General features: G+C 73.2%; 48 protein-coding genes and 1 tRNA gene (2 of these 49 cut by a window edge). 41 read left to right on the top strand and 8 right to left on the bottom strand.

The window, feature by feature from the left end; translation table 11 throughout:
* The 13 genes from hisI to LC193_RS04815 all read left to right on the top strand — a co-directional run.
* A protein-coding gene (gene hisI, locus LC193_RS04875; protein WP_086161142.1) for a phosphoribosyl-AMP cyclohydrolase crosses the window boundary here: on the top strand, nt 1-20 show its 3' end. 343 nt of this gene lie to the left of the window's left edge; the window shows 20 of its 363 coding nt (coding positions 344-363); its start codon lies off the left edge, out of view; its stop codon occupies nt 18-20.
* An 11-nt stretch (nt 21-31) separates the two neighbouring features.
* Nucleotides 32-1543 (top strand): anthranilate synthase component I, encoded by a 1512-nt coding sequence (locus LC193_RS04870; RefSeq protein ID WP_226071893.1) that lies wholly within the window; start codon nt 32-34, stop codon nt 1541-1543.
* A complete protein-coding gene (locus tag LC193_RS04865; protein ID WP_226071892.1) occupies nt 1540-2148 on the top strand; it encodes a TIGR02234 family membrane protein in 609 nt (202 codons plus the stop codon). The genes LC193_RS04870 and LC193_RS04865 overlap by 4 nt, the downstream gene beginning before the upstream one ends.
* A gap of 121 nt (nt 2149-2269) precedes the next feature.
* The gene (locus LC193_RS04860; protein ID WP_226071891.1) at nt 2270-2581 is read left to right on the top strand and encodes an HGxxPAAW family protein; all 312 of its coding nucleotides are present in this window, start codon (nt 2270-2272) and stop codon (nt 2579-2581) included.
* A 74-nt stretch (nt 2582-2655) separates the two neighbouring features.
* Nucleotides 2656-3108, top strand: coding sequence for a DUF2752 domain-containing protein (locus tag LC193_RS04855; protein ID WP_226071890.1), 453 nt, complete (start codon nt 2656-2658; stop codon nt 3106-3108).
* A 104-nt stretch (nt 3109-3212) separates the two neighbouring features.
* On the top strand, nt 3213-4019 hold the full coding sequence (gene trpC, locus LC193_RS04850) for an indole-3-glycerol phosphate synthase TrpC (RefSeq protein ID WP_226071889.1): 807 nt from the start codon (nt 3213-3215) through the stop codon (nt 4017-4019).
* A 365-nt stretch (nt 4020-4384) separates the two neighbouring features.
* Nucleotides 4385-5641 (top strand): tryptophan synthase subunit beta, encoded by a 1257-nt coding sequence (trpB, locus tag LC193_RS04845; RefSeq protein ID WP_226071888.1) that lies wholly within the window; start codon nt 4385-4387, stop codon nt 5639-5641.
* The gene (gene trpA / locus LC193_RS04840; protein WP_226071887.1) at nt 5638-6456 is read left to right on the top strand and encodes a tryptophan synthase subunit alpha; all 819 of its coding nucleotides are present in this window, start codon (nt 5638-5640) and stop codon (nt 6454-6456) included. The genes trpB and trpA overlap by 4 nt, the downstream gene beginning before the upstream one ends.
* 71 nt (nt 6457-6527) lie before the next feature.
* On the top strand, nt 6528-7745 hold the full coding sequence (locus LC193_RS04835) for a DUF1266 domain-containing protein (protein ID WP_226071886.1): 1218 nt from the start codon (nt 6528-6530) through the stop codon (nt 7743-7745).
* 96 nt (nt 7746-7841) lie between these two features.
* On the top strand, nt 7842-8876 hold the full coding sequence (locus tag LC193_RS04830) for an NAD-dependent epimerase/dehydratase family protein (RefSeq protein WP_226071885.1): 1035 nt from the start codon (nt 7842-7844) through the stop codon (nt 8874-8876).
* Between the two features lie 95 nt (nt 8877-8971).
* Nucleotides 8972-9646: a glycosyltransferase family 2 protein gene (locus tag LC193_RS04825; protein WP_404819349.1), complete on the top strand. Its 675-nt coding sequence runs from the start codon at nt 8972-8974 to the stop codon at nt 9644-9646.
* Nucleotides 9643-10302, top strand: a complete 660-nt coding sequence (locus LC193_RS04820) for a TIGR04282 family arsenosugar biosynthesis glycosyltransferase (protein WP_226071881.1) — start codon at nt 9643-9645, stop codon at nt 10300-10302. The genes LC193_RS04825 and LC193_RS04820 overlap by 4 nt, the downstream gene beginning before the upstream one ends.
* Nucleotides 10299-10943, top strand: a complete 645-nt coding sequence (locus tag LC193_RS04815; protein WP_318842127.1) for a class I SAM-dependent methyltransferase — start codon at nt 10299-10301, stop codon at nt 10941-10943. The genes LC193_RS04820 and LC193_RS04815 overlap by 4 nt, the downstream gene beginning before the upstream one ends.
* Nucleotides 10944-10966: 23 nt before the next feature.
* Here LC193_RS04815 and LC193_RS04810 read toward each other — a convergent pair whose 3' ends face one another.
* The gene (locus LC193_RS04810; RefSeq protein WP_404819348.1) at nt 10967-12298 is read right to left on the bottom strand and encodes a hypothetical protein; all 1332 of its coding nucleotides are present in this window, start codon (nt 12296-12298) and stop codon (nt 10967-10969) included.
* Nucleotides 12299-12383: 85 nt separating this feature from the next.
* Here LC193_RS04810 and LC193_RS04805 point away from each other — a divergent pair, with 85 nt between their 5' ends.
* The 14 genes from LC193_RS04805 (at nt 12384) to LC193_RS04735 (ending at nt 34339) form a co-directional block, all read left to right on the top strand.
* A complete protein-coding gene (locus LC193_RS04805; protein ID WP_226071877.1) occupies nt 12384-13133 on the top strand; it encodes a DsbA family protein in 750 nt (249 codons plus the stop codon).
* Nucleotides 13134-13205: 72 nt separating this feature from the next.
* Nucleotides 13206-14225: a prolipoprotein diacylglyceryl transferase gene (gene lgt / locus LC193_RS04800; RefSeq protein WP_226071875.1), complete on the top strand. Its 1020-nt coding sequence runs from the start codon at nt 13206-13208 to the stop codon at nt 14223-14225.
* Nucleotides 14226-14684: 459 nt separating this feature from the next.
* Nucleotides 14685-19241, top strand: a complete 4557-nt coding sequence (gene gltB, locus LC193_RS04795) for a glutamate synthase large subunit (protein WP_226071865.1) — start codon at nt 14685-14687, stop codon at nt 19239-19241.
* Nucleotides 19234-20694: a glutamate synthase subunit beta gene (locus LC193_RS04790; RefSeq protein WP_226071863.1), complete on the top strand. Its 1461-nt coding sequence runs from the start codon at nt 19234-19236 to the stop codon at nt 20692-20694. Before gltB ends, LC193_RS04790 begins: the two co-directional genes overlap by 8 nt.
* A gap of 275 nt (nt 20695-20969) precedes the next feature.
* Nucleotides 20970-22277 (top strand): extracellular solute-binding protein, encoded by a 1308-nt coding sequence (locus LC193_RS04785; protein ID WP_226071861.1) that lies wholly within the window; start codon nt 20970-20972, stop codon nt 22275-22277.
* The gene (locus LC193_RS04780; protein ID WP_226071859.1) at nt 22267-23235 is read left to right on the top strand and encodes a carbohydrate ABC transporter permease; all 969 of its coding nucleotides are present in this window, start codon (nt 22267-22269) and stop codon (nt 23233-23235) included. Before LC193_RS04785 ends, LC193_RS04780 begins: the two co-directional genes overlap by 11 nt.
* Nucleotides 23232-24059, top strand: a complete 828-nt coding sequence (locus LC193_RS04775) for a carbohydrate ABC transporter permease (protein WP_226071856.1) — start codon at nt 23232-23234, stop codon at nt 24057-24059. The genes LC193_RS04780 and LC193_RS04775 overlap by 4 nt, the downstream gene beginning before the upstream one ends.
* Before the next feature lie 486 nt (nt 24060-24545).
* The gene (locus tag LC193_RS04765; RefSeq protein WP_226071854.1) at nt 24546-24917 is read left to right on the top strand and encodes a chorismate mutase; all 372 of its coding nucleotides are present in this window, start codon (nt 24546-24548) and stop codon (nt 24915-24917) included.
* A gap of 97 nt (nt 24918-25014) precedes the next feature.
* The gene (gene pepN, locus LC193_RS04760; RefSeq protein ID WP_226071852.1) at nt 25015-27495 is read left to right on the top strand and encodes an aminopeptidase N; all 2481 of its coding nucleotides are present in this window, start codon (nt 25015-25017) and stop codon (nt 27493-27495) included.
* Nucleotides 27496-27687: 192 nt separating this feature from the next.
* Nucleotides 27688-29181, top strand: a complete 1494-nt coding sequence (locus LC193_RS04755; protein WP_226071850.1) for a pyridoxal phosphate-dependent decarboxylase family protein — start codon at nt 27688-27690, stop codon at nt 29179-29181.
* On the top strand, nt 29178-30572 hold the full coding sequence (locus tag LC193_RS04750; protein ID WP_226071848.1) for a lysine N(6)-hydroxylase/L-ornithine N(5)-oxygenase family protein: 1395 nt from the start codon (nt 29178-29180) through the stop codon (nt 30570-30572). The genes LC193_RS04755 and LC193_RS04750 overlap by 4 nt, the downstream gene beginning before the upstream one ends.
* Before the next feature lie 132 nt (nt 30573-30704).
* On the top strand, nt 30705-32141 hold the full coding sequence (gene pyk / locus LC193_RS04745) for a pyruvate kinase (protein WP_226071846.1): 1437 nt from the start codon (nt 30705-30707) through the stop codon (nt 32139-32141).
* A gap of 138 nt (nt 32142-32279) precedes the next feature.
* Complete coding sequence (locus LC193_RS04740) at nt 32280-33407, top strand: Gfo/Idh/MocA family protein (protein ID WP_226071844.1); 1128 nt, start codon at nt 32280-32282, stop codon at nt 33405-33407.
* A complete protein-coding gene (locus LC193_RS04735; RefSeq protein WP_226071841.1) occupies nt 33404-34339 on the top strand; it encodes a DUF6807 domain-containing protein in 936 nt (311 codons plus the stop codon). Before LC193_RS04740 ends, LC193_RS04735 begins: the two co-directional genes overlap by 4 nt.
* A gap of 22 nt (nt 34340-34361) precedes the next feature.
* On the opposite strand, the gene LC193_RS04730 is transcribed toward LC193_RS04735, so the two are convergent.
* Together LC193_RS04730 and LC193_RS04725 are read right to left on the bottom strand one after the other, a co-directional pair.
* Nucleotides 34362-35141 carry a transcriptional regulator gene (locus tag LC193_RS04730; protein ID WP_226071834.1) on the bottom strand — a complete coding sequence of 260 codons (780 nt, stop codon included), beginning with the start codon at nt 35139-35141 and terminating at the stop codon, nt 34362-34364.
* A gap of 95 nt (nt 35142-35236) precedes the next feature.
* Nucleotides 35237-35310 (bottom strand) — tRNA-Leu (locus LC193_RS04725).
* Between the two features lie 99 nt (nt 35311-35409).
* Between LC193_RS04725 and LC193_RS04720 the strand changes: the two genes are divergently transcribed.
* From LC193_RS04720 to LC193_RS04695, 6 genes are all read left to right on the top strand, one after another.
* Nucleotides 35410-36081, top strand: coding sequence for an ANTAR domain-containing response regulator (locus LC193_RS04720; RefSeq protein ID WP_226071832.1), 672 nt, complete (start codon nt 35410-35412; stop codon nt 36079-36081).
* A gap of 445 nt (nt 36082-36526) precedes the next feature.
* Nucleotides 36527-37681, top strand: a complete 1155-nt coding sequence (locus tag LC193_RS04715; RefSeq protein ID WP_226071830.1) for a branched-chain amino acid ABC transporter substrate-binding protein — start codon at nt 36527-36529, stop codon at nt 37679-37681.
* 94 nt (nt 37682-37775) lie between these two features.
* Nucleotides 37776-38699 (top strand): branched-chain amino acid ABC transporter permease, encoded by a 924-nt coding sequence (locus LC193_RS04710; protein ID WP_226071829.1) that lies wholly within the window; start codon nt 37776-37778, stop codon nt 38697-38699.
* Entirely contained in the window at nt 38696-40150 is a 1455-nt protein-coding gene (locus tag LC193_RS04705; RefSeq protein ID WP_226071825.1) for a branched-chain amino acid ABC transporter permease, read from the top strand. The genes LC193_RS04710 and LC193_RS04705 overlap by 4 nt, the downstream gene beginning before the upstream one ends.
* Nucleotides 40147-41061 (top strand): ABC transporter ATP-binding protein, encoded by a 915-nt coding sequence (locus LC193_RS04700; RefSeq protein ID WP_226071824.1) that lies wholly within the window; start codon nt 40147-40149, stop codon nt 41059-41061. Before LC193_RS04705 ends, LC193_RS04700 begins: the two co-directional genes overlap by 4 nt.
* 2 nt (nt 41062-41063) lie before the next feature.
* A complete protein-coding gene (locus LC193_RS04695) occupies nt 41064-41846 on the top strand; it encodes an ABC transporter ATP-binding protein (protein WP_226078481.1) in 783 nt (260 codons plus the stop codon).
* 22 nt (nt 41847-41868) lie between these two features.
* Here the strand turns inward: LC193_RS04695 and LC193_RS04690 are convergent, their stop codons facing one another.
* Both LC193_RS04690 and LC193_RS04685 read right to left on the bottom strand, forming a co-directional pair.
* Nucleotides 41869-42372, bottom strand: coding sequence for a PaaI family thioesterase (locus tag LC193_RS04690; RefSeq protein WP_226071823.1), 504 nt, complete (start codon nt 42370-42372; stop codon nt 41869-41871).
* Nucleotides 42373-42394: 22 nt separating this feature from the next.
* Nucleotides 42395-44674 (bottom strand): FdhF/YdeP family oxidoreductase, encoded by a 2280-nt coding sequence (locus tag LC193_RS04685; RefSeq protein WP_226071822.1) that lies wholly within the window; start codon nt 44672-44674, stop codon nt 42395-42397.
* A gap of 59 nt (nt 44675-44733) precedes the next feature.
* Here LC193_RS04685 and polA point away from each other — a divergent pair, with 59 nt between their 5' ends.
* The 5 genes from polA (at nt 44734) to coaE (ending at nt 52701) form a co-directional block, all read left to right on the top strand.
* Complete coding sequence (gene polA, locus LC193_RS04680) at nt 44734-47439, top strand: DNA polymerase I (protein WP_226071821.1); 2706 nt, start codon at nt 44734-44736, stop codon at nt 47437-47439.
* A 130-nt stretch (nt 47440-47569) separates the two neighbouring features.
* Nucleotides 47570-49072: a lytic transglycosylase domain-containing protein gene (locus LC193_RS04675; RefSeq protein ID WP_226071819.1), complete on the top strand. Its 1503-nt coding sequence runs from the start codon at nt 47570-47572 to the stop codon at nt 49070-49072.
* A 387-nt stretch (nt 49073-49459) separates the two neighbouring features.
* Nucleotides 49460-50962, top strand: a complete 1503-nt coding sequence (gene rpsA / locus LC193_RS04670; protein ID WP_226071817.1) for a 30S ribosomal protein S1 — start codon at nt 49460-49462, stop codon at nt 50960-50962.
* A 156-nt stretch (nt 50963-51118) separates the two neighbouring features.
* Nucleotides 51119-52081, top strand: a complete 963-nt coding sequence (locus tag LC193_RS04665; RefSeq protein ID WP_226071815.1) for a proteasome assembly chaperone family protein — start codon at nt 51119-51121, stop codon at nt 52079-52081.
* Nucleotides 52082-52095: 14 nt separating this feature from the next.
* A complete protein-coding gene (coaE, locus tag LC193_RS04660) occupies nt 52096-52701 on the top strand; it encodes a dephospho-CoA kinase (RefSeq protein ID WP_226071813.1) in 606 nt (201 codons plus the stop codon).
* Nucleotides 52702-52792: 91 nt separating this feature from the next.
* On the opposite strand, the gene LC193_RS04655 is transcribed toward coaE, so the two are convergent.
* On the bottom strand, nt 52793-53554 hold the full coding sequence (locus LC193_RS04655) for a MerR family transcriptional regulator (RefSeq protein ID WP_226071811.1): 762 nt from the start codon (nt 53552-53554) through the stop codon (nt 52793-52795).
* 141 nt (nt 53555-53695) lie between these two features.
* On the opposite strand from LC193_RS04655, the gene LC193_RS04650 reads away from it, so the two are divergent.
* Nucleotides 53696-54073, top strand: coding sequence for a hypothetical protein (locus LC193_RS04650; RefSeq protein ID WP_226071809.1), 378 nt, complete (start codon nt 53696-53698; stop codon nt 54071-54073).
* 14 nt (nt 54074-54087) lie between these two features.
* On the opposite strand, the gene LC193_RS04645 is transcribed toward LC193_RS04650, so the two are convergent.
* Nucleotides 54088-55332, bottom strand: a complete 1245-nt coding sequence (locus LC193_RS04645; protein ID WP_226071807.1) for an FUSC family protein — start codon at nt 55330-55332, stop codon at nt 54088-54090.
* A 435-nt stretch (nt 55333-55767) separates the two neighbouring features.
* Here LC193_RS04645 and LC193_RS04640 point away from each other — a divergent pair, with 435 nt between their 5' ends.
* On the top strand, nt 55768-56871 hold the full coding sequence (locus LC193_RS04640; RefSeq protein WP_226071805.1) for a DUF5954 family protein: 1104 nt from the start codon (nt 55768-55770) through the stop codon (nt 56869-56871).
* Nucleotides 56872-56927: 56 nt separating this feature from the next.
* Here LC193_RS04640 and LC193_RS04635 read toward each other — a convergent pair whose 3' ends face one another.
* Nucleotides 56928-57182, bottom strand: coding sequence for a hypothetical protein (locus LC193_RS04635; protein ID WP_226071803.1), 255 nt, complete (start codon nt 57180-57182; stop codon nt 56928-56930).
* 228 nt (nt 57183-57410) lie between these two features.
* On the opposite strand from LC193_RS04635, the gene LC193_RS04630 reads away from it, so the two are divergent.
* A protein-coding gene (locus LC193_RS04630; RefSeq protein WP_226071801.1) for a nucleoside/nucleotide kinase family protein crosses the window boundary here: on the top strand, nt 57411-57671 show its beginning. It continues 393 nt past the right edge of the window; only the first 261 of its 654 coding nucleotides appear in the window; the start codon lies at nt 57411-57413; the stop codon falls past the right edge of the window.

Raw genomic sequence — 57671 nt, 5'->3', positions numbered from 1 at the left:
TGCCCCTGGCCGAGCAGTAGGCTCAGCGGCCATGACGACGCCAGACCTCGACCGTTTCCGCGCACTCGCCAAGGACCGCCGCGTCATCCCCGTCACCCGGCGCCTCCTCGCCGACGGCGACACCCCCATCGCGCTCTACCGCAAGCTGGCGGGCGAGCGCCCCGGGACGTTCCTGCTCGAATCGGCGGAGAACGGCCGCACCTGGTCCCGCTACTCGTTCATCGGCGTGGCCTCCATGGCCGCGCTGACCGTGCGCGACGGCCGGACGCACTGGCTCGGCACGCCCCCGGTGTCCGTGCCGACCGAGGGCGACCCGCTGCGGGTCCTGCGCGAGACCATCGAGGCGCTGCACACCCCGCACGACCCCGAACTGCCGCCGTTCACCGGCGGCATGGTCGGCTACCTCGGCTACGACATCGTGCGCAGGCTCGAGTCGGTGGGCGACAGCACGCGCGACGACCTGCGGCTGCCCGAGCTGACGATGCTGCTGACCTCGGACCTCGCCGTGGTCGACCACCGCGACGGCACGGTCCTCCTGATCGCCAACGCCATAAACCACAACGACCTCCACACCGGCGTCGACGAGGCGTACGCCGACGCCGTGCGCCGCCTGGACCGCATGACCGCGCGCCTGGCCAAGGCGGACCCGACGGCCGCCGTCGCCCTGCCGCCCTCGGAACTGCCGCCGCACACCGTGCCCTGGGGCGGCCCCGACTACCAGCGGGCCGTCGAGACGGTCAAGGAGTACATCCGCGCGGGCGACGCGTTCCAGGTGGTCCCCTCGCAGCGCTTCGAGACGCCCTGCCCGGCCGCGGCCCTCGACGTGTACCGGGTGCTGCGCGCCACCAACCCGAGCCCCTACATGTACCTGTTCCGCTTCGAGGGCGAGGACGGGCCGTTCGACGTGGTGGGTTCGAGCCCCGAGGCGCTGGTGAAGGTCGAGGACGGGCGGGCGCTGCTGCACCCCATCGCGGGCACCAGGCCGCGCGGCCGCACGCCGCGCGAGGACGTCGCGCTCGGCGAGGAGCTGCTCGCCGACCCCAAGGAGCGCGCCGAGCACCTGATGCTGGTCGACCTCGGACGCAACGACCTCGGCCGGGTCTGCGAGCCCGGCACGGTCGAGGTCGTCGACTTCATGTCGGTGGAGCGCTACAGCCACGTGATGCACATCGTGTCCACCGTCACCGGCCGGCTCGCCGAGGGCCGCACCGCGTTCGACGCCCTCACCGCCTGCTTCCCCGCGGGGACGCTCTCCGGCGCGCCCAAGCCCCGCGCGCTCCAGATCATCGAGGAGATCGAGCCCACGCGGCGCGGCCTGTACGGCGGCTGCGTCGGCTATCTCGACTTCGCGGGGAACGCCGACACCGCCATCGCCATCCGCACCGCCCTGCTGCGCGACGGCACCGCCTACGTCCAGGCCGGGGCCGGGGTCGTCGCGGACTCCGACCCGGTGGCCGAGGACACCGAGTGCAGGAACAAGGCGGCGGCCGTTCTCAGGGCGGTGGCCACGGCGGGGAAGCTGCGAGGTAGCGTGGAGGCGTGAAGCGTGACCCCGCCGCCGGTACCAGCAGCAGCGCGACGCGCCGTTCCCTCGGCGCCGCGCTGCTCAGCGGCGCGGCCGGGGCCGCCGTCGTGCTGGTCTCCGCCGGGCAGACCTGGGGCGAGGCCGAGGCCGTCGTGGGCGGCGCCGAGCTGCCGGTGAGCGTGAGCGGCAGCGACGTGTCGGGCCTGCCGAGCGCGTGCGCGCTGGTGGGACTCGCCGCGCTGGTCGCGGTGTTCGCGGTGCGCCGCACCGGGCGCGCCGTCGTCGCCGCGCTGCTCGCGCTGAGCGGGGCCGCCGCGATCGGCTCCGCGCTGCTCGGGGCCGGGGACACCGGGGCCCTTGAGGACAACGCGGCCGCGACGATGGGGCTGGCCGAGGCCGCCGTGACCGGCGTGGAGCACACCGGGTGGCCGTGGTTCTCCGCGCTCGGCGGCCTGCTGCTGCTGTGCGCGGGGCTGCTCGCCCTCAGCTACGGCAGGCACTGGCCCGCGATGTCCGGCAGGTACGAGCGTTCCGCGCGCCGCGCGCCGCGCGGCGGCACGGCCGCCGCCGAGCGGCCCGAGGACATCTGGCGGGCGCTCGACCGCGGCGAGGACCCGACCTGAGCCGTTCCCGCGGCGGCGGCGGGGGCCGGGGCCGTCCCCCGCGCTGTCACGGCCACCTGCCACAATGGCAGCGGGTGTGCGGAGGGAACGCACCCACGATCCGATCCACGAGGAGCAACACATGGCGGGCCACTCCCACCACGGAAACACCCCTGCCGCCTGGACGGCCGTCCTCATCGTCTTTGTCGGCTTCTCCATCGGCAGCGCCTACACGGTGATGGCCGAGCCGCTCGGCGTCCTCGCCGGCGCGGTCGTCGTCGCGCTCGGCGGCGTCGTCGGCCTGGTGATGCGCGCGATGGGCCTGGGGCAGCCCACGACGCCGGCCAGGCCCGCCACCGCGTCCGCGACCGCCGCCGGCGCCACCGCCACGGCCGCCGTGCCCGCCCCCGCGTCGGGCGAGAGCGAGCAGAAGAGCACCACCGTCAGCGGCTGAGGCTCCCGGGGGCGCGCGGCACGCCGCGTGCCCCTCGCGTTGCGCCGGCGCGGGCCGGCCGTGATGCTGACCGCGTGCCCCTCCGCCGCTCCCGGTCCCGCCCGCCCCGCCCGCCCGGCCGCGTTCCCGGTGCCGTCCTCGGGCCCCTGGCCGCGCTCGCGGTGGCCGGCGCCGCGTTCGGATACGTGGCCGTCGTCGACCCGAACGAGCCGGGCCACTACCCCGCCTGCCCGCTGCTCTCCCTCACCGGCCTGCACTGCCCGGGCTGCGGCGGGCTGCGCAGCGCCCACGCCCTCGCGCACGGCGACCCGGTCGGGGCCCTGCGGGCCAACGCGCTGGTCGCCGCGGGCTGCGCGGTGGCGGCGGCGCTGCTCGCGGGCCGGTTCGCCGCCGCGCAGCGCGGCGGCCCGGCCCCCGGCCGGGGCCGACCGGTGCTCCGGAGGGCGCACGGCCTGGCGCTTGGCGCCCTCGTTTTCGCGTTCACGCTCGTGCGGAACACGCCCGCTGGGGCCACCCTGGTGCCCTGAGAGGTCGCGGACGGTCAGGTCCCGGCCGTCACAGGCGGATGCGATTCCTCCGCTCCCCGGCGGATACCATCGAAGTGTTTGACCGAACGGAAGGGGCCAGTCGCGTGAGTGTGCTCGACGAGATCATCGACGGAGTCCGCGCCGATCTGGCCGAACGGCAGGCCCGCGTGGGGCTCGACGAACTGAAGGCGGCGGCGGCCCGCGCGCCCCGGGCCAGGGACGGCGTGGCCGCGCTCAAGGGCGAGAGCGTCACGGTGATCTGCGAGGTCAAGCGGTCCAGCCCCTCCAAGGGCGCGCTGGCCGCCATCGCCGATCCCGCAGGGCTCGCCGCCGACTACGAGGCGGGCGGCGCGGCGGCCATCTCGGTGCTGACCGAGCGGCGCCGCTTCGGCGGCTCCCTCGAAGACCTGGCCGCCGTCCGGGCCCGGGTGGACATCCCCGTGCTGCGCAAGGACTTCGTGGTCACCGCCTACCAGTTGTGGGAGGCGCGCGCGCACGGCGCCGACCTGGTGCTGCTCATCGTCGCCGCCCTGGAGCAGGACGCGCTCGTGTCGCTGGTCGAGCGGGCCGAGTCCATCGGCCTCACCCCGCTCGTCGAGGCGCACGACGAGGAGGAGGCGCAGCGCGCCCTGGACGCCGGCGCCAAGATCATCGGGGTGAACGCCCGGAACCTGAAGACGCTCGAAGTGGACCGTTCCACCTTCGCGCGCGTCGCCCCCGAGATCCCCGACCACATCGTCAAGGTGGCCGAGTCCGGCGTGCGCGGTCCGCACGACCTGATCGCCTACGCCAACGAGGGCGCCGACGCCGTGCTGGTCGGCGAGTCCCTGGTCACCGGCCGCGATCCGCGGGCCGCCGTCGCCGACCTGGTGGCGGCCGGCGCCCACCCCGCGCTGCGGCAGGGGCGCTGATTCCAATGCCCGCCCGGCCCTCCCGCACCGCGGACCGCGACCCGGCGCGCGGCACCCGCCCGCGCGGGTGCCGTGCGCCCGCGCGGCGTGTGCTGGGGCGGCGGGTGCGCTACCACATCGGCTGCGAGCCGGGTCAGGTCAACGGCCGCCGATGGCCGGTGGCCGCCGGAGGCCCCGCCGCCTCCGGCGCGGCGACCCCCGCGCCAGCGCGCGCCGTCTGAGGACGGCGCCCGCCACCGGCGTGCGACCGCTTCGCGCGTCGGCGCGCGACCGGGCGCTCCCGCGCCCGGGTGCTCGCGCGGCCCGCGGTGGCCGCCCACTCGCCGATCGCATTCGTGACCACAGGACCGAAAGGCCGCATGCGCATGCCCGCCGCACACTTCCATCCCGATCCCGAAGGCCGTGTCCCGGCCGCGGGCGGATACTTCGGTGCCTTCGGCGGCACCTTCATCCCCGAGGCCCTGCGGGCCGCCGTCGAGGAGGTCGCCGCCGAGTACGAGAAGGCGAAGGCCGATCCCGCGTTCGCCGCGGAACTCGACGACCTGCTCGTCCACTACACCGGCCGCCCCAGTCCGCTGACCGAGGTGCCGCGGTTCGGCGCCGAGGCCGGCGGGGCCCGGGTCTTCCTCAAGCGCGAGGACCTCAACCACACCGGCTCCCACAAGATCAACAACGTGCTCGGCCAGGCGCTGCTCACCCGCCGCATGGGCAAGACCCGCGTCATCGCCGAGACCGGCGCCGGCCAGCACGGCGTGGCCACCGCGACCGCCTGCGCGCTGTTCGGCCTCGAATGCACCATCTACATGGGCGAGGTCGACACCGAGCGCCAGGCGCTGAACGTGGCGCGCATGCGGATGCTGGGCGCCGAGGTCGTGCCCGTCACCTCGGGCAGCCGCACCCTGAAGGACGCCATCAACGAGGCGTTCCGCGACTGGGTGGCGAACGTCGCCCACACGCACTACCTGTTCGGCACCGTCGCGGGGCCGCACCCGTTCCCCGCGCTGGTCCGCGACTTCCACCGGGTCATCGGCGTCGAGGCCCGCCGCCAGATCCAGGAGCGCGCCGGGCGGCTGCCCGACGCCGTCGTCGCCTGCGTCGGCGGCGGCTCCAACGCCATCGGCCTGTTCCACGCCTTCATCCCCGACGCCGGGGTCCGCCTGGTCGGCTGCGAGGCCGCCGGTCACGGCGTGGAGTCCGGCGAGCACGCCGCCACGCTGACGGCGGGGGAGCCCGGCATCCTGCACGGCTCGCGGTCCTACGTCCTCCAGGACGACGAGGGGCAGATCACCGAGCCGTACTCCATCTCCGCCGGCCTCGACTACCCGGGCATCGGCCCCGAGCACGCCTACCTCAAGGACGCGGGCCGGGGGGAGTACCGGCCGGTCACGGACGACCAGGCGATGCGGGCGCTGCGGCTGCTGTCGCGCACCGAGGGCATCATCCCGGCCATCGAGAGCGCCCACGCGCTGGCCGGCGCCCTCGACCTGGGCCGGGAGCTGGGCGAGGACGGCCTGATCCTGGTCAACCTCTCCGGCAGGGGCGACAAGGACATGGACACCGCGGCCCGGTACTTCGGGCTCTACGACGGTGCGGACAACGGCGGCGAAGGGGACACGAAGTGAGCGGCGACGCACAGGGGCTGGCCGGTGCGCTCGCCGCGGCCAGGAGTGAGAACCGGGCGGCCCTCATCGGCTACTACCCGGCCGGCTTCCCCACCCTCGAAGGCGGCATCCGCGCCGTGATCGCGATGGTCGAGGGCGGCTGCGACATCATCGAGATCGGCCTCCCGCACAGCGACCCGGTGCTCGACGGCCCCATCATCCAGACCGCGGACGACATCGCGCTGCGCGGCGGGATCCGCATCTCGGGCGTGCTGCGCACCGTGCGCGAGGTGCGCGCGGCCACCGGCGTTCCCGTGCTGTGCATGACCTACTGGAACCCGGTGGACCGCTACGGGCCCGAACGCTTCGCCGCCGAGCTGGCCGAGGCGGGCGGCGCCGGCTGCATCCTGCCCGACCTGCCGCTTGAGGAGTCGGAGCAGTGGCGCAAGGCCGCGGAGCGGCACGGCCTCGCCACCGTCTTCGTCGTCGCGCCGAGCAGCAAGGACGAGCGGATCGCCGCGATCACCGCGGCCGGCAGCGGATTCGTCTACGCGGCCTCGCTGATGGGGGTCACCGGCACTCGCGAGTCCGTCAGCCGGGACGCGGCCGACCTCGTGCGCCGGGTCCGCGCCACCACGCCGCTGCCGGTGTGCGTCGGGCTCGGCGTGTCCAACGCGGTGCAGGCGTCGGAGGTCGCGACCTTCGCGGACGGCGTGATCGTCGGCTCGGCGTTCGTGCGGCGCGTCCTGGAGCACCGCGACGACGAGGCCGCGGCCCTGCGGGAGCTGCGCGAGCTCGCCGCCGACCTGACGCGCGGCGCACGCAACCGGGGCTGAGCCCGCGCTTTCCGCCGCCCGCCCGTCCCCGTCCGTGCCGGGCGGGGGCGGGCCCCGCTACAGTCGACCGCATGGGGAAGCAGGGGGAGGCGGGCCACATGCCGTGGGAGCCGCCGACGGCGGTCGAACAGCAGCTCTACCAGGCCGGGGCCGGTGGGGACTGGCAGGCGTTCTTCGAGGTGCTTGCCGGTACCGACCTGTACTTCCCGATGTCGCGCGAGCTGATGGACGCGGCACCGGGCAGCATCCCGTTCCGCCCGTTCAAGGACCCGAACTTCGACGGCCTCGCGCTGGCCGTCTTCACCCGGGGCCTGCTCGAACACCCGGTGGGCGATCGGGTGTTCGAGCGCAGTGACCTGGTGTCGCTCGCCAAGGTGTGGCCCCGGTCCGTCCGCTGGCTCGCGGTGAACCCCGGCACGCCGGCCGAGACGTTCCTGCCCGCCGACCCCAAGCGCTGGAAGAAGCACGGCAGGCACGCGGTCCCGGAACGGCAGCTGAAGACCCTGTGGACCGGCCACCGGCACGGCGCGCTGGCGCACGGCATGGCCTGCGGCGCGCTGCTCATGGTCAACAACGGCGCCGTCTGGAACCACCTCGGCTGGCAGTGGGGCGGCTACACCGAGGAGAAGGAGCTGCTGGGGCGCTGGTGGGGCGTCGGCGGTCGCCCGGAGTGGCTGGGCACGGTCGAACGGCTGCTGCGCGGCGAGGTGGTCTCCCCGGCCTGGGAGTTCGCGCTGCGCGTGCGGCAGGCCCTCATGCAGGAGCACGGCACGCCGCCCGACGCGGTGCGGTGGCGCGAGACCGCGGAACGGGTCCTGGTGGCGCGGACGGCCGAGGTCGTCGACAGGACCGGCCGGCCGCCGGAGTTCGACCTGGACGCGGACATCGCGCTGACACAGGAGCTGATCGGCCGCATCCTGCGCTACGAGGCGCGCTTCCGCGCCGACGGGCTGCTCGACGGCGGGTCCTGCGTCCGTTCCGTCCTCGCCTGGGACTACGGCCGCGCCTCCTGCATGGCCCGCTGGGGCCTGGGCGCCCGGTACGCGGAACGCGAGGAGAGCGAGCGGGCGCTGCTGCGGGCCGGGGAGGCCAGCAGGCAGGTGTACAGGTCCTGGGCGGAGTTCGCGATCGGGTTCGTCCTCGGCCGCTGCCTGCACTTCGACAGCGAGGAGTTCGGCGACTGGTACACCGACATGGTCGCCGTGCACCAGATCCTGAGCACCGACCCGGAGAGCCCCTGGCTCAGCGTCCCCTGGGAGCAGTCGGCCCCCGACCGCACGGAACGCTGACGCGGGCCTGAGTCCGGGTCCCAGTCCGGGGGAGTGCCGCCGCCCCGCCAGCGTGGCCCCGCGGGGATTCGGGTGGCAGGGCCTAGCGTGACGGCCATGCGTGTACTGGTGACAGGAGGAGCCGGGTTCATCGGCTCGCACATCGTGGCCGAACTGCTGGCCCGGGGGCACGAGCCGGTCGTGCTCGACATCCGCCCGGCCGCCCCCGGCGTCGACGCGCACCGCGCCGACATCCGCGACGCCCGGGCCGTGGCCCGCGCGCTCGCCGGCGTGGACGCCGTCTGCCACCAGGCGGCGGTCGTGGGACTCGGGCAGGGCTTCGCGGACGCGACGGACTACGTCGGCGTCAACGACCTGGGCACGGCCGTGCTGCTGGCCGCGATGGCCGCCGAGGGCGTCGGCGGCCTGGTGCTCGCCGGATCCATGGTCGTCTACGGCGAGGGCCGCTACGACTGCCCCCGGCACGGCCGGGTGCGCCCAGGGCCGCGGACACCGGAGCGGCTTGACGCCGGCCGGTTCGAACCGCCCTGCCCGTCGTGCGGCGCGTCCCTGCTGCCCGGCCTCGTCACCGAGGACGCCGCGCCCGACCCGCGCAACGTCTACGCCACGACGAAACTCGCGCAGGAGCACCTGGCCGCCGCGTGGGCCCGTTCGACCGGGGGGCGGGCCATCAGCCTGCGCTACCACAACGTGTACGGCGACGGCATGCCGAGGGACACGCCGTACGCGGGGGTGGCGGCGTTCTTCCGGTCGGCGCTGGCCGCGGGCCGGCCGCCCCGGGTCTTCGAGGACGGCGGGCAGCGGCGGGACTTCGTCCACGTCACGGACGTCGCGGCGGCGAACGCGACCGCGCTGTCCGCGCTCGCCGCGGGGCCGAGGGGAGCGCTGCGCGCCTACAACACCGGCAGCGGCGAGCCGCGCACTGTCGGGGAGATGGCCCGCGCGCTCGCCGCCGCCCACGGCGGCCCCGAGCCGGTGGTCACCGGCGAGTACCGGCTCGGGGACGTGCGGCACGTCACGGCGGACTCCGCGCGCCTGCGCGCGGAGCTCGGCTGGCGGCCACGGGTCGGCTTCGCCGAGGGCATGGCCCGCTTCGCCCGCGCCCCGCTGGCCCCGGTGCCCGCGGCCTGACCGGAGGGCGGCCTGGCCCCGGTCCTGGCGGCGGACACGGAGGACGGGGCACGCAGGGGGAGAGTGTCCGCGAATGCGGTGTTTGTCTTCGTAGGGTGAGGGGCGTGACCACCTCCCCACCGACGCGGGGCGACCTGGTGCTGCCCTGCCTGAACGAGGCCGAGGCGCTGCCCTGGGTGCTCGACCGCGTCCCCGACGGCTGGCGGGCCGTCGTCGTCGACAACGGCTCGACCGACGGCTCCCCGGCCCTGGCCGAACGGCTCGGCGCGCACGTCGTGCACGAGCCCCGCCGCGGCTTCGGCGCCGCCTGCCACGCCGGACTGCTCGCCGCCACCGGCGACCTCGTGGCGTTCTGCGACTGCGACGCCTCCCTCGACCCGGCCGAACTGCCGCGCGTCGCCGCCCCCGTCGGCACGGGCGCCGCCGACCTCGTGCTGGCCCGCCGCCGCCCCACCGCGCGCGGCGCCTGGCCCCTGCACGCGCGGCTGGGCAACCGCGCCCTGTCCCGCATGGTCCGCAACCGCACCGGCGTGCGGCTGCGCGACCTCGGACCCATGCGCGTCGCGCGCCGCGCCGCGCTCCTCGGCCTCGGCCTCACCGACCGGCGCAGCGGCTACCCGTTGCAGATGGTGGTCCTGGCCGCCGAGGCCGGCTGGCGCATCGAGGAGACCGACATCGCCTACCGGCCGCGCACCGGCCGCTCGAAGGTCACCGGCACCTGGCGCGGCACCTGGCAGGCCGTCGGCGACATGCGGGCGGTGCTCAGGTGACCGCCGGGCCCCCGGACGGCGCGGCCACCCTCCTGGTCATCGCCAAGGAGCCCGTGCCCGGCCGCGTCAAGACCCGCCTCACCCCGCCCTGCACCCCTGAGGAGGCCGCCCGCCTGGCCGAGGCGGCGCTGGCCGACACCCTCCGCACGCTGCTGCGCGTGCCCGCGCGGCGGCGCCTGCTCGTGCTCGCCGGCCGCCCCGGACCGTGGCTGCCGCCCGGCTTCGACGTCGTGGCGCAGCGCGGCACCGGCGGCCTCGACCAGCGGATCGCCGCCGCGTTCACCCACTGCCCCGGCCCCGCGCTGCTCGTCGGCATGGACACCCCGCAGCTCACCCCCGCGCTGCTCGCACCCGCGACCGCGGCCGACGCCTGGCCACCGGGCCGCGCCTGGTTCGGGCCCGCGGCCGACGGCGGCTTCTGGGCCCTCGGCATGGCCAGGCCCAGGCCCGCGCTCGTCCTCGGCGTCCCCATGTCCACCCCGTCCACCGGCCGGCGCCAGCGCCACCGGCTCGTCGAGGCCGGACTCGACGTGCGCGACCTGCCCGTGCTGCGCGACGTGGACACCGCCGCCGACGCCGCGCGGATCGCGCGGGAGGCGCCCGGCGGGCGGTTCGCGGCGGCCTGGGCCGCGCTGCGCGCCGGCGCCGCCACGTGAGCTGGACCGGCGACGTCTACGCCGCCGCCCTGCGCACCGGCCGGGGCCCGCTGTTCCTGCGCCGCGCCGACGGGCGGCGGCTGCGCCTGGACGTCGAACGCTGGTGCGCGGGCCCCGACGCGGCCGACCGCAGCGTCCTGGTCCGCTGCACGGGCAGCGTCCTCGACATCGGCTGCGGCCCCGGCCGCATGGTCATCGCCCTGGCCCGCGCCGCGCGCCCCGCGCTCGGCATCGACACCTCGCCGGCCGCCGTCGCCCGCACCCGCAGCCGCGGCGGAACGGCCCTGCTGCGGTCGGTCTTCCAGGCCCTGCCGGCCGAGGGCCGCTGGGGGAGCGTGCTGCTGATGGACGGGAACGCGGGCATCGGCGGCGACCCCGTCGCGCTGCTGCGCCGCGTCAGGCGGCTGACCGCGCCCGGCGGGCTGCTGCTGGCCGAGGCCGCGCCGACCGACATCGACGAGCGCCTCCACGTCCGCCTCGACGACGGAACGGGCCCGGTCGGCCCGCCGTTCCCCTGGGCGAGGCTCGGGCCCGCCGCGCTGTGCGCGAGCGGCGAGTCGGCCGGCTGGGTGCCGCTGGGGAGCTGGGCCGTGCACGGCAGGGCGTTCATCGCCCTCGGCAATCCCCGCGCCACCCGGTGAAATCAGCCCCGGCGCGGCCCGCCTCACCAGCGGGTGAGCCACAGATGGTTGACGGCGAGCGCGAGCGCGGCCTGCGCGGCCAGCCACCACCGGGTGTGCCGGGCCGGGAGCAGCGCCGCCGCGGGCAGGAGCCACAGCGCGAACGGCAGCCAGATCCGTTCGGTCTCGGCCTTGCTCATGCCCGACAGGTTCGCGAGCAGCATGGCCGCGAGCGCCGAGGCGACCAGCACGGCCAGGGCACGCCGCCGCGCGTCCCGGCGGACGGGACGCGTGCCCGCGCGGCGCAGGCCCGCCACGGTCGCCAGGCCGACGGACGCCACCTGGACCGCCGGGTTCGCCCAGACGAAGTAGGCGTAGGGCCGCTGCCCGCCCGCCCCCTCGTAGTAGCGGCCCACCAGCGTCTCGTAGCCGTCGTACCACCAGAACCCGGCCGCCGTGAAGCCCGCCACCCACGGCACGGCGCCGAGCACCAGCCAGGGCAGCGGGCGCGCGTCGCGCGCGAGCCACAGCACCGCTGCGGCCACCAGGGCCATGAGCACCAGGCCGTAGGAGAGGTAGAGCAGACAGCCCGCCAGCACGCCCGCGCCGAGCGCGGCGGCCCGCGGCGCGCGCACCGCGCCGGTCGCGGCCAGCGCGAGCAGGGCCAGCGCCCAGGCGGCCACGGCCGTGAACCAGCCGTCCGCCGACACCCCGAGCCACACCGCCGAGGGCGCGAGCACCACGAACGGCGCCGCCCGCCGCGCCAGCCGCTCGCCCGCGAGCGCCCGCACCGCGATCAGCACGGCCGCCGCCGCGCTCGCCGCGGTGGTGACGCAGAACGCCGCCGCCCACGCCCCGCCGCCCAGGCCCACCCGGTCGAGCAGCACGAACGTGAGCGTCGCGGCCGGCGGGTGCCCGGCGACGTGCGCCGGCCAGTTGTCCTGCGAGTCCATCGGGATGTGGTCGGTGAACGTGCGCAGGAACGGGCCGATCCCGTCGATGTCGTCCAGCGCCGTCAGGTACTCGTGCCCGTAGGCCAGCCGCCTGGCCACCCCGCGCCGCCAGCCGTCGACCAGCGCGAGCGACCAGATCCACGCCATGGACGCGCACCAGGCGGCGGGCGGCAGCCAGCGCCACGGCAGCCGCCGCGCCAGCGGCGGGCCGTACAGCAGGACCAGTCCCGCCACCAGCAGCGCGGCCGGGGTGCCGGGACCGGCATGCGGCTCCCAGCGGGCGAACAGCGGCGGCCACTTCAGCACCAGCACGCCGTCGTCGTTGATGGCGGCCCCGACGACGGCCGCGGCGGCGAACAGCAGCACCGCCAGGGCCGCCGCCAGCAGGTCGGGAGCGGTCTTGCGAGCGATCACCCGGCTCACGGTAGGCGCGCGGGCTCCCGCGGCCCGGCCTTCCGATCCGCGTGCCGGGCGTGTCCTGGCCGGGCCGGGGTCGTTGGCCCATGGCGTGAGCCAAGGGAATCGAGAGGGCAGGCGCAGCGCCCGCGAACGGCTGCGCGAGGAGCGGGAACGGGAACGGGCCGCGGAGCGGCGCAAGCGCTCGGCCAAGGTCGCCGGGACAGCCGTGGCCGTGCTGGCCGTCGCCACCGGGATCGGCGTCATCGCGGCGAACGGCGGCGACGACGGGGAGAACGCCCCGGCGGCCGAGCCGATCGCCGTGGGCGAGACCTCGGCCCCCGCCACGATGGCCATCTACGAGGACTTCCGCTGCCCGGCCTGCGGCCAGTTCGAGAACACCTTCGGCGAGACCATCCGCGACCTGACGGACGAGGGCAAGCTGCGCGTCGACTACCACCTGGTGTCGATCATCGACGGCAACATGGGAGGCAACGGCTCGAAGTTCGCCGCGAACGCCGCCCTGTGCGCCCGGGACGCCGGCGCCTTCCAGGAGTACCACGACCTGCTGTTCGCGCATCAGCCGGCCGAGAGCGACGACGCGTTCGCCGACAAGGCCCGCCTGATCGACCTGGCAGGCGACGTCGACGGCCTCGACACGGCGTCGTTCCGCTCGTGCGTGGAGGACGGCTCGCACGAGGAGTGGGTGAGCAGCGCCAACGCCGGCTTCCTCGACTCCGACTTCACCGGAACGCCCACGGTGCTGCTCCAGGGGGAGGACATCTACGGGGCCGCCGACGAGCCCCTCACACCCGAGCGGCTGCGCGAGCGCGTCGAGGAGATCGCCGGATCGGAGGGCTGATGCCTGACACACGCCCCGACGGGCCGGGCGGATTCCGTCCGCGCGCGGGGGCAGGGTAGCGTCAGGGGCACCATGGACATCCTTGCCGCCTTTCCCAGCCCGAGCGAGAGCGGGATCGATCTCGGACCGCGCGAGCTCCGCTACTACGCGCTGTGCATCATCATCGGTGTCTTCGTCGCCATCTGGCTCGGCGGTCGCCGCTGGGTCAAGCGCGGCGGTAGGCCGGGCACGGTCGCCGACATCGCCGTGTGGGCGGTGCCGTTCGGCCTGATCGGTGCCCGGATCTACCACGTGGTCACCGACTACCAGCTCTACTTCGGCGACGGCCGCGACTGGGTCGACGCCTTCAGGATCTGGGACGGCGGCATCGGCATCTGGGGTGCCGTCGCGGGCGGCGCGGTCGGCGCGTGGATCGCCTGCCGCCGCCGGGGGATCGCGCTGCCGCCCATGGCGGACGCGATCGCCCCCGGCATCGCGTTCGCGCAGGCCATCGGGCGCTGGGGCAACTGGTTCAACCAGGAGCTGTACGGCCGGGCCACGGACGTGCCGTGGGCCGTGGAGATCGACAACGGGCTGGACAACGGCACGTTCCACCCGACGTTCCTGTACGAGTCGCTGTGGTGCGTGGGCGTCGGCGTCCTGGTCATCTGGGCCGACCGGCGCTTCCGGCTCGGGCACGGGCGGGCCTTCGCGCTGTACGTGGCCGGCTACACGGCGGGCCGGTTCTGGATCGAGTACCTGCGCATCGACGAGGCGCACGAGTTCCTCGGCCTCCGGCTGAACAACTGGACCTCGCTCGTCGTGTTCCTCGCCGCCGTGGCCTACTTCGTGATCTCCGCGCGCCGCGCCCCGGGCCGCGAGGAGCAGGTCGAGCCGGCCGCGCCGGACGACGACGATGCCGCCGACGGCGCGGCGGCGGAGAAGTCCGCGGCGCAGGAGCCGGGGGCCGAGCGGGACGAGAAGCCGGCGGGGGCCGAGGACGGGAAGCGGGAAGCGAAGCAGGACAAGCCGGCGGACAAGCCGGAGCTGAGGAAGAACGCCTCGGCCGGGGCGTCCGGCGACGGCACAGGGGCCGAGGCGGCCAAGCAGTAGCCCCGGCGGACCCCTCCACCCCACGGCCCGGCGTTCGCGCCGGGCCGTTCCGCGTGCGGGACCGGCCGCGGAATGCGCGCAGGGCCCCGGGCGTTCGCACTCCGGGCAGCCGGTACCGGCCGCCCGCGCGCCCGACCCGTGTGGACCGCTTATGACTGCGCAGTGTCGCGCAGGGGTGCTCCAGGGTGAGTTTTGTTTCCTTGTGGTTTCAGTTGCTTGTCGGCGGGCATGTGCTTGTCGTCCCTGCGAGCGTCGGCGCCCGCACCGGCCCCCGGAGCGCAAGCGGTCGATACCGCGCCAACTCCGGCACCAGCCCGCGGCAAGAGTCCGTATCGTGGACAGTGGTATCCGCTTCCCGGGAACCGGGGCATCGTGTAACCTGCACGAAAATTTAACGTACGCCAGGGCCAACGTCGTCCCTCGGAACAGCCACACACCAAGACGACGACGGGAGAGCCGATGCGTTCTGCGTCCCACCCGGTCAAGCAGGGGATGTACGACCCGCGCGCCGAGCACGACGCCTGCGGGGTCGGGTTCGTCGCCACGCTCACCGGCGAGGCCAGCCATGAGCTGGTCGACCAGGCGCTCACCGTGCTGCGCAACCTCGAACACCGGGGTGCCACCGGCTCGGACCCGGACACCGGCGACGGTGCCGGCATCCTCATCCAGATCCCGGACGCCTTCCTGCGCGACAGCGTCCCCTTCGAGCTGCCGCCCGTCGGCCACTACGCCGTGGGCCTGGCCTTCCTGCCCACCGGCGCGGACGCCGCCGCGGCCGCCATGGGCCGGGTCGCCGCCATCGCGGGCGAGGAAGGCCTGGCCGTCCTCGGCTGGCGCGAGGTCCCCGTCGCCCCAGAGCTGCTCGGCGCCGCCGCCCGCGCGACGATGCCGGCGTTCCGGCAGCTGTTCGTGACCGACGCGGCCGGCGAGAAGCACGGCCTCGACCTGGACCGCGCGGTCTACGCCCTGCGCAAGCGCGCCGAGCACGAGGCGGACCTCTACTTCCCCTCGCTCTCCTCCCGCACCCTCGTCTACAAGGGCATGCTCACCACCGGGCAGCTGGAGCCGTTCTTCCCCGACCTGTCCGACCGGCGCCTGGCCAGCGCCATCGCGCTGGTCCACTCGCGGTTCTCCACCAACACCTTCCCCAGCTGGCCGCTGGCCCACCCCTACCGCTTCGTCGCCCACAACGGCGAGATCAACACCGTCCAGGGCAACCGCAACTGGATGCGGGCCCGCGAGTCGCAGCTGGCCGGGGACGTGTTCGGCCCGCCGGAGAAGCTGTCGCGCCTCTTCCCGGTCTGCACGCCCGACGCCTCCGACTCGGCCACCTTCGACGAGGTGCTGGAACTGCTGCACCTCGGCGGCCGGTCCCTGCCGCACGCCGTGCTGATGATGGTCCCCGAGGCGTGGGAGAACCACGGCTCCATGGACCCCGCCCGCCGCGCGTTCTACCAGTTCCACTCGACGATCATGGAGCCCTGGGACGGCCCCGCCTGCGTCACCTTCACCGACGGCACCCAGGTCGGCGCGGTCCTCGACCGCAACGGGCTGCGCCCCGGCCGCTACTGGGTCACCGACGACGGGCTCGTCGTGCTGTCCTCCGAGGTCGGCGTCCTCGACATCGACCCGGCCCGCGTCGTCCGCAAGGGCCGCCTCCAGCCCGGCCGCATGTTCCTCGTCGACACCGCGCGGCAGCGCATCATCGAGGACGACGAGATCAAGGCGGAACTGGCCGCCGAGCACCCCTACGCCGAGTGGCTCGAAGCCGGCCTCATCGAGCTGGCCGACCTGCCCGAGCGCGAGCACATCGTGCACACCCACGCCTCGGTCACCCGCCGCCAGCAGACGTTCGGCTACACCGAGGAAGAGCTGCGCGTCCTGCTCACCCCGATGGCCGCGACCGGCGCCGAGCCCATCGGCTCCATGGGCACCGACACGCCCATCGCCGCGCTCTCCGACCGGCCCCGGCTGATCTTCGACTACTTCACCCAGCTGTTCGCGCAGGTCACCAACCCGCCGCTGGACGCCATCCGCGAGGAACTCGTCACCTCCCTGCTGTCCTCCCTCGGCCCCCAGGGCAACCTGCTCGACCCCACCTCGGCCTCGTGCCGCAGCGTGACGCTGCCGTTCCCGGTGATCGACAACGACGAGCTGGCCAAGCTCATCCACATCAACGCCGACGGGGACCTGCCCGGCTTCGCCGCCGCCACCCTCTCCGGCCTGTACCGGGTCTCGGGCGGCGGCACCGCCCTGGCCGACCGGCTCACCGAGATCTGCGCCGAGGCGGACGCGGCCATCGCCGACGGGGCGCGCCTCATCGTGCTCTCCGACCGGCACTCCGACGCCGAGCACGCCCCCATCCCCTCGCTGCTGCTCACCTCGGCCGTCCACCACCACCTCATCCGCACCAAGCAGCGCACCCGCGTCGGCCTGCTCGTCGAGGCCGGGGACGTGCGCGAGGTGCACCACGTCGCGCTGCTCATCGGCTACGGCGCCGCCGCGGTCAACCCCTACCTGGCGATGGAGTCCGTCGAGGACCTGGTCGCCCGCGGCACCTACCTGCCCGGCATGGACGCCGACGAGGCCATCCGCAACCTCATCAAGGCCCTCGGCAAGGGCGTCCTGAAGGTGATGTCCAAGATGGGCATCTCCACCGTCGCCTCCTACCGGGGCGCGCAGGTCTTCGAGGCGGTCGGGCTCGACGCGTCGTTCGTCGACACCTACTTCCACGGCACCGCCACCAAGATCGGCGGCGCCGGCCTCGACGTCATCGCCCGCGAGGTCGCCGCCCGCCACGCCGCCGCCTACCCGGCCTCGGGCGTGGCACCCGCGCACCGCGCGCTGGACATCGGCGGCGAGTACCAGTGGCGCCGCGAGGGCGAGCCGCACCTGTTCGACCCGGAGACCGTCTTCCGCCTCCAGCACTCCACGCGCGAACGCCGCTACGACGTCTTCCGCCAGTACACCGACCGGGTGAACGAGCAGTCGGAGCGGCTGATGACGCTGCGCGGCCTGTTCCGGCTCAAGACGGGCGAGCGCCCCGCGGTGCCGCTCGACGAGGTCGAACCGGTCAGCGAGATCGTCCGGCGCTTCTCCACCGGCGCGATGAGCTACGGCTCCATCTCCCGCGAGGCCCACGAGACGCTGGCCATCGCCATGAACCGGCTGGGCGCCAAGTCCAACACCGGCGAGGGCGGCGAGGACTCCGACCGCCTGACCGACCCGGAACGGCGCAGCGCCATCAAGCAGGTCGCCTCCGGCCGCTTCGGCGTCACCAGCGAGTACCTGGTGCACGCCGACGACATCCAGATCAAGATGGCCCAGGGCGCCAAGCCGGGCGAGGGCGGCCAGCTGCCCGGCCACAAGGTCTACCCGTGGGTGGCCAGGACCCGGCACTCCACGCCGGGCGTCGGGCTGATCTCCCCGCCGCCGCACCACGACATCTACTCCATCGAGGACCTCGCGCAGCTGATCCACGACCTGAAGAACGCCAACCCCGCGGCCCGCATCCACGTGAAGCTGGTCTCCGAGGTCGGCGTGGGCACCGTCGCGGCCGGCGTCTCCAAGGCCCACGCCGACGTGGTGCTGATCTCGGGGCACGACGGCGGCACCGGCGCCTCCCCGCTGACCTCGCTCAAGCACGCGGGCGGTCCGTGGGAGCTGGGCCTGGCCGAGACGCAGCAGACCCTGCTGCTCAACGGCCTGCGCGACCGCATCGTCGTGCAGACCGACGGGCAGCTGAAGACCGGGCGCGACGTGCTGATCGCCGCGCTGCTCGGCGCCGAGGAGTTCGGCTTCGCCACCGCGCCGCTCGTGGTCTCCGGCTGCGTCCTGATGCGGGTGTGCCACCTGGACACCTGCCCCGTCGGCATCGCCACCCAGAACCCGGTGCTGCGCGAACGGTTCACCGGCAAGCCGGAGTTCGTGGTCAACTTCTTCGAGTTCATCGCCGAGGAGGTCCGCGAACTGCTCGCCGAGCTCGGCTTCCGCACGCTGGACGAGGCCGTCGGCCGCGCCGAGCTGATCGACGTCTCCCGCGCCGTCGACCACTGGAAGGCCCAGGGGCTCGACCTCGCGCCCCTGCTGCACGTCCCCGACCTGCCCGCGGGCGCCGCCAGGCACCGCACCACCGAGCAGGACCACGGGCTGGCCAAGGCGCTGGACAACGACCTGATCCGGCTCTCCGCCGACGCGCTGTCGGCCGCCACGCCCGAGGAGGCGCAGCCGGTCCGCGCCCAGGTCGCCATCCGCAACATCAACCGCACCGTCGGCACGATGCTCGGGCACGAGGTGACCAAGCGGTTCGGCGGCGCCGGGCTGCCCGACGACACCATCGACATCACCTTCACCGGGTCGGCCGGCCAGTCCTTCGGTGCGTTCGTGCCGCGCGGCGTCACGCTGCGCCTTGAGGGCGACGCCAACGACTACGTCGGCAAGGGCCTGTCCGGCGGCCGGCTGATCGTCCGCCCGGACCGCGGCGCCGACCACCTGCCCGAGTTCTCCACCATCGCGGGCAACACCATCGGCTACGGCGCGACCGGCGGCGACATCTTCCTGCGCGGCCGGGTCGGCGAACGCTTCTGCGTCCGCAACTCGGGCGCCACCGTCGTCGCCGAGGGCGTCGGCGACCACGGCTGCGAGTACATGACCGGCGGCCGGGCCGTGGTGCTCGGCGAGACCGGGCGGAACTTCGCGGCCGGCATGTCCGGCGGCGTCGCCTACGTGATCGACCTCGACCCCGAGCACGTCAACCCGGGCTTCGTCGCCGTGGAGGAGCTGACGGAATCCGACCGCGCATGGCTGCACGACGTGGTGCGGCGGCATGCCGAGGAGACCGGCTCCACGGTCGCGGACCGCCTGCTGAAGGACTGGGACGCGAGCGCGGCCCGTTTCAGCAAGATCATGCCCACCACCTACAAGGCCGTGCTCGCCGCCAAGGACGCCGCCGAGCGGGCCGGACTCAGCGAGTCCGAGACCCACGAGAAGATGATGGAGGCGGCGACCCATGGCTGACCCGAAGGGCTTTCTCACCACCGGGCGCGAGGTCGCCCGCACCCGTCCTGTCGCGTCCCGGGTCAAGGACTGGGACGAGGTGTACGTCCCGGGCTCGCTGCTGCCCATCATCAGCAAGCAGGCCGGGCGCTGCATGGACTGCGGCGTGCCGTTCTGCCACAACGGCTGCCCGCTGGGCAACCTGATCCCGGAGTGGAACGACTACGCCTACCGCGGCGACTGGGCCGCGGCGAGCGAGCGGCTGCACGCGACGAACAACTTCCCCGAGTTCACCGGCCGGCTGTGCCCCGCGCCGTGCGAGTCGGCGTGCGTGCTCGGCATCAACCAGCCGCCGGTCACCATCAAGAACGTCGAGGTCACCATCATCGACAAGGCGTGGGAGGCCGGCCTCGTCACGCCGCAGCCCCCGCAGCGCCTCTCGGGGAAGACCGTCGCCGTCATCGGCTCGGGTCCTGCGGGCCTCGCCGCCGCCCAGCAGCTGACGCGCGCCGGGCACACCGTCGCCGTGTACGAGCGGGCCGACCGGATCGGCGGGCTCCTGCGCTACGGCATCCCCGAGTTCAAGATGGAGAAGCGCCACCTCAACCGCCGCATCGAGCAGATGCGCGCCGAGGGCACCAAGTTCCGCACCGAGATCGAGATCGGCCGCGACATCGAGGCCGACAAGCTGCGCAACCGCTACGACGCCGTCGTCATCGCCGCCGGCGCCACCACCGCGCGCGACCTGCCCGTGCCCGGCCGCGACCTGAACGGCGTGCACCAGGCGATGGAGTACCTGCCGCTGGCCAACAAGGTGCGCGAGGGCGACCTCACCACCGCGCCGATCTCCGCCGAGGGCAAGCACGTCGTCGTCATCGGCGGCGGCGACACCGGCGCGGACTGCGTCGGCACCGCCCACCGGCAGGGCGCCGCGTCCGTCACCCAGCTGGAGATCATGCCGCGCCCGGGCGACGACCGGCCCGCGCACCAGCCGTGGCCGACGTTCCCCATGACCTACAAGGTGACCTCCGCGCACGAGGAGGGCGGCGAGCGGGTCTACTCCGTCTCCACGACCCACTTCGAGGGGGACGAGGACGGCAACGTCGCGTGGCTGCACCTCATCGAGGTCGAGTTCGTCGACGGCAAGCTCACCCCGAAGCCCGGCACCGAGCAGCGCATCCCCGCGCAGCTGGTGACCCTCGCCATGGGCTTCACCGGCACCGACCGCGAGAACGGCCTGGTCGGCCAGTTCGGCCTCGAACTCGACGCCCGCGGCAACATCGTGCGCGACGCCGACTACGCCACCAACGTGGACGGCGTGTTCGTCGCCGGCGACGCCGGCCGCGGCCAGTCCCTGATCGTGTGGGCGATCGCCGAGGGCCGCGCCGCGGCCCGCGGCGTCGACCGCTACCTGACCGGCGAGTCGGCCCTGCCCTACCCGGTGCGGCCCACCGACCGCGCGCTGGCGGTCTGAGCGCACCACCCCGCAGCGTTCCGCACAACGGCGTGCGGACACCGGCACGGCGCCCGCCTCTCCCCGACCGAGAGCGGGCGCCGCGCCATGTCCGCCCCCATCCCGCCCCGCCGCGCCCCCGCCGCCGTTCCGCTCCCGGGCCGCGACCCGCCAGTGGTCCAGCCCACAAACGGTGCCGTTCCGTGATGTGACGCTCTGGTGGCCTCCGCTGCCGCACTGCCACAATCGACGCGCGTCCGGCCGGTGACCACCGGCCCGCGCGGAGGGGAGCGGCCATGCGGCAGTCCACCGGGGAACGCACCTCCCGCCCCGCCCGGCGGCGCCTGGCCGCCGGCCTCGCGGCGCTCACCCTCGGCCTGGCCACCGGCTGCGGGGACTCCGGCGGCGCGGCGGGCGGTGAGGGCCCCACGCTCGACGTCTGGCTCATGGAGGGCACCAACCCCGACGCCGAACCCTGGGCGGCAGACCTCGCCGCCGCGTTCGCGCGGCGGACCGGCGCCACGCTCGACGTGCAGTTCATCCAGTGGGCCGACGCCCACGACCGGTTCACCACCGCCATGGCGGGCGGTGAACTCCCCGACGTCGCCGAGATCGGCACCACCTGGGCCGCCGAGTTCGGCGCCGCGGGCGCCCTGACCGACCTCTCGGCGAACATCGAGGAGAGCGGACTCGGCGACGACCTGGTCCCCGGCCTGTACGAGGCCGCCAGGATCGACGGCGCCACCTACGGCATGCCCTGGTACGCCGGCATCCGCTCCCTCATGTACCGGGCCGACATCTTCGCGGAACACGGCCTGTCGCCGCCCACCACGTGGGACGAACTCCGCGACGTCGCCCTGCGGCTGGGCGAGCTCGAACCGGACATGATCCCGTTCCCCGTCAGCGGCGGCAGCGAGTACGGCCTGTACCCCTTCGTGTGGGGCGCGGGCGGGGAGATCGCCGAGCGGACCGGCGACGGCCGGTGGCGCTCGACACTCGACGAGCCGGAGGCCGTCGAGGGCATCGAGTTCTACACCTCGCTCGCCACCGAGGACGGCCTCTCGGTCGCCGCCGCCGAGACCTGGCTGGAGACCGACCAGCTCCAGAGCTTCCGCGACGGCGACGCCGCCATGGTCATCAACGGCAACTGGACGGTGAACACCCTGATCGCCGAGGACGCCGCGTGGGCCGAACGCCTCGGCGTCGTCCCCGTGCCAGGCCGCGACGGCGGCCTCAGCCCCTCGTTCGTCGGCGGTTCGCTGCTCGGCGAGTTCGGCAGCGACGAGCCCGAACTCGCCTGGGAACTCATCACCATGATGAGCACCGGGGAACACGCCGCCGCCTGGGCGGAGCAGTCCGGGTACTTCCCCGGCCGGCAGTCCCCGCTCGAAGAGGTCGTGCGGCGCGGCGAACCGCTCGTCGCCCCGTTCGCCCGGCAGCTCCTCGAAGCCGGCGCCTCCCTTCCCGTGACCGAACGGTACGGCGCCGTCCAGGGCGAACAGATCGTCCAGGGCATGCTCCAGTCGATCCTCTCCGGCGACGCGACGCCCCGGCGGGCCGCGGAGGAGGCCGCCGCGGCCATGGACGAGACCTTTGACGGCTGACCCCGGCGCCCGGGCCCGGCCCGCGCGCCCACCACGCGCTTCGGGCGCCGCGCGTCGTAGCGCGTGGGGGCGCGCGCTGCGGCCCTGGTTACTGCTCGCGCCGGCCCTGCTCGTGCTCGCGGTGCTGCTGTTCTGGCCGCTGGTGCGTGTCCTGCTCGTGTCGTTCCAGGACTACGGGCTGCGCCAGATCAACACCGGCGAGAACAACTGGACCGGACTCGACAACTACCGCGACCTGCTCGGGGACTCGTTCCTGTGGACGCGGGTGCTGCCCAACACGGTGCTGTTCGCGTTCGCCTGCGTGGCGCTCACCCTCGTCCTCGGCACCCTCGTCGCCCTGCTCCTCACCCGCCTCGGCCGCACCTGGCGCGTCATCTGCTCCACCGCCATCATGAGCGCCTGGGCCATGCCGGCCGTGACCGGCACCTACGTGTGGATCTGGATCTTCGACCCGCTGGACGGCGTCGTCAGCGGCGGCCTCGACGGGCTGGGCCTGATCGAGCCCCGCGAGACCAACTGGTTCACCGAACGCTGGTCGTTCTACGCCATCGCCACCCTCAACGTCGTCCACCACGGCTTCCCGTTCGTCGCCGTCACGCTCTACGCCGCGCTGCTCACCATCCCCAGGGAACTGCCCGAGGCGGCGCTGTGCGACGGCGCCGGGCCCTGGCAGCGCTTTCGGCTGATCACCGTCCCGGCCATCAGGCCGGCGTTCACCGTGGTCACGCTCCTGTCCATCATCTGGGACGTCAAGGTCTTCGCGCAGATCTACCTGATGCCGGGGGGCGCCGGCGCGAACGAGGACGTGCTCAACCTCGGCGTCTGGTCCTACATCCAGTCCTTCAGCCGCAACGAGTACGGCACCGGCTCGGCCATCGCCGTGCTGCTGACGCTGCTGCTGCTCGCCGTCACCGTCGTGTACGTCCGCACGCTCGCCCGGGAAGGGGACGAACCATGACGCGCCGCACCTCCCGCGCCGGGCGACTGGGCCTGGGGGCGGCCGTGGCGGCGCTCCTGGCCTTCACGCTGTTCCCCGTCTACTGGATGGTGTCCTCGGCGTTCGACCCCGCGGCCGGCCGGCGCGGCTCCGACGTGCTGCCCTCCGGGATCACTTTCGACCACTTCGGACACGTGCTGGACGAGGGGGACTTCTCCCGCTACCTGGCCAACTCCGCGCTGGTCGGGCTCGGCACGGTCCTGCTCTCCGGGGCGCTCGCCCTCTTCGCCGCCGTCGCCGTGGCCCGCTTCCGGTTCCGGCTGCGGACGAAGGTGCTGGTGATGATCCTGATGGTGCAGATGGTGCCGCTCGAAGCGCTCGTCATCCCGCTGTTCCTCCAGATGCGCGACCTGCGGCTGCTCAACAGCCTCATCGGCCTCACCGTCGTCTACCTGGCGTTCTCGCTGCCCTTCGCGGTCTGGACGCTGCGCGGGTTCGTCGCCGCCGTGCCGCAGGAGGTCGAGGAGGCCGCCTACCTCGACGGCTGCGGCTGGTGGCGCATGTTCCGGTCGGTCCTGCTGCCGCTGGTGGCGCCAGGGCTCGTGGCCACCAGCATCTTCGCGTTCATCACCGCCTGGAACGAGTTCGTGTTCGCGTTCGTCTTCATGCAGGACGACGCCAGGTACACCGCGGCCGTCGGCCTGCACCGCTTCTTCGGCCAGTACGGCACCGACTGGGGCGCGGTCATGGCCGGCTCCACCCTCATCACGCTGCCGGTGCTGGTCTTCTTCGTCCTGGTGCAGCGCAGGCTCGCCGGCGGGCTCGCGGCCGGGGCGATCCGCTGACTCCGAGGAACGCGCGGGCCGCGCCCCGGCGTTGACGGTCGCGGACCCAACGGCCAGGCCCGGCGCGTTCCACCGGCCCAGGACCTGACCGCAGGTGCCGTATGGGCCAACGAGGGCCCCGGCACCTAGCCGACCGCGACCCACAGCACCGCCGAGTCCGTGTCGCTGTCGAGGACCGGCGCGGTCCACCGGCCGCTGACCGCCGCGCGGCGGCCACCTCGTGCCGGAAGCGGCGGCGGAACTCCGCGTCGGCCGCCAACTCGGCGTGCACCAGTCTGACGGCGGCCGTCCTGCCGTTCGCCGAGCGCCTGCCTCCGCGTCCGTCCACCCCGGGGACCCACGAGGACGATCACCGGATGCGAGAAACGCGGTTCACCGCGACGACGGCCAGGATCGGCGGAAGCGCCCCAGGGCGATCGGATCGGGGCAAACGATCACAGGGCACCGCACAGTAGCGATCACCTCGGGCAGCATAGGGTGGCCCCCATGGACAGCAGCAGTGCCGGAAACAACGCCCCGGCGCCCGGGGAACTGACCCAGGACGTGCGCGACGAACTGGCAACGCTCCGGGACAGCATCGACAACATCGACGCGGCGATCGTGCACATCCTCGCCGAGCGCTTCAAGGCCACCCAGCGCGTCGGCCGGCTCAAGGCCAGGCACAGCCTCCCCGCCGCCGACCCGGCCCGCGAGGCCCGCCAGATCACCCGCCTCCGGGAGCTCGCGGAAAACGCCAAACTCGATCCGGCCTTCGCCGAGAAGCTGCTGAACTTCATCATCGCCGAGGTCATCCGCCACCACGAAACACTCGCCAACGAAGCGCAGGGCAAAGGCGGGACCGCGCAAGACCGCCTCTGACCAGGACAGGACACCCTGTCCCGAACCGCCCCGACCCCCGGGGCCGCCCGCGCAACCCGAGTGCGCCCCGGGAACGCCCTGCGGCACGATGGCCCCCATGGCCCCACTGACACGCACAGAAGCGGAAGCCCGAGCGGAACTCCTCGACGTCCACCGCTACGAGATCGACCTCGACCTCACCCGAGGCGACCGCACGTTCGCCTCGACCACCACCATCCGCTTCACCGCGCGCCGGCCCGGCGACACGTTCGCCGAACTGCGGCCCACCACACTCCACCGCGCCACCCTCGACGGACTCGACCTCGACCCCCACACCCTCACCGACGGCCGGCTGCCCCTCCCCGCCCTCACCGCAGGCGCCCACGAACTCACCGTCACCGCCGACATGCCCTACTCCCGCACCGGCGAGGGACTGCACCGCTTCACCGACCCGGCGGACGGCCTCACCTACCTCTACAGCATGTGCTTCCTCGCCGACGCACCCCTCGTCTTCGCCGCCTTCGACCAGCCCGACCTCAAAGCCGTCTTCGATCTCGCCGTCACCGCCCCCGAGGACTGGACCGTCCTCGGCAACGGCATCGCCACCCCCGTCACAGGCCAGCCCGGACGCCACCGCTGCGCCACCACCCCGCCCATCAGCACCTACCTGGTGGCCGTCGCCGCCGGCCCCTACCACTCCGTGCGCACCGAACACGCGGGACTGACCTTCGGCCTGCACGTGCGGCGCTCCCTCGCGGAACACCTCGACAAGGACGCGGACGAACTCCTCGACATCACCCGCCGCTGCTTCGACCACTACCACGAACTCTTCGACGAGCCCTACCCGTTCGACTCCTACGACCAGGCATTCGTCCCCGAGTTCAACGCCGGCGCCATGGAGAACCCCGGCCTCGTCACCATCAGCGAGAACCACATCCACCGCGCCGCCGCCACCGACAGCCAGCGCGCCGACCGCGCCGTCACCATCGCCCACGAAATGGCCCACATGTGGTTCGGCGACCTCGTCACCCTCCGCTGGTGGGACGACATCTGGCTCAACGAGTCCTTCGCCGACTACCTGGGCTACCGGGTCACGAACGACGCCACCGACCACCGCCCGTGGCCCGAGTTCTCCACCGGCAGGAAGCAGTTCGGCTACGACGCCGACCAGCGCGCCTCCACCCACCCCGTCGCCCCGGAACCCGACGCCGTGCCCGACACCGCCGCCGCCCTCCTCAACTTCGACGGCATCTCCTACGCCAAAGGCGCCTCCGCCCTGCGGCAACTCGTCACCTGGCTCGGCGACGACGCGTTCCTCACCGGCCTCAACGACCACTTCGCCCGCCACCGCTTCGGCAACGCCACCCTCGCCGACCTCGTCGACGCCATGACCCGCGCCTCCGGCCGCCCCGTCACCGACTGGGCCGACGCCTGGCTGCGCACCACAGGACCCGACACCCTCACCGCCGGCATCACCACCACGGAGGACGCCTGGCACCTGCGCCTCGCACACGCCGGCGCACGACCCCACCGGCTGCGCCTGGGCACCTACACCGCAGAAGGAACCCCCCTCGACCGGCACGACCTCGACCTGCCCGCCGCGGCGGGCACCACGGACCACACCTACCCGGGCCCGAGGCCCGACCTCGTCGTCCTCAACGACGGCGACCTCACCTACGCCAAGATCCGCCTCGACCCGCACTCCTGGAACACCGCGCGCCGCACCCTGTCCGCCCTCCCCGACCCCCTCACCCGCACCGTCCTGTGGACCGCCGCACGCGACATGGTCCGCGACGGCGACCTGCCGCCCGAGGACTACCTCGACACCGCGCGCGGGCACCTGCCCGCCGAACCCGTCACCGCGATCCTCGAAGCCGCCCTCGCCTTCGCGACCGGCCCCCTCGCCGGACGCTACCTGCCCCACCACCGGCGGCCCGCCGCCCTCGCCACCCTCTCCGACCTCGCGCACGAACTCCTCGCCGCCGGCGACACCGACCCCGCCCGCCGCCTCGTCGCCGCCCGCACCGCCATCGACACCGCCACGGAACCCGCCCCCCTGCGCGCCTGGCGGCAGGCCGGCACCCTGCCGGGCGGCCCCGCGCTCGACCCCGAACTGCGCTGGCGCCTGCTGCGGCGACTCGCCGCCCTCGGCGCCACCACCGAGGACGAGATCGACGCGGAAGCCGCCCGCGACACCACCGCGGCCGGCGCGGAAGGAGCCGCCCGCTGCCGCGCCGCGCTCCCCGACCCCGCCGCCAAGGAAGCCGCCTGGGAAGCGATGTTCGGCACCGCGGACACCCTGTCGAACTACCTGTTCAGGGCCACCGCGGAAGGCTTCTGGCAACACGAGCAGCGCGAACTCCTCACCCCCTGGGCCGCCCGCTACTTCCCCGCCGCCGTCGACCTCGCCGCCCGGCGCGGCCACACGCTCGGCGCCCTCGCGGGCCGCGCGGCGTTCCCCCACACCCTCACCGACCCCGAGACCCTGCGCCTCGGCGAGGAGACCCTGCGCCGCGACGACCTCACCCCCGCCCTGCGCCGCGGCCTCGGCGACCAACTCGACGAACTGCGCCGCGCCCTCGCCGTCCTCGGCCGGTGACGGCGGGGCCGGCCCCGCCCGCACGGGCGGGGCCGACCCGGCCGGGGCACCGCACACCCACCCGGCGGAGAACGACGGCGCGGTCACCCGTTCGGGGGAACGACGCACAACGCCGGGACCCCGCGAAGCCACCCCGCGTAGCTTGAGCGCCGTCCCTGCCGCACGCGGTGCCCCCACACCGAAGGGTCCCCCATGCCCGTGCCCACCCCAGCCGACGCCGCCCGCCTCGCCGGCGCGGCCGCGGGCCCCCGCGCCCTGCGCCCCCTCCTCGACACCGTCCTCACCGCACTCGCCGAAGGCGCCGCCGCCCGCAGCGGCCCCCTGCCCGCCGGCGGACCCGACGCCGTCACCCGACGCCTCACCGAACTCATCGGCCCCACCCTCCCCACCCACGGCACCGGCCCCCACGACGCCCTCCGCACGCTCGTCACCGCACTCGCCGAAGGCGCCGCCGACCCCGCCGACCCCCACTGCGCCGCCCACCTGCACGCCCCGCCCCTCGCCGTCGCCGTCGCCGCCGACCTCGCCGCCGCGGCCCTCAACCCCTCCATGGACTCCTGGGACCAGGCACCCGCGGCCTCCGCGCTCGAACACCGACTGGCCCGTGACCTCGCCCGCCTCGTCCACCCCCAAGGCCCCGACCCCGACGCCCTCGTCACCACCGGCGGCACCGAGGCGAACCTCATCGCCGCACTGCTCGCCCGCGAGAACCTCCCTGCGCACCTCACCCTCATCTGCGGAGCCAACGCCCACCACAGCGTCCACCGCGCCGCCTGGCTCCTCGGCCTGCCCGCCCCCACCGTCCTGCCCACCCCCCGCGGACTCCTCGACCCCGCCGCCGTCCACCACGCCCTCACCACCCCGCGACCACCCCACCGGCCGCACGCGCCCCCCGCCCTCGTCATCGCCACCGCGGGCACCACCGACAGCGGCGCCATCGACCCGCTGCACCCGATCGCCGACATCGTCGCCGCCCACCGCCCCCACCGGCCCACCGCACTCCACGTCGACGCCGCCTACGGCGGCCCCCTCCTGCTCAGCCCCACCCACCGCGCCAAGCTCACCGGCCTCGACCGCGCCGACACCGTCACCCTCGACCTGCACAAACTCGGCTGGCAGCCCGTCGCCGCCGGACTCCTCACCACCCCCGACCGCGCCGCCCTCACCCCCCTCGCCCAACGCGCCGACTACCTCAACGCCGAGGACGACACACAAGCCGGCCTCCCCGACCTCCTCGGCCGCTCCCTGCGCACCACCCGCCGCCCCGACATCCTCAAGATCGCCGCCACCCTGCGCGCCCTGGGCACGAGCGGACTCGCCGAACTCGTCGACCGCACCTGCCGCGCCGCGGCCGACCTCGCCGACCTCGTCGCCGCGGAACCACGCCTCACCCTCCACGCGCCGCCCACCATCAGCACCGTCCTCTTCCGCCCGGCCGGCGCCACCGACCAGCACGTGGCGGCCGTCCGCCGGCGCCTGCTCACCGAGGGCCGCGCCGTCCTCGGGCGCGCACGCGCGCACGGCCCCGACGGACGCCCCGCCCTGTGGCTCAAGGCCACCCTGCTCAACCCCTTCGCCCAGCCGAACGACCTCGCCGCCCTCGTCAAACTCGTCCTCGACCAGGACCCCGAGCACGCCGACGACCGGCCCACGCACCGCCGTTCCCCCCAGGACACCCGCCCATGACACCCAGCCGCCCCCACCGCGTCCTCGACCTCGCCGGCATCGGCATCGGCCCCGCCAACCTGTCCCTCGCCGCCCTCGCCCAGCCCAGGGCCGACCTGCGCACGGCCTGGTACGAGCAACGCCCCGCGTTCCACTGGCACCCGGGACTCCTCATCGAGGGCACCACCCTCCAAGTCCCCTTCCTCGCCGACCTCGTCACCCTGGCCGACCCCACCAGCCCGTGGACCTTCCTCAACTACCTCCGCGCCCGCCAGCGCCTGTACCCCTTCTACTTCGCCGAACGCTTCCACACGCCGCGCGCCGAATACGACGCCTACTGCCGCTGGGTCAGCACCCACCTCGAAGGACTCCACTTCGACCACCGCGTCGACGCCGTCCACTGGGACCGGGAGGCGGCCGTCTTCACGCTCGACCACACCCGCCTCGGCACCGGCGCCACCGGCCGCACCCACGCCCGCAACCTCGTCGTCGGCATCGGCACCGCCCCCCACGTCCCCGGCGCCCTGCGCACCCTCGCCGACACCGCCACCGCGCCCGTCGTGCACTCCGCCGACTACCTGGACCACCGCGAACGCCTCCTCGCCGCCGACCACATCACCGTCGTCGGCTCGGGGCAGTCCGGCGCCGAGGTCTTCCTCGACCTGCTCCGCGCCCGCCCGGCCGGCCGCGAACGACTCCACTGGCTCACCCGCAGCCCCGCGTTCGCCCCCATGGAGTACAGCAAGCTCGGCCTCGAACACTTCACGCCCGACTACACCCGCTACTTCCACGGTCTCGGCGAACCCGTCCGCGACCACCTCACCGCCCGCCAGTGGCAGCTGTACAAGGCCATCGACGCCGGCACGCTCGCCGCCATCCACGACGAGCTGTACCGGCGGAGCATCACCGGCGGCTGGCCCGACACCACGCTCACCCCGGGCGTCACCGTCCGCGCCGCGCATTGCCGCGCCGAGGGCGGGCTCCTGCTGCACCTCGACCACGCCGAGCAGAGCACGACGTCCCACCTGCCCACCGGCGCGCTCGTCCTGGCCACCGGATACCGCGAACGCCCCCTCGCGCCGCTCCTGTCCGGCCTCGCCCCCCACCTGCGCCGCGACGCCGCCGGGCGCCACGAGGTCGACGACCGCTACCGGCTGGCACTCGACCCCTCGGTCACCGGGACCGTCTACGTGCAGAACGCCGAACGCCACACGCACGGCGTCGGCGCCCCCGACCTCGGACTCCTCGCCCACCGCAGCGCCGTGATCCTCAACCACCTGACGGGCCGTGACTGCTACCCGCTGCCCGAGCGCACCGCTTTCACCACCTTCGGCCTGAATACCACCGGCGCGCGCGCCGTCGCGGAACGACGTTTCGCCGCGGAAGGCACCGGGCAGATAAGCCCTCGATAAGGCCCCGCCGAAAAGCTCAAAGGAGCAGGCGCCCGCTCATTGCGAGAGTTGTGGGACTCTCTTTAATTTCCCGCCGTTGCGTGGTTACTTCCGGATGACTCTCTACTGGTTGGTAACTCCTAAGGTTGGGCCATGCGCCGAGCGAAAATTGTCTGCACACTTGGTCCCGCCACCGACTCATATGAGCGCATTGCCGCGCTGGTGGAGGCGGGAATGGACGTGGCCAGGCTCAACCTCAGCCATGGCGCCCACCGTGAGCACGAGCTGCGCTACCAGCGGGTCCGCCGCGCCGCCACGGAATGGGGACGCAGCGTCGGAATTCTGGCCGACCTCCAGGGACCCAAGATTCGCCTCGGCAGCTTCAAGGAAGGCCCGGTCCTCCTCGAACCCGGCGACGAATTCACCATCACCACGGAAGACGTCACCGGTGACCAGCACCACTGCGGCACCACCTACCCCGGCCTCGCCGGCGACGTCGTCCCCGGCGAGCGCATCCTCGTCGACGACGGCCGCGTCGCCCTCGAAGTCGTCGCCGTCGACGGCCCCCGCGTCCGCACCCGCGTCGTCGAAGGCGGTCTGGTCTCCGACCACAAGGGCCTCAACCTCCCCGGCGTCGCCGTCTCCGTGCCCGCCCTGTCCACCAAGGACATCGACGACCTGCGCTGGGCCCTGCGCACCGGCGTCGACATCATCGCCCTCTCGTTCGTGCGCAGCGGCGACGACATCAAGGACGTCCACCGCGTCATGGCCGAGGAAGGGCGCTTCCTCCCCGTCATCGCCAAGATCGAGAAGCCGCAGGCCGAGGCCAACCTCCAGGACATCGTCGACGCCTTCGACGGCATCATGGTCGCCCGCGGCGACCTCGGCGTCGAAGTCCCCCTCGAAGCCGTCCCGCTCGTCCAGAAGCGCGCCGTCAAACTCGCCAAGCGCAACGCCAAGCCCGTCATCGTCGCCACCCAGATGCTCGACTCCATGATCGAGTCGTCCCGCCCCACCCGCGCCGAGGCGTCCGACGTCGCCAACGCCGTCATGGACGGCACGGACGCCGTCATGCTCTCCGGCGAGACCAGCGTCGGCAGGTACCCGGTCGAGACCGTCCGCACCATGAGCCGCATCGTCGCCGCCTCCGAGGAGGACCTGCTCTCCCGGGGCCTCCCGCCGCTCGCCCAGGGCGGCAAGCCGCGCACCCAGGGCGGCGCGGTCGCCCGGGCCGCCGCCGAGATCGGCGACTTCCTCGACGCGAAGCTCCTCGTCGCCTTCACCCAGAGCGGCGACACCGCGCGCCGGCTCTCCCGCTACCGCTCGCCCATCCCCGTGGTCGCGTTCACCCCCGACCCCGCCACCCACGCCCAACTCACCCTCACCTGGGGAGTCGAGACCTACCTGGTGCCCACCGTCAGCACCACCGACGACATGGTGGCCCAGATGGACGAGCAACTCCTGCGCATCGGCCGCTGCCGCAAGGGCGACACCGTGGTCATGACCGCGGGCTCGCCGCCCGCCACCCCGGGCACCACCAACCTGGTGCGCGTGCACCGCGTCGGCGAGGACGACGCGCCACAGCACTGACAACCCGGTGGACCGCGGGCACCACGGGCGGCCCGGCCGCCCGTGGTGCCCTTGTCACGCCGAACAGCGACATGGTTGGCTGACCGCACGAAAGCGCTTACTCTCGCGCGCCGCCACACCAGCCAGGAGTCGCACCACATGGCTGCACGCCGCATCAGGGCCGCCGTCGTCGGGACAGGCGCCATCGTCACGCACGGCCACCTGCCGGCCCTCGCCGCCCACGCGGCGGACGCCGAACTCGTCGCCGCCGTCGACATCGACACCGCCCGCCTCGACGCCTTCCGCGAACACACCGCCACCGTCGACGGCATCGGCACCCCCGCCGGATACACCGACCTCGGCGCCATGCTCGACACCGAACGGCCCGACCTGGTCATCCTCGGCACGCCACCGGCCCTCCACCGCGAACAGGCCCTCGCCGCCCTGCGCGCCGGCGCCTGGGTGTGGTGCGAGAAACCCCTCTGCCTGTCCCTCGCCGAGTTCGACGAGATCTCGGCGGCCGAACGCGACGGCGGCCCCTACCTGGCCGTCGTCGCCCAGCACCGCTACGGCTCGGGCACCGAGCACGCCCGCGCACTCCTCGACAGCGGCGCCCTCGGCACGCCCCTCGTCGCCCACTGCCAGACCACGTGGTACCGCGACGACGCCTACTACGGCGTGCCCTGGCGCGGACGCTGGAGCAGCGAAGGCGGCGGCCCCACCATGGGGCACGGCATCCACCAGACCGACCTGCTCCTCCACCTCCTCGGCGACTGGACCGAGATCCGCGCCATGGCCGCCCGCCTCGTCCACGACATCGAGAGCGAGGACGTCTCCACCGCCCTGGTGCGCTTCGCGGGCGGCACCATGGCCACCGTGGTCAACAGCGTTCTGTCCCCCGACCAGGTCAGCCGCATCCGCATCGACTGCGCCGACGCCACCGTCGAACTCACCCACCTCTACGGCCACAGCAACGCGGACTGGCGCTACACCCCGCGCCCCGGCCTCGACGACGACGCCCGCGTCACCCGCTGGCGGACCCCGGCCGCCGACCGGCCCAGCTCGCACACAGCCCAACTCGCCGGCGTGCTCGACGCCCTGCGGGCCGGCACCAGGCCCCCCGGCAGCGGAACGGACGCCCGCCGCTCCCTCGAATTCAACGCCGCTCTCTACAAGGCCGCCTTCACCGGCCTCCCCGTCCGCGCGGGGGAGATCACCGAGAACGACCCCTACTACCGGGCCATGCACGGCAACCACCCCGACTGGGCACCCAAGGAGACGCAGTGACCGCACGACTCACCGTTGTCCACACCGTCGGTGAACGCGTGGCCGTCCACGCCGACGGCACCGAGATCCTGTCGTACGTGCACCGCCCCGACCCCGAACCGTACGAATCCCGCAAGCCCTACGCCCACCCGGTGCGCACCCTCGCGGGGAACCTCGTCACCGGCTACCGGCCCAACGACCACCGCTGGCACAAGGGCATCCAGATGACCGCCAGCCACCTGTCGGAGCAGAACTTCTGGGGCGGCAACTCCTACCTGACCGGCAAGGGGTACCAGCGCGTGCCCGAACGCGTCGGCCGGATGCGCCACGACGGATTCACCCGCATCGACGCCACGGACGACCGGGTCGACCTGGCGGAGGACCTCACCTGGATCAGCCACGGCGAAGAGGAATGGGCCCGCGAGGAACGCACCCTCGCCGTCCACTCCGTGCGCCCCGCCGACGGTGCGTGGGCCCTGGACTGGACGATCAGACTCACCAACATCCGGGCGGAACCCCTGCACTTCGGCAGCCCCACCACCGCGGGCCGGGAGATGGCCGGCTACACCGGTCTCCACTGGCGGGGCCCGCGGGACTTCACCGACGGGCAGATCCTGACACCCGCGGGGCCCGCGACCGACCGGGACACCATGGGCACCCCCGCGGCCGACGTCCCCTGGATCGCCTTCACCACCGAGCACGACGACATCGACGCCCACTCCACCCTCGTGTTCGCCCACGCCCCGGAGAACTCCGGCCCGGCCGCCGTCCACCCCTCGCACTGGTTCGTGCGCTCGGCCTCCACCCCCACCGTCGCCTTCTCCTGGGCGTTCTTCGAGGAGTTCGAACTCGCCCCCCGCGCCTCCTTCTTCTACCGGTACCGCGTGGTCGTCGCCGACGGGGCCTGGGACGCCGCGCGCGTCGGCCAGTACCTGGACGGCCTGGGCTGGTAGCGCCCGCCCCCCTTCCCGGAGCTCAGAACTTCGGGCCGACATGGCGGTCCATGAGGGCCACGGAGTCCCGCCGCGCGACGGAGACCGTCTGCGCGGCGCGGCTCTGCCGCAGGTGGGTCCAGGAGACCCCCAGGGCGTCGAGAGCCGCTGTGCACAGGTCGATGATGTCCGCGGAGGTATTGGTGAAGAAGTACCGCGGATACTCGTACCTCTTGCGCTGCCCGCCGACGAGGCGGGTCGTCCAGTTCACGACGCGGCAGCCGTCGGAGTGCACCAGCCCGCGCACGAACGCCCACCCGTGCTCGTCCACGATCTCCCGTTGCCACGGCGCGAGCACGATCGGCCGCTCGTGCTTCCTGCCCGGCCCGTGCTGGGGAAAGAGGCACGGCCAGTGGTTGCTCGATGAGGTGACCATGACGCATCCCTCCTTGCGCACCAGGCGGACCGCGTTGTCGGGCCGCACGGCGCGCACGGCACGTGTGCACTCCTCCACCAGACCCGGCCACGCCTCGGCGCAGGCGATTCTGAGGGTGAACGTGCGCGGCGCCCGGCTGATGCATCCGTCGCCGAGGTAGAGGCCCAGGAGGTAGGCGTAGGCCGCCGGTTCCTCCGGAAGCCTGGGCGGGGCAGCGCAGCGCGGGCAGCGTGCCCGGTCGGTCATGGGGCGGTCGCGGCGCTGCCAGTCACGGATGGTCGCGCGCGAGACACCGGTCCTACGGCTGACGGCACTCTGGCTGAGCCCCTGGCCGATGAGCGACAGTACGAGGTCGCGAGTGGAGAGGTCGTACACACGCCTCAGCATGAATACGAACACGCCGCCCCGGAGGAATGCGCAGCAGGTTCACCTGAACGAGTGAAGGTATAGCTGGGTGTCAGACCTGGCGATCGAAGGCAAAGTGCCCCGGGTGGGATTCGAACCCACACTGAATACCTTTTGAGGGTATCGTCTCTACCGATTGGACTACCGGAGCTCCTGTGTTCCGAAGGTCAGTGTAGCCCCTCGGCCCAGCAAGGGTAGCGCAGATAGGTACCCTCGTTCCTGGCCCTTCTGGCACGACACGAGGAGCATCGTGACCACCCCCGACGTCCCCGACGAACCCAACGCGGCGGAGCCCGCCGAGACCGCGGCCCACGTCCCGCCCCACACCACCCGTGTCGTCATCGCCGAGGACGAGGCACTGATTCGGCTCGACCTGAAAGAGATGCTGGAGGAGGAGGGGTACAGCGTCGTCGGAGAGGCGGGGGACGGGGAGCGCGCCGTCGAGCTGGCCCGTGAGCTGCGCCCCGACCTCGTCATCCTCGACGTGAAGATGCCGGTGATGGACGGCATCTCGGCCGCGGAGAAGATCGCCGGGGACAGCATCGCCCCGGTGCTGATGCTGACCGCCTTCTCGCAGCGCGAGCTGGTCGAACGGGCCAGGGACGCCGGCGCGATGGCCTACCTGGTGAAGCCGTTCAGCAAGAGCGACGTCGTGCCGGCGATCGAGATCGCCGTGTCCCGGTTCCACGAGCTGAGGACGCTCGCGGGCGAAGTCGCCGACCTCGCGCAGCGGCTGGAGACGCGCAAGCTCGTCGACCGGGCCAAGAGCGTGCTCCAGACCCAGTACGGGCTGACGGAGCCGGCCGCCTTCCGCTGGATCCAGAAGACGTCCATGGACCGCAGGCTGTCCATGCACCAGGTGGCCGAGGCCGTGATCCAGGACGCCGAGGAAAAACGCCAGAAGCAGCAGAAGCAGCAGTGAAAGCCGCTCCGAGGGCCGAGAAGAGGCAAGTGGTGCGGAAAGCCGCACATCGGCCGCGAGAGGCTGAAGTGGCGGACGCGGCATAAGGGGCGGCGGAAGCCGTGCGGGCGCGGCGAAGAGTTAATTCCCGGTAAATTCACCTTATAAGTGGCGAAGCGCGCCGGACCTGCGGGTCCGGCGCGCTTCTCTTGTGGTGGAAATGTCTGGTCCGGCTTGAGTGGATCTTGTCGGTATCGTCCGCTGACCGGTCGGTGGTGTTCTGTTTCCGGCATGTGGCGGAGGTCACGAGGCGATCACATCTGTTGCCGTGGTGTGTTCGCCAAGTCTGCGTGGCAATAGATTCCGCTGCACGCCGCACCGGTGTGCCCGAGCACATGCGAGCTGTGCGGTATCCACATGACTGGGCTCGCTCCAGGGGGTTTTCGAAGTGCTCAACAAGTCCATCGTGAGGCTCGCGATACCCGTCGCCGCCGGCGCACTTGTGCTCACTGCCTGCGGCAGTGACGACGGCGGCGACAGCGGCGGTGGCGGCACCACCTACAAGATCGCCTACCAGGGTCCGCTGTCCGGTCAGAACGTCGCGCTCGGCGAGAACATGGAAAAGGGCGTGCAGCTGGCCATCAACGAGGCCAACGAGAGCGGCGACTACGACTTCACCGTGGAGTACGTCGCGGCCGATGACCAGGGCACGGAGACGCAGGCCACCGCCGCCGCGCAGAGCGTGATCGACGACCCCGACGTCGTGGCCGTGGTGGGTCCCGCCTTCTCGGGTCCGGCGAACGTGGCGGCGCCGCTGTACGCGCAGGCCATGCTGCCCGCGGTGAGCGCGTCGGCGACGGACCCGACGCTGACGGAGGGCGGGAAGTTCGCGACGTTCCTGCGCGCGGTGCCCAACGACAATGCGCAGGGTCTGGCGATGGCGGACTTCCTGGCCGCGCAGGACGGTGTCGAGCAGGTCATGGTCGTCGACGACGTGACGCCGTACGGCGAGGGGCTCGCCGAGGTGGCCGAGTCGGAGCTGACCGCGGCGGGGCTCTCGGTGGAGCGGCAGAGCGTGCCGGCCGACACCGTGGACTACGGCGGTGCGGCGCGCACGGTGACGGAATCCGGTGTCGACGCGCTGATCTACGCGGGTTACTACGAGGCGCTGGCGCCGTTCGCGACGCGCCTGGCCGAGGCGGGCTACGAGGGCATCGGGATCTCGGGCGACGGCTCGAACGACGACGAGCTGATCAACCTCGGGGGCGGCGCGGTGGAGGGCTGGTATCTGACCTGCCCGTGCACCGAGCCCACGGCGAACGAGGCGACCGCGGCGTTCGCGGAGGCGTACGAGTCGGAGTTCGGCCTGCCGCCCGGCACGTACTCGGCCGAGCACTACGACGTGACGAACATGATCATCGAGGAAATCGCAGGACTGGGCGGCGACGTGAGCCGCGAGGCGCTGCACCGGAATCTCGCGGAGAACGAGTACGAGGGGCTCACCAAGACGTTCGCGTTCGACGAGAACGGTGAGTTCACGAACACGGCGATCTTCATGTACCAGGTCGAGGGCGGGGCGCGCGCCTACCTCGGCGGCATCGACGAGCTGGTCGGGGGCTGAGTCCGCCCGGGTTTGCGGGGACGGGCGCGGCTCTTTCCCTTCCCCGCAGGCCGGCCGGCTGATCGCTGTTCGTTCCCACGAGGAAGTCAGTTCCATGTCGCTTTCCGATATCTGGGACGTTCTCGTCCTGGGTGTGGTGCTCGGCTCGTTGTATGCCGTGATCGCCATTGGCTACACACTCGTCTACGGTGTCCTCCAGCTGCTGAACTTCGCGCACAGCGAGGTCTTCATGGCGGGGGGTTTCGGGGGCGTGATCGCCCTCACGCTTTTCGAACCGCCTGTCGATCCGTCGGGGTTCCAGTCGTTGCTCTACGTGCTCATCGGGATTCTCGGTGGGGCTCTGCTCGGTGGTGCTGTGGCCTTCGGGCTCGAACGGGCCGCTTATCGGCCGTTGCGGAGGAGGAACGCCTCCCGGCTGATCTTCCTGATCACGGCGATCGGCGCGTCGTTCTTCCTGTACAACCTGGCGGGCAAGCTGTTCGGGCGCTATCCGATGCCCATGCCGACGATGTACGAGAACCGGCAGCTCTTCGAGGTCTTCGGTACCTCGGTGAGTGTGACGCAGCTGCTGATCGTGGTGGCGGCGGTGGTGATGCTGGTGACGGTGGACTTCGCGGTGAACCGCACGAAGATGGGTTCCGGTATCCGGGCGGTCGCGCAGGACCCCGAGGTGGCGTCGCTGATGGGCGTCGACATCGACAAGGTGGTGTCGCGGACGTTCGTGCTCGGCGGGGTGATGGGCGGTGTGGCCGGTTTCCTCTTCGGTACGAATTTGCAGGTGGAGTACACGATGGGCTTCCTGCCGGGGATCACGGCGTTCGCTGCCGCGGTGCTCGGCGGTATCGGCAATGTGCGGGGCGCGATGCTCGGTGGGCTGACGCTCGGCGTGGTCGAGGCGTTCACGGTGGAGCTGTTCGGTGACGCCTGGCGTTACGCGGGTGCCTTCGCGGTGCTGGTCCTGGTGCTGATGTTCCGCCCGACGGGCATTCTCGGTGAGCGTGTGGGGAGGGCGGCATGAGTCTCGGGGTCACGGCGCGCAAGAAGCCTTCGGCGGCGAGGTTGCGGCAGCGTGCCTGGTATCAGCAGCCGCGGTGGAAGCGGTTGCTCGCCCTGGTGGTCACGGCGCTGCTGCTGGCGCAGGTGACGGGTGAGCAGGGGACGCGCGGGGATCTGTTCTCCGCGATCGAGGCGAACTTCACTGGTGGCGCGGTGTGGGGCTGGCTGGGCCTGGCGCTGGTGATCTGGCTGGTGCGCGAGTTCGGGCACGAGGTGATCGGCCGGTACGCGGCGCGGGTGAGGCAGGAGGCGGGGCGTCCCGCGGGGCGGGCGGCGGACCTGGCGCCTGCCGGCGGGTTCTCGCCGGCGGCGGCGCCGGTGTGGCTGCCGGCGCTCGTGGTGCGCGCGGCGCGGCTGTGCTCGGACGTGGTGCGTGGGCAGCGGTTGTACCGGTGGGGTTCGATGGCGGCGCTGCTCGGGCTGCTGATCGTGCTGCCGCTGCTGGTGTCGACGTTCTGGCAGCAGGTGATGGTGGACCAGATCGGCATGTTCGTGCTGGTGGCCATCGGGCTGAACGTGGTGGTCGGCTGGGCCGGGATGCTGGACCTGGGGTTCATCGCGTTCTTCGCGATCGGCGCGTACAGCGCGGCGTTCTGGACGGGTGGTCTGCCGGTGGAGCCGCCGGTGGAGTTGAACAACTTCCTGGTGATCCCGCTTGCGGTGCTGACGTGCCTGGTCGCGGGTGTGCTGCTCGGGGCGCCGACGTTGCGGCTGCGGGGCGACTACCTGGCGATCGTGACGCTGGGCTTCCACGAGATCGTCTATCTGACGGCGAAGAACTGGACGGAGTTCACGGGCGGTTCGCGCGGTGCGCCGCAGCTGGACCGGTTCTCGGTGGATCTGGGGTTCTGGTCGTACCAGTGGGAGCTGGATCCGCGGCCGTACTACTGGCTCCAGTTGGCGTTCGTGGTCGTGGTGCTGCTGTTGTTCGTCCGGCTTGAGCATTCGCGGGTGGGCCGGGCGTGGACGGCGATCCGGGAGGACGAGGTCGCGGCGGCGTCGACGGGTGTGGACACGGTGCGGTTCAAGTTGCTCGCGTTCGCGATCGGCGCGTCGACGTCGGGGATCGCGGGGGTGATCTACGCGAGCAAGCTGGGGTTCATCAACCCGGAGATGTTCGTGCTGCTGCTCTCGGTGCTGGCGCTGTCGTACGTGGTGTTCGGCGGCATGGGTTCGATTCCGGGGGTGCTGCTGGGCACGGCGGTGCTGGTGTGGCTGCCGGAGTTCCTGCGGGACACGGTGGATCCGCAGGACAGGTACATGTATCTGGGCGGTCTGCTGGTGGTCATGATGATCTACCGGCCGCAGGGGCTGCTGCCGTCGCGGCGGCGGCAGCGTGAGCTGCGGATGGCGGAGGAGGGCTCGGGGGCTGCCGATGCCCTGGGCGCGCAGCCGGGAGGTGCGCAGCGATGACGACGGAGATGCTGGACGCGGCGGCGGGGGCGGGGCCCGCGTCGGACGATGTGCTGGACGCGTCGGGTGTGACGTTGCGCTTCGGCGGGTTGACGAGCCTGGACGGGGTGGCCCTGCGGATGGCGCGCGGGGAGATCCTGGCGGTGATCGGGCCGAACGGGGCGGGCAAGACCTCGCTGTTCAACTCGTTGACGGGGGCGTACGTCCCGCAGGAGGGGCGGATCGCGTTCCGGCCGCGCGCCGGGGGCGAGCACGAGTTGCGGGGGCGCAAGCCGCACCGGACGAGCCGTCTCGGGGTGGCGCGGACGTTCCAGAACATCCGGCTGTTCGGGGCGTTGACGGTGCTGGAGAACGTGAAGGTCGCGGTGGAGACGCGGCAGCGGACGGACGCCGTCTCGATCATGCTGGGGTTGCCGAACGCGCGCAGGGACGAGCGGGAGAGCGACAGGAAGGCGCACGAGGTGCTGTCGTTCGTGGGGCTCGAACACCGCATGAACGAGCTGGCCTCGTCGTTGAGCTACGGCGAGCAGCGGCGTCTGGAGATCGCGCGGGCACTGGCGACGGCGCCGGAGTTGCTGCTGCTCGACGAGCCGGCGGCGGGGACGAATCCGACGGAGAAGCGGGATCTGGAGGTGCTGATCCGGCGGATCAACCGGGAGCTGGCGGTGAGCGTGCTGCTGATCGAGCACGACATGCGGCTGGTGATGTCGGTGGCGGACCGGGTGGTGGTGCTGAACTTCGGGCGGAAGATTGCCGAGGGCACGCCGGCGTCGGTGCAGCGGGATCCGGCGGTGATCGAGGCCTACTTGGGCGCGTCGGCCGAGGACGAGCGCGCGGCGGTGGCCGGGGCGGTCGCGGAGCGGCCGGGCCATGAGGCGGGCGGCGCGGACGAGAAGGAGGAGCGGGCGTGAGCGTGGACGTGGACAAGGGCCTCGGTGGCGCGCCGGGGGCGGCGGACGCGGCTCCCGCGCTGCTCGAACTGCGTGATCTGCACGTGTTCTACGGGGCGATCGAGGCGCTGAAGGGCGTGAGCCTGTCGGTGGCGGAGGGCGAGGTCGTCGCGCTGCTGGGGGCGAACGGGGCGGGCAAGTCGACGACGTTGAAGGCGGCGTCCGGCATGCTGGCGCCGCGTTCCGGTGAGGTGCGCCTGCGCGGCGAGCGGGTCGACGGCATCAAGTCGCACGAGCTGGTGCGGTTCGGCATCGGGCATGTGCCGGAGGGGCGGCGGGTGTTCGCCCGGATGACGGTGCTCGACAACCTGAAGATGGGGGCGTACCGGCTGAAGCGGCCGGATCCGGCGGATCTGGAGCGGGTGTTCTCGCTGTTCCCCGTGCTGGCGCAGCGGCGCAAGCAGGTGAGCGGGACGCTGTCGGGCGGCGAGCAGCAGATGCTGGCGATCGGCCGGGCGTTGATGGGCAAGCCCGAGCTGCTGCTGCTCGACGAGCCGTCGATGGGGCTCGCGCCGCTGATCGTGCGGCAGATCTTCGAGATCCTGCGGGAGATCAACGAGCAGGGCACGACGTTGCTGCTGGTGGAGCAGAACGCTTCGCAGGCGCTCCAGTTGGCGGACCGGGGCTATGTGCTGGAGACGGGTGAGGTGGTGATGTCGGACGAGGCGTCGGTGCTGCTCTCCGACCCGCGGGTGCGCGCGGCCTACCTGGGTGAGGTGGCCGAGGACGGCGCTTCCGGGGAATGAATGAGGGGCCCGGGGGCCCGGGTCAGGGGGTGGGGGTCTCCGTCGTCGTGCGCTCCGCCGTCTGCTGCTGGCCGGCGGTGGGGCGCAGGGCGCAGGTGAGGCGTGCGGTGCAGACGCGCTTGCCGTGCTCGTCGGTGATGGTCACGTCGTAGGTGGCGGAGGTGCGGCCGGTGTGCGCGGGGGTGGCGACGCCGGTGACGGTGCCGGAGCGCACGGCGCGGTGGTGGGTGCAGTTGAGGTCGACGCCGACGGCGATCTTGCTGGGGCCGGCGTGGAGCATGGCGCCGATGGAGGCGAGGGTTTCGGCGAGTGCCGCGGAGGCGCCGCCGTGCAGGAGTCCGTAGGGCTGGGTGTTGCCTTCGACGGGCAGGGTGCCGACGACCTTGTGCGGTGCGGCCTCGACGATGCGGATGCCGAGGCGTTCGCCGAGGAGGCCCGCGGAGAACAGGGCGGGCAGGTCGATGCCGACGCCGCTCCACTGGTCGAGGACGTCGGCGGGGAAGCGGGTGCTGGTGTGCTCGGCCATGGGCAGGTTCTATCAGGTGGGTTCAGGCGCCGGCGCTGGGGGTCAGCCGCACGACGAGGGATTTGCTCGCGGGGGTGTTGCTGGTGTCCGCGGTGGCGTCGAGGGGGACGAGGACGTTGGTCTCGGGGTAGTAGGCGGCGGCGCAGCCGCGGGCGGTGGGGTAGTGGACGACGCGGAAGCCGGGGGCGGTGCGTTCGGTGCCGTCGGTCCATTCGCTGGTGAGGTCGGCGTGGCTGCCGTCGGGGAGGCCGAGGTCGCGGGCGTCCTCGGGGTGGACGAGGACGACGCGCCGGCCGCCGGTGATGCCGCGGTAGCGGTCGTCGAGGCCGTAGATGGTGGTGTTGTACTGGTCGTGGGAGCGGAGGGTCTGGAGCAGCAGCCGGCCGGGGGGCGCCTTCGGCCAGGTGACGGGTCCCGCGCTGAAGTTGGCCTTGCCGGTGGCGGTGGGGAAGTGCCGCGCGTCGCGGGGGGCGTGGGGGAGCGCGAAGCCGCCTGGCCTGGCGACGCGGGTCTCGAAGTCCTCGAAGCCGGGGACGACGCGGGCGATGCGGGCGCGCACGAGGCGGTAGTCGCGTTCGAAGTCGGTCCAGGGGGCGACGCGGTTCCCGCCGAGGACGCGGTGGGCGAGGCGGCAGACGATGGCGGTCTCGGAGAGCAGGTGGGGGCTCGCGGGTTCGAGGCGGCCGCGTGAGGCGTGGACCACGCCCATGGAGTCCTCGACGGTGACGAACTGGTCGCCTGTGGCCTGGCGGTCGCGTTCCGTGCGGCCGAGGGTGGGGAGGATGAGGGCGCGGGCGCCGGTCACGCAGTGGGAGCGGTTGAGCTTGGTGGAGACGTGGACGGTGAGCCGGGCGCGGCGCATGGCGTCCTCGGTGACGGCGGTGTCGGGACTGGCCGCGACGAAGTTGCCGCCCATGGCGAAGAAGACGTCCGCCCGGCCGTCGCGCAGGGCGCGGATGGAGTCGACGACGTCGAGGCCGGGCCGGCGGGGCGGGGTGAAGCCGAACTCGTCGGCGAGGGCGTCGAGGAAGGCGGGCGCGGGGCGTTCGGTGATGCCCATGGTGCGGTCGCCCTGGACGTTGCTGTGGCCGCGGACGGGGCAGACGCCGGCGCCGGGGCGGCCCACGTTGCCGCGCAGCAGGAGGAAGTTGACTATCTCCTTGATGGTGGGCACGGCGTGCTTGTGCTGGGTGAGGCCCATGGCCCAGCAGACGATGACGCGGCGGGAGGCGATGACCATGTCGAGGGCGCGTTCGATGGCGTCGCGGGTGAGGCCGGTGGCGCGCCGGGTGTCCTCCCAGTCGGCGGCGCGGGCGGCGGTGGCGAGTGCGTCGTAGCCGGCGGTGTGGCGGTCGATGAACTCGGTGTCGACGGCGCCGCGGTCGATGAGGAGTTTGTTGAGGAGGCGGAAGAGCGCCTGGTCGCCGCCGAGTCTGATCTGGAGGAAGAGGTCGGTGAGGGGGGTGCCGCCGCCGGCGAGGCCGCGCGGGGTCTGCGGGTTCTTGAACCGTTCGAGGCCGGCTTCCGGCAGGGGGTTGACGGTGATGACGCGGGCGCCGGCCGCCTTGGCCTTTTCGAGCGCGGACAGCATGCGGGGGTGGTTGGTGCCGGGGTTCTGGCCGGCGACGATGATGAGGTCGGCGCGGTACAGGTCGTCGAGGAGGACGCTGCCCTTGCCGACGCCGAGGGTTTCGGTGAGCGCGGCGCCCGAGGACTCGTGGCACAGGTTGGAGCAGTCGGGCAGGTTGTTGGTGCCGTAGGCGCGGGCGAAGAGCTGGTAGAGGAACGCGGCCTCGTTGCTGGTGCGTCCCGAGGTGTAGAAGAGGGCGCGGTCGGGGTCGGGCAGGGCGCGGAGTTCCTCGGAGATGAGGTCGAACGCGCGGTCCCAGCCGATCGGCTCGTAGTGGTCGGCGCCCTCCGGCAGGTACATGGGGTGGGTGAGGCGGCCCTGCTGGCCGAGCCAGTAGCCGGAGCGGCCGGCGAGGTCGGTCACGGAGTGCTGGGCGAAGAAGGCGGGGGTGACGCGGCGGAGGGTGGCCTCCTCGGCGACGGCCTTGACGCCGTTCTCGCAGAATTCGGCGGTGTGCGGGCGGCCGGGGTCCGGCCAGGCGCAGCCGGGGCAGTCGAATCCGTCGGGCTGGTTGACGCGGAGCAGGGTGAGCGCGGTGCGGCGCACTCCCATCTGCCGGTGCGCGGCGCGCAGCGCGTGGGCGACGGCCGGTGCGCCGGCCGCCGCGCGGGCGGGGCCGGTGACGGTGGGCGCGTCCTGGACGGGGTCGGCTTCCGGCGGCTTGGCTGGCATGCCTGCGATCGTGCCACGGTCGGCGGGGACTGTCAGTGGTCCGTGGCAGGATCGGGTGCGTGGCTGAGAACGCATCGCAGACGACCACCGCTCCGCGCCTGCTCCTGCTGGACGGGCATTCCCTGGCCTACCGGGCTTTCTTCGCGCTGCCCGCGGAGAATTTCACGACCACGGCGGGCCAGCCGACGAACGCGATCTACGGCTTCATGTCGATGCTGGCGAACACGCTGCGCGACGAGGAGCCCACGCATCTCGCGGTCGCGTTCGACGTGTCGCGGGTGACGTGGCGCTCGGAGCGGTACGCGGACTACAAGGCGACGAGGTCGGCGACGCCGGACGAGTTCAAGGGGCAGGTCGAGCTGATCGGCGAGCTGCTCGACGCGATGCGGGTGCGGCGGTTCGCGGTGGCGGGCTACGAGGCGGACGACGTGATCGCGACGCTGGCGGCGCGGGCGGCCGACGAGGGGTTCCAGGTGTCGATCGTGACGGGGGACAGGGACGCGTTCCAGCTGGTGAGCGACGCGGTGACGGTGCTGTACCCGACGAAGGGCGTGTCGGAGCTGACGCGGTTCACGCCGGAGAAGGTGGCGGAGAAGTACGGCCTCCCGCCGGGCAGGTACCCGGACTTCGCCGCGCTGCGCGGGGACCCGTCGGACAATCTGCCGGGTATCCCGGGGGTGGGGGAGAAGACGGCGGCCAAGTGGATCAACCAGTTCGGTTCGCTGGACGAGCTGGTGGCGCGGGCGGACGAGGTGAAGGGGAAGGCGGGGGAGAACCTGCGGGCGCACCTGGAGTCGGTCCGGCTGAACCGGGTGCTGACGGAGCTGGCCAGGGACGTGGAGCTGGGCTGCGGGCCGGCGGAGCTGGCGCGTGAGCCGTACGACACGGACGCGGTGACGGTGCTGCTCGACGCGCTGGAGTTCCGCAACCGGAATCTGCGGGAGCGGCTGTTCGCGGTGGACCCGGCGGCGCGGGAGGAGCCCGCGGTGGCCGACGGGCCCGAGATCCGGGGGGTGGTGCTGGGCGCGGGCGGGCTCGGGCCGTGGCTCGCGGAGCACGGGGCGGCGGGGGAGCCGCTGGGCATGGCGACGCTGGACGAGTGGAAGCTGGGGGCGGGCGGGGTGCACGCGGTCGCGCTCGCGACGGGCGCGGGCGACGCCGCGTGGTTCGATCCGGCGGCGCTCGACGAGGCGGACGAGCGGGCGTTCGCGGACTGGGCCCGCGACCCGGGGCGGCCGAAGGTCGTGCACGGCGCGAAGGGCGTGCAGCGGGTGTTCGGCGAGCACGGCTGGCGGGTCGAGGGGGTCGTGATGGACACGGCGCTGGCGGCCTACCTGGTGCAGCCGGGGCGCAGGTCGTTCGCGCTCGACGGGCTGAGCGTGGAGTTCCTGGGGCGGGAGCTGGAGCGTCCCGCGGACGACAGCGGTCAGTTGGCGTTCGGCGCGGACGACGCGGCGCAGGCGGACGCGCTGATGCGGCAGGCCCGCACGGTGCTCGACCTGGGGGAGCAGTTCCGGGAGCGGCTGGCCGACGTGGGGGCGGCGGAGCTGCTGGACGACCTCGAACTGCCGACGTCGGCGCTGCTGGCCCGCATGGAGCGGGCCGGGATCGCCGCGGACCGGGCCTGGCTTGAGCGGCTGGAGCAGCAGTTCGCCGCGGCGGTGCAGCAGGCGGTGTCGGAGGCGCACGCCTCGGTGGGGCACGAGTTCAACCTCGGGTCGCCCAAGCAGCTCCAGGAGGTGCTGTTCGTCGAGCTGGGGCTGCCCAGGACGAAGAAGACGAAGACCGGCCACACGACGGACGCGGACGCGCTGGCGTGGCTGGCGGAGCGGACCGAGCACGAGCTGCCGGTGATCATGCTGCGGCACCGGGAGCAGGCCAGGCTGCGCAGCACCGTCGAGGGGCTGATCAAGGCCATCGCCGCGGACGGCCGCATCCACACGACGTTCCAGCAGACGGTGGCGGCCACGGGCCGGCTGTCGTCCACGGACCCCAACCTCCAGAACATCCCGGTGCGCACCGACGAGGGGCGCGCGATCCGCCGCGGGTTCGTGGTGGGCGAGGGCTACGAGTCGCTGATGACGGCGGACTACAGCCAGATCGAGCTGCGGGTGATGGCGCACCTGTCGGAGGACGCCGGGCTGATCGAGGCGTTCACCTCGGGCGAGGACCTGCATACGACGGTCGCCTCGCAGGTGTTCGGCGTGGGCACGTCCGAGGTCGACGCGGAGATGCGGCGCAAGATCAAGGCGATGAGCTACGGGCTCGCGTACGGGCTGTCCGCGTTCGGCCTCGCGCAGCAGCTCTCCGTGACGAACGAGGAGGCCACGGCGCTGATGCACACCTACTTCGAGCGCTTCGGCGGGGTGCGGGACTACCTTCAGCGCGTGGTGAAGGAGGCGACGAGCACCGGCTACACGCAGACGCTGCTTGGCCGCCGCAGGTACCTGCCCGATCTGGTGAGCGACAACCGCGCGCGGCAGCAGGTGGCCGAGCGGATGGCGCTGAACGCGCCGATCCAGGGCACGGCGGCCGACATCGTGAAGATCGCGATGCTGCGGGTGGGGGAGGCACTGGACCGGGAGGGCCTGCGGTCGCGGATGCTGCTCCAGGTGCACGACGAGATCGTGCTCGAAGTGCCGGCGGGGGAGCGCGAGCAGGTGGAGGAGCTGGTGCGGCGCGAGATGACGGGCGCGGTCTCCTTGCGCGCCCCGCTGGATGTGTCGGTCGGCTGGGGCGACACCTGGGAGTCCGCGATGCACTGAGGCGGAACGTCCCGGTTTCGCAACCGCCACATGGGCGTCACGAGCCCGTTCTGGTCCCGAACGGGCAGGTGTCGTACTGTCATTCCGGGTCGACGGACGACAGCGGTCCGCAGATGGAGGGGAAACGCGCGTGGCGTTGCGTATCGGCAGGTTCCGCAGGGGTATTTCGGGTTCGGCCATCGCGGCTGCCGCGATGGCCGCGCTGACCGCCTCGCAGGCGCCGGAGGTGCTCGGGGGCGAAGCCCCCGCCGCGCCCGAGCCGCCGGAGCGGCCGTCGGCCGCGGAAGCGCCGGACATCGGGCTGCCGGAGGACGGCCAGGGCAAGCCGTACCACACGGACCTGCCGCCGCTGGACACCTCGGGGCCCGGGCAGGGCGGGGGTGCCGACGCGATCGCCCGGGGGCCGGCGGAGGCGGGCATCCCCGCGACCGTGCTCGACGCCTACCGGCAGGCGGAGGCGACGCTGGCCCGTACCACGCCCGGCTGCAACCTGGAGTGGGAGCTGCTCGCCGCGATCGGCAAGGTCGAGTCGGGGCACGCGCGGGCCGGCGCGGTCGACGCGGACGGCACCACGCCGGACCCGATCCTCGGCCCCGTGCTGAACGGCGACGGGTTCGCCCGGATCCTCGACACGGACGACGGCCGGTGGGACGGGGACACGGTGTACGACCGCGCGGTCGGCCCGATGCAGTTCATCCCCTCCACGTGGGCCAGTTGGGGCGCGGACGGCAACGGTGACGGCCGGTCCGACCCGAACAACGTGTACGACGCCGCGCTCGCCGCCGGCGACTACCTGTGCGCCGCGAACCGCGACCTGTCGGTGTCCCCGCAGCTGGACCGGGCGCTGCTGAGCTACAACCAGTCCTGGGACTACGTGCGGACGGTCCGCTCCTGGCTCGACTACTACCGCCAGGGCGCGCACGAGGTGCCGGACGGCGAGGGCCGGCTGCCCTCGACGCCCGGGGCGGGCAACCCGCACCTGCCCGTCGGCGGCAAGGGCGGCGGCACGGGCACCGGCTCGGGTGCCGGCAGCGGTTCGGGGACCGGCAGCGGCACGGGCACGGGCACCGGCGGCGGGCCCGGCAAGGGGGAGGACCGGCCCGCACCGCCTCCGCCCGCCGAGTCGGACGGCGGGATCGAGTTCCCCCGGCCGGAGCAGCCGGAGCAGCCGGGTACCGAGGAGCCGGAGGAGCCGGGCACCGGGGAGCCGGAGGAGCCCGGCACGGAGGAGCCGGGCACCGAGGAGCCCCCGGAGTGCCCGACGGATCCGGAGGACCCCGGCACGGAGGACCCGGAGGAGCCCGGCACCGAGGAGCCCGGCACCGAGGAGCCCGGGGAGCCGGGTGAGCCGGACGGGACCGGCACGCCGGAGCCGAGCCCCACGCCGACGCCCGGCACCGACGGGCCCGAGGACCCGGAGACGCCCGAGGACCCGGAGGAGCCCGGCACGGGAGAGCCGGAGGAGCCCGGGGATCCCGAGGACCCCGACGCGTGCGGGGACCCGGAGGAGCCCGGCACCGAGGAGCCCGAGGAGCCGGGTACGGAGGAGCCGGAGGACCCGGAGGAGTCCGGCACGCCGAGCCCGCGCCCGACGGCCTCGGAGTCCGCCGCGCCCGCACGGCGCGACGGCTGACGGACCACTCCGCCGCCTGCCCCGGCCGGGGCAGGCGGCGCCGGGCAGGAGCGCGTCGTGGTGTCGCCGTGACGGTGCGCGGGGCGCGTCCGGGCCGCCGCGGCGGCGGGCGGGCGCCGGAATCGGCCCGATCCTGTCCCTCGTGGGGCGAAGCGCGCATTGACCGTGCTGGGATGCCCCCGTATGCTATAAGACGCGCTGCGGGCCTGCGCGCCTCGGACGGAGCAGGTCGCGCTCGCACTTGTTGTATGTCCCCTCGGTTGTCGAGGCGCTTACCGGCTGCGGAATCCCGGTCGGCGCTTCTCAGGCTGTCCGGCTTCGGCAGTGCGATACGGGCTCCGGCGTAGCAGTGCCTACGAACATGTCCGTACCGGAGCCCTTTACCACATGACGAGCAGCACCGAGACCACCGCGACCACCCCGCAGGTTGCGGTCAACGACATCGGTTCCGAGGAAGCCTTCCTCGCCGCGATCGACGAGACGATCAAGTACTTCAACGACGGCGACATCGTCGACGGCGTCATCGTGAAGGTCGACCGGGACGAGGTCCTGCTCGACATCGGTTACAAGACCGAGGGCGTCATCCCCTCGCGTGAGCTGTCGATCAAGCACGACGTCGACCCGAACGAGGTTGTCGCCGTCGGCGACGAGATCGAGGCCCTTGTCCTCCAGAAGGAGGACAAGGAGGGCCGCCTGATCCTGTCGAAGAAGCGCGCCCAGTACGAGCGCGCCTGGGGCACCATCGAGAAGATCAAGGACGAGGACGGCATCGTCACCGGCACGGTGATCGAGGTCGTCAAGGGCGGTCTGATCCTCGACATCGGCCTGCGCGGCTTCCTGCCCGCCTCGCTGGTCGAGATGCGCCGTGTCCGCGACCTTCAGCCGTACGTCGGCAAGGAGCTCGAAGCCAAGATCATCGAGCTCGACAAGAACCGCAACAACGTCGTCCTCTCCCGCCGCGCCTGGCTGGAGCAGACGCAGAGCGAGGTCCGCCAGACCTTCCTCACCACCCTCCAGAAGGGCCAGGTGCGCTCCGGCGTCGTCTCCTCGATCGTCAACTTCGGCGCGTTCGTGGACCTCGGCGGCGTGGACGGCCTCGTGCACGTCTCCGAGCTGTCCTGGAAGCACATCGACCACCCGTCCGAGGTCGTCGAGGTCGGCCAGGAGGTCACGGTCGAGGTCCTGGACGTCGACATGGACCGCGAGCGCGTCTCGCTGTCGCTGAAGGCGACCCAGGAAGACCCGTGGCAGCAGTTCGCCAGGACGCACCAGATCGGCCAGGTCGTCCCGGGCAAGGTCACCAAGCTCGTGCCGTTCGGCGCGTTCGTCCGCGTGGACGAGGGCATCGAGGGCCTGGTGCACATCTCCGAGCTGGCCGAGCGCCACGTGGAGATCCCCGAGCAGGTCGTCCAGGTCAACGACGAGATCTTCGTCAAGGTCATCGACATCGACCTGGAGCGGCGCCGGATCAGCCTGTCCCTCAAGCAGGCCAACGAGAACTTCGGCGCGGACCCGATGGTCGTGGAGTTCGACCCGACGCTGTACGGCATGGCCGCGTCGTACGACGACCAGGGCAACTACATCTACCCCGAGGGCTTCGACCCCGAGGCGAACGACTGGCTGCCCGGCTACGAGAAGCAGCGTGAGGAGTGGGAGCGGCAGTACGCCGAGGCCCAGCAGCGCTTCGAGCAGCACCAGGCCCAGGTCATCAAGTCCCGTGAGGCGGACGCGCAGGCCGAGGCCGAGGCGTCCGGCTCGGGCGGCGGCGGTCAGCAGTCGGGCGGCGGTGGCGGCTCGTACTCGTCCTCGCCCTCCGAGGACTCGGGCGCGCTGGCTTCCGACGAGGCGCTTGCGGCGCTCCGCGAGAAGCTGGCGGGCGGCCAGAGCTGACCCTCGGTCGGCCGAAGCCACCCACGCACACGCGCGGCACAGGAAGGGGCCCGCTCCCGCTCGACGGGGGCGGGCCCCTTCCGCCGCCTGGGGAATGCCCCCGCGGCACGGCGCGTTTGCCCCGTGTACGCGTAAGAGCGGAAGGGGTGCGGTGAGATGCGCGATCCGCAGGAGTTGTACGCATGGGATCCGGCCGGTCTGGCCAGGGTCGATGAGGCCGTCGGCGGCGCGCGGGGCGCCGGCCTGGTGCTGGTCTACCACTTCGAGGGCTTCATCGACGCCGGCGAGACAGGCGCCCAACTGGTCGGCCAGCTGCTCGACGGCAGGCCCAGTACGACCGTCGCGCGGTTCGACCACGACCGTCTGGTGGACTACCGGGCCAGGCGTCCCGCCATGACGTTCCGGCGCGACCGGTGGACGCACTACGAGACGCCTGAGCTGGCGGTGCGCCTGGTGCACGACGACACGGGCCAGCCGTTCCTCGTGCTGTCCGGGCCCGAGCCCGACGTGGAGTGGGAGAGCTTTGCCGCGGCCGTGCGCCAGATCGCGGAGCGGCTCGCGGTGCGCATCGCGGTGACGTTCCACGGCATTCCGATGGGGGTGCCGCACACCCGCCCCGTCGGGCTCACCCCGCACGGCAACCGGGTGGACCTGGTCCCCGGCCACCCCGGCACGTTCGACGAGGCGCAGGTCCCGGGCAGCGCCGCCGCGCTGGTGGAGCTGCGTCTGGGGGAGGCGGGCCGTGACGTGCTGGGCGTCGCCGCGCACGTGCCGCACTACATCGCGCGGTCCCGCTACCCGGACGCCGCGCTCGTCGTCCTTGAGGCGGTGACGGCGGCGACCGGCCTCGTGCTGCCCGAGGCCGCGCACGCGCTGCGCACCCGCGCCCTGCGGACCCAGGACGAGATCGAAAGCGAACTCGCCGAGGGCAACGCCGAGTTGATCGCCGTGGTCCGCGGCCTTGAGCAGCAGTACGACGCGATGGCCGGCGCCGCCGCGCGCGGCAGTCTCGTCGCCGAGCCGGTGGACCTGCCGTCCGCCGACGAGCTCGGCGAGGTGTTCGAACGTTTCCTCGCCGAGCACGAACACGAGCACGAGGAAGGGGAAGGCGACCGGTAGCGTAGCCTTCCCGCATGCTGAACGTGGGACTGACCGGCGGGATCGGCGCGGGCAAGAGCGAGGCCGTGCGGCTGCTCGCGGAACGCGGCGCCCGCGTCGTCGACTCCGACCGCGTCGCGCGCGAGGTGGTCGAGCCCGGCACGCCCGGACTCGCGGCCGTCGTCGCGGAGTTCGGGACGGGCGTGCTCGCGCCCGACGGCTCGCTCGACCGCGCCCGGCTCGGTGCCGTCGTCTTCGCGGACGAGGAGCGCCGCCGGGCACTGAACGCCATCGTCCACCCGCTGGTCGCGGAGCGTGCCGCCGCGCTGCGCGACGCCGCTCCCGCCGACGCCATCGTGGTGCACGACGTGCCGCTGCTCGCGGAGAACGCGCTCCAGGACCGTTACGACGCGGTGGTCGTCGTCGACGCCTCGGACGCCACCCGGCTGGAGCGGCTCACGGGGCGGCGCGGCATGGCGGAAGCGGACGCGCGGGCCCGTATGGCCGCCCAGGCCGACCGGGAGACGCGTCTTGGCATCGCCGACTTCGTCCTCGACAACGACGGCACCATCGACGAGCTGACCGAGCAGGTCGCCGTTCTGTGGGACCGCCTCACCGCCCTCGCCGGCAGCCGCTCCTGAGACCTGACCCGCCGCAAGACGCCGCCGGCCGTGTCACCGGCCCGGGCTTCCGCCGGAGGAGGCCGCGGCCCCGGCGGGCGGGGATTGCCGGTCAGCTCAGCCGCGCGTCGGCGTAGACGGCCATCGCGTCGCGCTGGTAGGCGGCCAGTCCGACGGCGATGCTGTCGAAGTTCGCGCGGAACCGGGGGTCGTCGGCGTAGGTCTGCCCGAGCCCCTTGTACGCGGCGGCGCACGGGGTCCACATCCGGCACAGGTTCCGGTAGTGGGTGTCCACCTCGGCCTGCACCGCCGGGTCGGACACGGGGGTGCCGGCCACCATGAACTCCGCCATGCGGATCATCTGCGCCGTCGCCTCGCGCTGCCATCGCTCCATCTCCCCGGGGGCCATCCCCGCGATGGCTCGCCGGGACTGCTCCCACTGCTCAGGCCACCGCTCGCGCGCCTCGTCGTCGTGGTGGCCCGTCTCGAAGCCCTCGAAGAGGTTCTCCGGCCTGTTGATGGTCGCCATGTCGCTCGTTCCCCTGCCTTCCTCAAGTTCGGTGATGGTGCGGCCGACGGTGCGGGCGAGCGTCTCCAGCCGGTCGCGTTCCGCGAGCAGCCGCCTGTGGTGCTCGCGGAGTGCGGCCAGCCGGTCCACCTGGCTGTCCAGAACCGCCTGGATCTCGCGCAGGCCCAGGTCCAGCTCCCGCATCAGCAGGATCTGCTGGAGTCGCAGCAGTTCGGCCTCCTGGTAGTAGCGGTGCCCGTTGCTCCCGGTCCACGCCGGCGGCAGCAGGCCGATCTCGTCGTAGTGCCGCAGCGTCCTGGACGTCACCCCGGACATCCGGGCCACCTCGGCGATCGACCAGGCCATCGCCCCTCCTTCCGCCGCCGGGCCGGTCTCTCCGGCCGCACGGGAAACGGTAGAAGTTGACGCTGCGGAAACCGCAAGCCGGAACCGCACCGTGCGTTCCCGGGCCTGTCGGGCATGGGCGAACCGGGCTACCGTGTCGGCATGAGTACCGAAGCCGCCCTGGCCCTCGTCTCCGCCGCGGCCGGCAGCGTCGCGACCGAGGCGGGGCGCCACGCCTGGGATTCCCTGCTCGCCCTGGCCCGGCGGGTGACCGGCCGGGCCGGGGCCGATCCGGTCGGCCCGGTCGATCCCGTCGACCCGGCGGACGAGACGGCCGTCCGCGAGCTGACCGGGCGGATCGCCGACCGCGCGGCGTCGGACGAGGAGTTCGCCGCCGAACTGCGCCAGTGGGCGCAGCGGCACCGGGGGGCCGTCGAGGTGGGAGGGACCCGCGTGCAGAACACGGTGGCGGACGGCGCCCAGGTGCGGAACCTGCTCCAGACGGGCACCGTGCACGGCGACATCCACTTCGGGGCCTGACCGCCGCGGCGCCGTCACATCCGGCGGTGCCCGTAGCGGCCCCGGCTCAGCTTGCGCAGCGCGCGGCGCCCGTTGTCGGTGACGCGGCGCAGCTTCGGGAAACGGCCGCGGCTCTCGCGCGCGACCCGGTCGAGCTCCTCCGCGAGGTGGGCCGCGCGTTTGTCGATGTCGAGTTCGGTGAGCATGCGGTCGATCTCCGCGAGCAGGGACCCGTGCAGCTGCCAGTGGCGCGGGTGTTCGCGCACCCGGGCCAGCAGCACCTCCGCGACGTGTTCACGGCTGACGCGCGCGGCGTCGAGTTCGACGGCGAGGAACGCCTCCGCCTCGTCGGCCGCGCTGCTGACCTGACTCGTGATCAGGGTGGCGAAGCTGTCGACGGCGCCGGCGAGGTTGCTCAGCAGTTCCTGGAGGGCGGGGGCCACCTCGGGCGGGAACAGCGGCTCGTCCTCCCGCCGCTCGGCCAGGTCGGCCATGGTGCGCGTCATCGTGCGCAGGATGACCGCGCACATCTCCAGGGTGTCGAGGCCGGTGCGCAGCACGATGCGGGTCAGCAGCGGCTCCTTGACCCGGGGGTTGAAGCGCACGCTCTCCTCGGCCTGGATGATGGAGGCGTCGACCTGGGCGATGTCCTGGTCCAGCTTCCGCGCCTCGTCGAGCTTGGCGGTGGCCCGCTGGAGCGGTGTGCGGCCCGCCTCGGTCTCCTCGCTGAGTCGGCGCAGCAACTCGCGCATGCGGCGGGCCTGTTCCTCGATGTCCTCGCTGGCGGAGCCGACCCATACCGGGGGCACGATCAGGGTGTTGAACAGGAGGCCGACGACCGCGCCGATGACCGTTTCCACGACGCGGTCCCAGGCCGCGCCCGTCACCTGGGTGACGCCGAGGACCAGCATGGCGCTGATCGCCACCTCGGGCACGAACTCGCTGACCCGCACCAGGTGGCCGACGGACAGCGCGGTGAGGATCAGCAGGCCGAGGCTCCACCAGCTGAGTCCGACGATGGTGCTGAACGCGGTCGCCACCAGGACGCCGGCGATGACCGAGTTGACGCGGCGGATGCCGGTGGTGAGCGTCGCGAACAGGGTGACCTGGACGACCAGCAGCGCGGTGAGCGGGGCGAGCAGCGGGGCGGGGACGTCCGTCAGCCAGAGCGCGACGACGTAGGACATGGTCGCCGCGGTGGCGGACCGGAGCGTCTGCACCACGACGGGTTCCTTGCGCCGCTTGGCGAGGTCGATGATCTGCTCGGGCACATCAGGCACATTCGACTCCTCTCGCTCCATCTGCTCCGTTGCGGGCACATGTGGAGAAACCGGGTGAACGACGGTAACTGTGGAAACTAGGGCAAAGATGTCATTGTGCCGGGTCGAGGGCGTGAACCGCCGGGGTGTCAGCGCGTCCGTGGCGCCCGGGTCCTCCGTGCGGCGCGGCGCGGTGGGACCTGGGGAAGCGGTGAGGGTCCGGGGGCGCGGTGGGGCGCCGGTCGGGGCGCGATGTGACTGGTGCGCGCCGGTCCGAGCGCGGCGCGTGCGCCGGGCATGGGGGCGCGCGTCGCGGGCGTCGCTTCAGCCGGTGCGGGCTGCGGTGTTCACGGGAGGCGGCCCGGGGCGGGAGGTCGCGGCGGTCGGCGGCCGGGATGGGGGACGTGGTTCGGCAAACGCCTGCGCGGCCACCTCTCCGCCCAGCACAATGCGTGTATGAGTGATGACGAAGCGGAGCTGCCCGAGCCGCACCGCGTCATCCGGATGGCGCGGTACGACGACCCGGTGGCCGTCATCGCCGATTCGGAGGCGTGGTTCGCCCGGGACACCCATCCGGACCTGCTGGCACGCGGACCGATGTTCGCCGTGACCGAGCAGGAGGCCGACGGCCGGTGGCGGATCCTCCAGGCCGAGGAGAACGGCCCGCAGTTGATGCGCGACTCGCTGGGCCTGATCTGCCGGGTGAGGGCCAAAGCGGCGGCCGAGGCCGGGGACGACGCGGCGCGGCGCGCCTGGCTGGCCGGAGCGCACCGGATGGACCGGGAGAAGGCCGACGAACTCGTCGTCGGGGACTGCCGGTTCCGCATCGCGCGCGGCGACGTGTTCGTGCGGCTCGGCCCCGAGGGGCCCGAGCCGCCGAGGCCGAGTGATCCGGACCCGATGCCGATCGGGCAGGGCCGGGAGGCCGCCCCGCGTACCAAGGGGTTCCTGCTGGACCCGACCGCCGCGACCGGCATGTCGGAGGGGATCCTCAAGCTCGAACTGCTGCGGTTCGCCTACACCTCGGCCGCGATCCCGTCCGACGTGCGCGCCGACTCGGTGGTGGCGCGGGACGCGTATCCGGGCGGGGTGCTGCTGCCGCCGGCGTTCGGCGTGTTCGCCCGCGGGCCGGGGAGCGGCTGGACGCCGCGGGCCACCGGCTCCGACACGCCGCAGGAGGCGCGGGACGGCCTGGCGCTCCGCCTCAAGGCGCTGCTGCCCATGGGCCTCAGGGAGGAACGGCGGCCCTCCGGCCTGCCGGAGATGCCCGGGGAGCTGCGGAACGTCTTCGCCGACCAGCTCGGGCTGCTCGACCCGGGCGCGCGGCAGCTGACGGACGAGCAGCTCGGCCAGTGCGCGCGGGCGGTCGCCCGGCTGGAGACCGAGCGGCTCGACACCATCCCGATCCTCGGCAGGGAGTTCCGCGTCACCAGGCTGGAGCGGCTGGTCAGACTCGGGGCCGACGGGCCCGAGCCGCCGCGTCCATCCGACTGGGACCCGGAGCAGCCGCCCGAGGCGCACGGCGGGACCGACCTGGGGGAGGAAGAACCCGGCGGGTGAGGCGCGTTCCGGCGGCAGGGCGAGGCCCGGCGGTCGCCCGCGCGGCCCCGGGGGTCTCAGGCGGCCCGCAGAGGCGTCCCGTGCGTCCCGGGCAGGGCGAGTCCGAGGAGTGCGACGATCTCGCCCTGCACCTCGGGTGTGAACAGCTCCTGTTCCTCCGGCGTCAGGTGCAGCCGGGACACGTCGCTGCCGCCGCCGGCGAGGCAGGCGTTGAAGACGCGCATCAGCAGGATGAACTGGCCCGCGGGCAGTCGGGCACGCAGCGACTCGATGCGCTGATCGAGACGTGCCGGACCGGTCTGAGTGTCCATGCGTTCTATCGTGCGGGCCCGCGGGCCCCCTGGAAAGGCCGCCTTCCGCGCGTGGAGGCAGTCGGGGCGGGGGCGTGCGCGGTGCGCCCCGCGCGCCACGCCGGCATCCGGGCCGGCGTCCCACCGGGGCGCGCTCGCGGGGCGGTGGCGCCCGACGTCCGTCCGTGCCGCGCCCGGCCCGCCGTCGCCGCGGGCCCGCGCGGTCCTCGGGCCCGGCAGGATGGACCCGTGCGACTCGAAGCGATCACCTGGGAACGACTGGCCGCGGCACTCGCCGAGCGGGTGGCCGCCCTGCGGCCGTCCGACGAGGGCGGGTGGCCGCGGGTGCTGATCGACGGCGCGCCCGCGGCCCGGCCGGGGGAGCGGGCCCGTGAACTCGCCGAGGCCCTGCGCCTGAAGGGCCGGCCCGCCCTGCTGGTGGGCGCGGAGGGCTTTCTGCGCGCCGCGTCGCTGCGCCTGGAGTACGGCAGGCACGACGCCGACGCCTAC

It is taken from the genome of Streptomyces marincola (assembly GCF_020410765.1).
In the GTDB taxonomy this organism is placed as follows: Bacteria; Actinomycetota; Actinomycetes; order Streptomycetales; family Streptomycetaceae; genus Streptomyces; species Streptomyces marincola.
This window is presented reverse-complemented; position numbering and strand designations above follow the sequence as displayed.

Excerpts from the sequence above, each read along its gene's own strand:
- LC193_RS04870 (WP_226071893.1), top strand. The coding sequence starts at position 32 with ATGACGACGCCAGACCTCGACCGTTTCCGCGCACTCGCCAAGGACCGC.
- LC193_RS04860 (WP_226071891.1), top strand. The coding sequence starts at position 2,270 with ATGGCGGGCCACTCCCACCACGGAAACACCCCTGCCGCCTGGACGGCC.
- trpB (WP_226071888.1), top strand. The coding sequence starts at position 4,385 with ATGCCCGCCGCACACTTCCATCCCGATCCCGAAGGCCGTGTCCCGGCC.
- LC193_RS04835 (WP_226071886.1), top strand. The coding sequence starts at position 6,528 with ATGGGGAAGCAGGGGGAGGCGGGCCACATGCCGTGGGAGCCGCCGACG.
- LC193_RS04830 (WP_226071885.1), top strand. The coding sequence starts at position 7,842 with ATGCGTGTACTGGTGACAGGAGGAGCCGGGTTCATCGGCTCGCACATC.
- lgt (WP_226071875.1), top strand. The coding sequence starts at position 13,206 with ATGGACATCCTTGCCGCCTTTCCCAGCCCGAGCGAGAGCGGGATCGAT.
- gltB (WP_226071865.1), top strand. The coding sequence starts at position 14,685 with ATGCGTTCTGCGTCCCACCCGGTCAAGCAGGGGATGTACGACCCGCGC.
- LC193_RS04790 (WP_226071863.1), top strand. The coding sequence starts at position 19,234 with ATGGCTGACCCGAAGGGCTTTCTCACCACCGGGCGCGAGGTCGCCCGC.
- LC193_RS04785 (WP_226071861.1), top strand. The coding sequence starts at position 20,970 with ATGCGGCAGTCCACCGGGGAACGCACCTCCCGCCCCGCCCGGCGGCGC.
- LC193_RS04775 (WP_226071856.1), top strand. The coding sequence starts at position 23,232 with ATGACGCGCCGCACCTCCCGCGCCGGGCGACTGGGCCTGGGGGCGGCC.
- LC193_RS04765 (WP_226071854.1), top strand. The coding sequence starts at position 24,546 with ATGGACAGCAGCAGTGCCGGAAACAACGCCCCGGCGCCCGGGGAACTG.
- pepN (WP_226071852.1), top strand. The coding sequence starts at position 25,015 with ATGGCCCCACTGACACGCACAGAAGCGGAAGCCCGAGCGGAACTCCTC.
- LC193_RS04755 (WP_226071850.1), top strand. The coding sequence starts at position 27,688 with ATGCCCGTGCCCACCCCAGCCGACGCCGCCCGCCTCGCCGGCGCGGCC.
- LC193_RS04750 (WP_226071848.1), top strand. The coding sequence starts at position 29,178 with ATGACACCCAGCCGCCCCCACCGCGTCCTCGACCTCGCCGGCATCGGC.
- pyk (WP_226071846.1), top strand. The coding sequence starts at position 30,705 with ATGCGCCGAGCGAAAATTGTCTGCACACTTGGTCCCGCCACCGACTCA.
- LC193_RS04740 (WP_226071844.1), top strand. The coding sequence starts at position 32,280 with ATGGCTGCACGCCGCATCAGGGCCGCCGTCGTCGGGACAGGCGCCATC.
- LC193_RS04730 (WP_226071834.1), bottom strand. The coding sequence starts at position 35,141 with ATGCTGAGGCGTGTGTACGACCTCTCCACTCGCGACCTCGTACTGTCG.
- LC193_RS04710 (WP_226071829.1), top strand. The coding sequence starts at position 37,776 with ATGTCGCTTTCCGATATCTGGGACGTTCTCGTCCTGGGTGTGGTGCTC.
- LC193_RS04705 (WP_226071825.1), top strand. The coding sequence starts at position 38,696 with ATGAGTCTCGGGGTCACGGCGCGCAAGAAGCCTTCGGCGGCGAGGTTG.
- LC193_RS04700 (WP_226071824.1), top strand. The coding sequence starts at position 40,147 with ATGACGACGGAGATGCTGGACGCGGCGGCGGGGGCGGGGCCCGCGTCG.
- LC193_RS04690 (WP_226071823.1), bottom strand. The coding sequence starts at position 42,372 with ATGGCCGAGCACACCAGCACCCGCTTCCCCGCCGACGTCCTCGACCAG.
- LC193_RS04685 (WP_226071822.1), bottom strand. The coding sequence starts at position 44,674 with ATGCCAGCCAAGCCGCCGGAAGCCGACCCCGTCCAGGACGCGCCCACC.
- rpsA (WP_226071817.1), top strand. The coding sequence starts at position 49,460 with ATGACGAGCAGCACCGAGACCACCGCGACCACCCCGCAGGTTGCGGTC.
- LC193_RS04665 (WP_226071815.1), top strand. The coding sequence starts at position 51,119 with ATGCGCGATCCGCAGGAGTTGTACGCATGGGATCCGGCCGGTCTGGCC.
- coaE (WP_226071813.1), top strand. The coding sequence starts at position 52,096 with ATGCTGAACGTGGGACTGACCGGCGGGATCGGCGCGGGCAAGAGCGAG.
- LC193_RS04655 (WP_226071811.1), bottom strand. The coding sequence starts at position 53,554 with ATGGCCTGGTCGATCGCCGAGGTGGCCCGGATGTCCGGGGTGACGTCC.
- LC193_RS04650 (WP_226071809.1), top strand. The coding sequence starts at position 53,696 with ATGAGTACCGAAGCCGCCCTGGCCCTCGTCTCCGCCGCGGCCGGCAGC.
- LC193_RS04640 (WP_226071805.1), top strand. The coding sequence starts at position 55,768 with ATGAGTGATGACGAAGCGGAGCTGCCCGAGCCGCACCGCGTCATCCGG.
- LC193_RS04635 (WP_226071803.1), bottom strand. The coding sequence starts at position 57,182 with ATGGACACTCAGACCGGTCCGGCACGTCTCGATCAGCGCATCGAGTCG.